59 protein-coding genes and 3 pseudogenes (2 of these 62 cut by a window edge) are annotated in these 53,543 nt (G+C 73.7%); 39 read left to right on the plus strand and 23 right to left on the minus strand.

Features of this window, described 5'->3' with window-relative positions; translation table 11 throughout:
- Positions 1-562 carry the 5' portion of a DUF6049 family protein gene (locus ITJ44_RS07670; RefSeq protein ID WP_194634300.1) on the minus strand. It extends 1,730 nt beyond the left edge of the window, so only the first 562 of its 2,292 coding nucleotides appear in the window; its start codon is at positions 560-562; the stop codon falls past the left edge of the window.
- Between the two features lie 91 nt (positions 563-653).
- Between ITJ44_RS07670 and ITJ44_RS07675 the strand changes: the two genes are divergently transcribed.
- From ITJ44_RS07675 to dnaB, 6 genes and pseudogenes are all read left to right on the plus strand, one after another.
- Positions 654-2,084 (plus strand): CCA tRNA nucleotidyltransferase, encoded by a 1,431-nt coding sequence (locus ITJ44_RS07675; protein ID WP_194634302.1) that lies wholly within the window; start codon positions 654-656, stop codon positions 2,082-2,084.
- 184 nt (positions 2,085-2,268) lie between these two features.
- Positions 2,269-2,613: pseudogene (gene rpsF / locus ITJ44_RS07680) on the plus strand (30S ribosomal protein S6); the annotation flags it as partial.
- Positions 2,614-2,715: 102 nt separating this feature from the next.
- On the plus strand, positions 2,716-3,270 hold the full coding sequence (locus ITJ44_RS07685) for a single-stranded DNA-binding protein (RefSeq protein WP_043583663.1): 555 nt from the start codon (positions 2,716-2,718) through the stop codon (positions 3,268-3,270).
- Positions 3,271-3,306: 36 nt separating this feature from the next.
- Entirely contained in the window at positions 3,307-3,570 is a 264-nt protein-coding gene (gene rpsR / locus ITJ44_RS07690; RefSeq protein WP_012039648.1) for a 30S ribosomal protein S18, read from the plus strand.
- Between the two features lie 11 nt (positions 3,571-3,581).
- Positions 3,582-4,034 (plus strand): 50S ribosomal protein L9, encoded by a 453-nt coding sequence (gene rplI / locus ITJ44_RS07695; protein ID WP_012039647.1) that lies wholly within the window; start codon positions 3,582-3,584, stop codon positions 4,032-4,034.
- 456 nt (positions 4,035-4,490) lie between these two features.
- Positions 4,491-5,870, plus strand: a complete 1,380-nt coding sequence (gene dnaB / locus ITJ44_RS07700) for a replicative DNA helicase (protein ID WP_012039646.1) — start codon at positions 4,491-4,493, stop codon at positions 5,868-5,870.
- Positions 5,871-5,996: 126 nt separating this feature from the next.
- On the opposite strand, the gene ITJ44_RS07705 is transcribed toward dnaB, so the two are convergent.
- From ITJ44_RS07705 to ITJ44_RS07715, 3 genes are all read right to left on the minus strand, one after another.
- Positions 5,997-6,407 carry a CHY zinc finger protein gene (locus tag ITJ44_RS07705; protein WP_370551650.1) on the minus strand — a complete coding sequence of 137 codons (411 nt, stop codon included), beginning with the start codon at positions 6,405-6,407 and terminating at the stop codon, positions 5,997-5,999.
- Positions 6,408-6,423: 16 nt separating this feature from the next.
- Positions 6,424-8,049 carry a peptide chain release factor 3 gene (locus ITJ44_RS07710; protein WP_079533838.1) on the minus strand — a complete coding sequence of 542 codons (1,626 nt, stop codon included), beginning with the start codon at positions 8,047-8,049 and terminating at the stop codon, positions 6,424-6,426.
- A gap of 103 nt (positions 8,050-8,152) precedes the next feature.
- A complete protein-coding gene (locus ITJ44_RS07715; RefSeq protein WP_194634304.1) occupies positions 8,153-8,542 on the minus strand; it encodes a MerR family transcriptional regulator in 390 nt (129 codons plus the stop codon).
- Positions 8,543-8,778: 236 nt separating this feature from the next.
- On the opposite strand from ITJ44_RS07715, the gene ITJ44_RS07720 reads away from it, so the two are divergent.
- Positions 8,779-10,005, plus strand: a complete 1,227-nt coding sequence (locus ITJ44_RS07720; RefSeq protein WP_194634306.1) for a glycosyltransferase — start codon at positions 8,779-8,781, stop codon at positions 10,003-10,005.
- Between the two features lie 24 nt (positions 10,006-10,029).
- Here the strand turns inward: ITJ44_RS07720 and ITJ44_RS07725 are convergent, their stop codons facing one another.
- A complete protein-coding gene (locus ITJ44_RS07725; RefSeq protein WP_194634308.1) occupies positions 10,030-11,148 on the minus strand; it encodes a glycerate kinase in 1,119 nt (372 codons plus the stop codon).
- A gap of 92 nt (positions 11,149-11,240) precedes the next feature.
- On the minus strand, positions 11,241-12,125 hold the full coding sequence (gene ppgK / locus ITJ44_RS07730) for a polyphosphate--glucose phosphotransferase (RefSeq protein WP_194634310.1): 885 nt from the start codon (positions 12,123-12,125) through the stop codon (positions 11,241-11,243).
- 319 nt (positions 12,126-12,444) lie between these two features.
- Here ppgK and ITJ44_RS07735 point away from each other — a divergent pair, with 319 nt between their 5' ends.
- Positions 12,445-13,119: an HdeD family acid-resistance protein gene (locus ITJ44_RS07735; protein WP_228494843.1), complete on the plus strand. Its 675-nt coding sequence runs from the start codon at positions 12,445-12,447 to the stop codon at positions 13,117-13,119.
- 2 nt (positions 13,120-13,121) lie between these two features.
- Positions 13,122-13,391, plus strand: coding sequence for a hypothetical protein (locus ITJ44_RS07740; protein WP_194634312.1), 270 nt, complete (start codon positions 13,122-13,124; stop codon positions 13,389-13,391).
- Positions 13,392-13,489: 98 nt separating this feature from the next.
- On the opposite strand, the gene purB is transcribed toward ITJ44_RS07740, so the two are convergent.
- Positions 13,490-14,872 (minus strand): adenylosuccinate lyase, encoded by a 1,383-nt coding sequence (gene purB, locus ITJ44_RS07745; protein WP_194634314.1) that lies wholly within the window; start codon positions 14,870-14,872, stop codon positions 13,490-13,492.
- Between the two features lie 13 nt (positions 14,873-14,885).
- A complete protein-coding gene (locus ITJ44_RS07750) occupies positions 14,886-15,413 on the minus strand; it encodes a low molecular weight protein-tyrosine-phosphatase (RefSeq protein WP_045530006.1) in 528 nt (175 codons plus the stop codon).
- 130 nt (positions 15,414-15,543) lie between these two features.
- Here ITJ44_RS07750 and ITJ44_RS07755 point away from each other — a divergent pair, with 130 nt between their 5' ends.
- Together ITJ44_RS07755 and ITJ44_RS07760 are read left to right on the plus strand one after the other, a co-directional pair.
- Positions 15,544-15,873: a hypothetical protein gene (locus ITJ44_RS07755; protein WP_194634316.1), complete on the plus strand. Its 330-nt coding sequence runs from the start codon at positions 15,544-15,546 to the stop codon at positions 15,871-15,873.
- Positions 15,870-17,228: a hypothetical protein gene (locus tag ITJ44_RS07760; RefSeq protein WP_194634319.1), complete on the plus strand. Its 1,359-nt coding sequence runs from the start codon at positions 15,870-15,872 to the stop codon at positions 17,226-17,228. The genes ITJ44_RS07755 and ITJ44_RS07760 overlap by 4 nt, the downstream gene beginning before the upstream one ends.
- 8 nt (positions 17,229-17,236) lie before the next feature.
- On the opposite strand, the gene ITJ44_RS07765 is transcribed toward ITJ44_RS07760, so the two are convergent.
- A complete protein-coding gene (locus tag ITJ44_RS07765) occupies positions 17,237-17,632 on the minus strand; it encodes a phage holin family protein (RefSeq protein WP_194634321.1) in 396 nt (131 codons plus the stop codon).
- Between the two features lie 121 nt (positions 17,633-17,753).
- On the opposite strand from ITJ44_RS07765, the gene ITJ44_RS07770 reads away from it, so the two are divergent.
- From ITJ44_RS07770 to rpsN, 11 genes and pseudogenes are all read left to right on the plus strand, one after another.
- The gene (locus ITJ44_RS07770; RefSeq protein WP_228494890.1) at positions 17,754-18,803 is read left to right on the plus strand and encodes a pyridoxal phosphate-dependent aminotransferase; all 1,050 of its coding nucleotides are present in this window, start codon (positions 17,754-17,756) and stop codon (positions 18,801-18,803) included.
- Between the two features lie 9 nt (positions 18,804-18,812).
- Positions 18,813-19,925, plus strand: coding sequence for a thiamine pyrophosphate-dependent dehydrogenase E1 component subunit alpha (locus ITJ44_RS07775; protein ID WP_194634324.1), 1,113 nt, complete (start codon positions 18,813-18,815; stop codon positions 19,923-19,925).
- An 86-nt stretch (positions 19,926-20,011) separates the two neighbouring features.
- Positions 20,012-20,977 carry an alpha-ketoacid dehydrogenase subunit beta gene (locus ITJ44_RS07780; protein WP_304519862.1) on the plus strand — a complete coding sequence of 322 codons (966 nt, stop codon included), beginning with the start codon at positions 20,012-20,014 and terminating at the stop codon, positions 20,975-20,977.
- Between the two features lie 40 nt (positions 20,978-21,017).
- Entirely contained in the window at positions 21,018-22,418 is a 1,401-nt protein-coding gene (locus tag ITJ44_RS07785) for a dihydrolipoamide acetyltransferase family protein (RefSeq protein ID WP_194634328.1), read from the plus strand.
- Positions 22,419-22,487: 69 nt separating this feature from the next.
- The gene (locus ITJ44_RS07790; protein ID WP_194634329.1) at positions 22,488-23,441 is read left to right on the plus strand and encodes a metal ABC transporter solute-binding protein, Zn/Mn family; all 954 of its coding nucleotides are present in this window, start codon (positions 22,488-22,490) and stop codon (positions 23,439-23,441) included.
- Entirely contained in the window at positions 23,438-24,313 is an 876-nt protein-coding gene (locus ITJ44_RS07795) for an ATP-binding cassette domain-containing protein (protein WP_194634331.1), read from the plus strand. Before ITJ44_RS07790 ends, ITJ44_RS07795 begins: the two co-directional genes overlap by 4 nt.
- A complete protein-coding gene (locus ITJ44_RS07800; protein ID WP_194634333.1) occupies positions 24,310-25,236 on the plus strand; it encodes a metal ABC transporter permease in 927 nt (308 codons plus the stop codon). Before ITJ44_RS07795 ends, ITJ44_RS07800 begins: the two co-directional genes overlap by 4 nt.
- On the plus strand, positions 25,233-25,676 hold the full coding sequence (locus ITJ44_RS07805; RefSeq protein WP_194634335.1) for a Fur family transcriptional regulator: 444 nt from the start codon (positions 25,233-25,235) through the stop codon (positions 25,674-25,676). The genes ITJ44_RS07800 and ITJ44_RS07805 overlap by 4 nt, the downstream gene beginning before the upstream one ends.
- 174 nt (positions 25,677-25,850) lie before the next feature.
- Positions 25,851-26,087, plus strand: a complete 237-nt coding sequence (gene rpmB / locus ITJ44_RS07810) for a 50S ribosomal protein L28 (protein WP_012039624.1) — start codon at positions 25,851-25,853, stop codon at positions 26,085-26,087.
- Positions 26,087-26,254 carry a 50S ribosomal protein L33 gene (gene rpmG, locus ITJ44_RS07815; RefSeq protein WP_011187086.1) on the plus strand — a complete coding sequence of 56 codons (168 nt, stop codon included), beginning with the start codon at positions 26,087-26,089 and terminating at the stop codon, positions 26,252-26,254. The genes rpmB and rpmG overlap by 1 nt, the downstream gene beginning before the upstream one ends.
- Before the next feature lie 2 nt (positions 26,255-26,256).
- Positions 26,257-26,547: pseudogene (gene rpsN / locus ITJ44_RS07820) on the plus strand (30S ribosomal protein S14); the annotation flags it as partial.
- Here rpsN and ITJ44_RS16160 read toward each other — a convergent pair.
- Positions 26,458-26,643 (minus strand): annotated as a pseudogene (locus ITJ44_RS16160) (hypothetical protein); the annotation flags it as partial. The pseudogenes rpsN and ITJ44_RS16160 sit on opposite strands and share 90 nt — an antisense overlap.
- 51 nt (positions 26,644-26,694) lie before the next feature.
- On the opposite strand from ITJ44_RS16160, the gene ITJ44_RS07825 reads away from it, so the two are divergent.
- Positions 26,695-26,982 carry an HU family DNA-binding protein gene (locus tag ITJ44_RS07825; protein WP_012039622.1) on the plus strand — a complete coding sequence of 96 codons (288 nt, stop codon included), beginning with the start codon at positions 26,695-26,697 and terminating at the stop codon, positions 26,980-26,982.
- 122 nt (positions 26,983-27,104) lie between these two features.
- Positions 27,105-29,084, plus strand: a complete 1,980-nt coding sequence (locus ITJ44_RS07830; protein ID WP_194634339.1) for a cytochrome c oxidase assembly protein — start codon at positions 27,105-27,107, stop codon at positions 29,082-29,084.
- A gap of 7 nt (positions 29,085-29,091) precedes the next feature.
- Here the strand turns inward: ITJ44_RS07830 and ITJ44_RS07835 are convergent, their stop codons facing one another.
- Positions 29,092-29,754 (minus strand): DUF998 domain-containing protein, encoded by a 663-nt coding sequence (locus ITJ44_RS07835; RefSeq protein ID WP_194634341.1) that lies wholly within the window; start codon positions 29,752-29,754, stop codon positions 29,092-29,094.
- Between the two features lie 143 nt (positions 29,755-29,897).
- Positions 29,898-30,902 (minus strand): iron-siderophore ABC transporter substrate-binding protein, encoded by a 1,005-nt coding sequence (locus ITJ44_RS07840; protein WP_194634343.1) that lies wholly within the window; start codon positions 30,900-30,902, stop codon positions 29,898-29,900.
- A gap of 94 nt (positions 30,903-30,996) precedes the next feature.
- Here ITJ44_RS07840 and ITJ44_RS07845 point away from each other — a divergent pair, with 94 nt between their 5' ends.
- The 3 genes from ITJ44_RS07845 to ITJ44_RS07855 are packed head-to-tail and all read left to right on the plus strand — an operon-like array spanning position 30,997 to position 34,002.
- Positions 30,997-32,055 (plus strand): iron ABC transporter permease, encoded by a 1,059-nt coding sequence (locus ITJ44_RS07845; RefSeq protein ID WP_194634345.1) that lies wholly within the window; start codon positions 30,997-30,999, stop codon positions 32,053-32,055.
- On the plus strand, positions 32,052-33,143 hold the full coding sequence (locus ITJ44_RS07850; protein ID WP_194634347.1) for an iron chelate uptake ABC transporter family permease subunit: 1,092 nt from the start codon (positions 32,052-32,054) through the stop codon (positions 33,141-33,143). The genes ITJ44_RS07845 and ITJ44_RS07850 overlap by 4 nt, the downstream gene beginning before the upstream one ends.
- Before the next feature lie 16 nt (positions 33,144-33,159).
- The gene (locus ITJ44_RS07855; RefSeq protein WP_194635022.1) at positions 33,160-34,002 is read left to right on the plus strand and encodes an ABC transporter ATP-binding protein; all 843 of its coding nucleotides are present in this window, start codon (positions 33,160-33,162) and stop codon (positions 34,000-34,002) included.
- Positions 34,003-34,024: 22 nt separating this feature from the next.
- On the opposite strand, the gene ITJ44_RS07860 is transcribed toward ITJ44_RS07855, so the two are convergent.
- Positions 34,025-34,453, minus strand: a complete 429-nt coding sequence (locus ITJ44_RS07860) for a VOC family protein (protein WP_194634348.1) — start codon at positions 34,451-34,453, stop codon at positions 34,025-34,027.
- 115 nt (positions 34,454-34,568) lie between these two features.
- A complete protein-coding gene (locus ITJ44_RS07865) occupies positions 34,569-35,588 on the minus strand; it encodes a hypothetical protein (protein ID WP_194634350.1) in 1,020 nt (339 codons plus the stop codon).
- Positions 35,589-35,719: 131 nt separating this feature from the next.
- Here ITJ44_RS07865 and ITJ44_RS07870 point away from each other — a divergent pair, with 131 nt between their 5' ends.
- On the plus strand, positions 35,720-37,021 hold the full coding sequence (locus ITJ44_RS07870) for an AAA family ATPase (RefSeq protein ID WP_194634352.1): 1,302 nt from the start codon (positions 35,720-35,722) through the stop codon (positions 37,019-37,021).
- Between the two features lie 29 nt (positions 37,022-37,050).
- Here the strand turns inward: ITJ44_RS07870 and ITJ44_RS07875 are convergent, their stop codons facing one another.
- From ITJ44_RS07875 to ITJ44_RS07885, 3 genes are all read right to left on the minus strand, one after another.
- A complete protein-coding gene (locus ITJ44_RS07875) occupies positions 37,051-37,728 on the minus strand; it encodes a hypothetical protein (RefSeq protein ID WP_194634354.1) in 678 nt (225 codons plus the stop codon).
- Between the two features lie 139 nt (positions 37,729-37,867).
- Positions 37,868-38,287 (minus strand): DUF4383 domain-containing protein, encoded by a 420-nt coding sequence (locus tag ITJ44_RS07880; protein WP_194634356.1) that lies wholly within the window; start codon positions 38,285-38,287, stop codon positions 37,868-37,870.
- A 100-nt stretch (positions 38,288-38,387) separates the two neighbouring features.
- Positions 38,388-39,038: a dienelactone hydrolase family protein gene (locus ITJ44_RS07885; RefSeq protein WP_194634358.1), complete on the minus strand. Its 651-nt coding sequence runs from the start codon at positions 39,036-39,038 to the stop codon at positions 38,388-38,390.
- Between the two features lie 55 nt (positions 39,039-39,093).
- Here ITJ44_RS07885 and ITJ44_RS07890 point away from each other — a divergent pair, with 55 nt between their 5' ends.
- Positions 39,094-39,807, plus strand: a complete 714-nt coding sequence (locus ITJ44_RS07890; protein ID WP_194634360.1) for a DUF305 domain-containing protein — start codon at positions 39,094-39,096, stop codon at positions 39,805-39,807.
- Between the two features lie 80 nt (positions 39,808-39,887).
- Here ITJ44_RS07890 and ITJ44_RS07895 read toward each other — a convergent pair whose 3' ends face one another.
- Both ITJ44_RS07895 and deoC read right to left on the minus strand, forming a co-directional pair.
- Positions 39,888-41,183 carry a M18 family aminopeptidase gene (locus ITJ44_RS07895; RefSeq protein WP_194634362.1) on the minus strand — a complete coding sequence of 432 codons (1,296 nt, stop codon included), beginning with the start codon at positions 41,181-41,183 and terminating at the stop codon, positions 39,888-39,890.
- The gene (gene deoC, locus ITJ44_RS07900) at positions 41,183-41,905 is read right to left on the minus strand and encodes a deoxyribose-phosphate aldolase (RefSeq protein WP_194634364.1); all 723 of its coding nucleotides are present in this window, start codon (positions 41,903-41,905) and stop codon (positions 41,183-41,185) included. The genes ITJ44_RS07895 and deoC overlap by 1 nt, the downstream gene beginning before the upstream one ends.
- A 113-nt stretch (positions 41,906-42,018) precedes the next feature.
- Between deoC and ITJ44_RS07905 the strand changes: the two genes are divergently transcribed.
- Positions 42,019-42,228, plus strand: a complete 210-nt coding sequence (locus ITJ44_RS07905; RefSeq protein WP_228494896.1) for a hypothetical protein — start codon at positions 42,019-42,021, stop codon at positions 42,226-42,228.
- 25 nt (positions 42,229-42,253) lie between these two features.
- Here ITJ44_RS07905 and ITJ44_RS07910 read toward each other — a convergent pair whose 3' ends face one another.
- Positions 42,254-42,457, minus strand: coding sequence for a hypothetical protein (locus ITJ44_RS07910; RefSeq protein WP_194634368.1), 204 nt, complete (start codon positions 42,455-42,457; stop codon positions 42,254-42,256).
- A 250-nt stretch (positions 42,458-42,707) separates the two neighbouring features.
- Between ITJ44_RS07910 and ITJ44_RS07915 the strand changes: the two genes are divergently transcribed.
- The 3 genes from ITJ44_RS07915 to ITJ44_RS07925 all read left to right on the plus strand — a co-directional run bounded on the left by ITJ44_RS07915 (position 42,708) and on the right by ITJ44_RS07925 (position 45,051).
- Positions 42,708-43,031, plus strand: a complete 324-nt coding sequence (locus ITJ44_RS07915) for a hypothetical protein (protein ID WP_012039605.1) — start codon at positions 42,708-42,710, stop codon at positions 43,029-43,031.
- A gap of 143 nt (positions 43,032-43,174) precedes the next feature.
- Positions 43,175-43,501 (plus strand): hypothetical protein, encoded by a 327-nt coding sequence (locus tag ITJ44_RS07920; protein WP_194634370.1) that lies wholly within the window; start codon positions 43,175-43,177, stop codon positions 43,499-43,501.
- 374 nt (positions 43,502-43,875) lie between these two features.
- A complete protein-coding gene (locus ITJ44_RS07925; protein WP_194634372.1) occupies positions 43,876-45,051 on the plus strand; it encodes a zinc-dependent alcohol dehydrogenase in 1,176 nt (391 codons plus the stop codon).
- Between the two features lie 90 nt (positions 45,052-45,141).
- Here ITJ44_RS07925 and ITJ44_RS07930 read toward each other — a convergent pair whose 3' ends face one another.
- The 3 genes from ITJ44_RS07930 to ITJ44_RS07940 all read right to left on the minus strand — a co-directional run bounded on the left by ITJ44_RS07930 (position 45,142) and on the right by ITJ44_RS07940 (position 47,680).
- The gene (locus ITJ44_RS07930; protein WP_194634374.1) at positions 45,142-45,693 is read right to left on the minus strand and encodes an NAD(P)H-dependent oxidoreductase; all 552 of its coding nucleotides are present in this window, start codon (positions 45,691-45,693) and stop codon (positions 45,142-45,144) included.
- A gap of 132 nt (positions 45,694-45,825) precedes the next feature.
- Positions 45,826-46,854, minus strand: coding sequence for a Gfo/Idh/MocA family protein (locus ITJ44_RS07935; protein ID WP_194634376.1), 1,029 nt, complete (start codon positions 46,852-46,854; stop codon positions 45,826-45,828).
- Positions 46,855-46,933: 79 nt separating this feature from the next.
- Positions 46,934-47,680, minus strand: a complete 747-nt coding sequence (locus ITJ44_RS07940) for an SDR family oxidoreductase (protein WP_194634379.1) — start codon at positions 47,678-47,680, stop codon at positions 46,934-46,936.
- Between the two features lie 213 nt (positions 47,681-47,893).
- On the opposite strand from ITJ44_RS07940, the gene ITJ44_RS07945 reads away from it, so the two are divergent.
- The 6 genes from ITJ44_RS07945 to ITJ44_RS07970 all read left to right on the plus strand — a co-directional run.
- Positions 47,894-49,018 (plus strand): hypothetical protein, encoded by a 1,125-nt coding sequence (locus ITJ44_RS07945; protein ID WP_194634381.1) that lies wholly within the window; start codon positions 47,894-47,896, stop codon positions 49,016-49,018.
- A 92-nt stretch (positions 49,019-49,110) separates the two neighbouring features.
- Positions 49,111-49,785, plus strand: coding sequence for a hypothetical protein (locus ITJ44_RS07950; protein ID WP_194634383.1), 675 nt, complete (start codon positions 49,111-49,113; stop codon positions 49,783-49,785).
- A 73-nt stretch (positions 49,786-49,858) separates the two neighbouring features.
- Positions 49,859-50,956, plus strand: coding sequence for a hypothetical protein (locus ITJ44_RS07955; protein ID WP_194634385.1), 1,098 nt, complete (start codon positions 49,859-49,861; stop codon positions 50,954-50,956).
- Positions 50,953-52,146, plus strand: coding sequence for a hypothetical protein (locus ITJ44_RS07960; RefSeq protein ID WP_194634387.1), 1,194 nt, complete (start codon positions 50,953-50,955; stop codon positions 52,144-52,146). Before ITJ44_RS07955 ends, ITJ44_RS07960 begins: the two co-directional genes overlap by 4 nt.
- A 48-nt stretch (positions 52,147-52,194) precedes the next feature.
- Positions 52,195-53,016, plus strand: coding sequence for an Fpg/Nei family DNA glycosylase (locus ITJ44_RS07965; RefSeq protein WP_194634389.1), 822 nt, complete (start codon positions 52,195-52,197; stop codon positions 53,014-53,016).
- A 45-nt stretch (positions 53,017-53,061) separates the two neighbouring features.
- On the plus strand, positions 53,062-53,543 hold the 5' portion of the coding sequence (locus tag ITJ44_RS07970) for a pyridoxamine 5'-phosphate oxidase family protein (RefSeq protein WP_194634391.1). It continues 103 nt past the right edge of the window; 482 of the gene's 585 nt are visible here — the first part of the coding sequence; it begins with the start codon at positions 53,062-53,064; its stop codon lies off the right edge, out of view.

The raw sequence follows: 53,543 nt of genomic DNA on the forward strand, positions 1-53,543 counted from the left end.
CCCCGCGGCCGGTCGCGACGTCCGAGCCCCCGGCCTCGAGCTGGGCGGTGAGCCCGCGCGGGCCGAACCCGCCCCGGCTGCCCTGCAGCGCCACGGTCGCCGACGGCACCGTGATGCCCACGTCGACCGTGCCGCCCGCGGGCACCTCCGGGGTGTCGGTGCGGCCGATGCGCGGACCGGTCCGCGTGTTCGCGTCGGTGGCCGCGGTGTCGAGCCAGCCGTCGATCTTGGCGCGGGTGTCGAGGACGGTGCGGTTGAGGTCGAGGTCGATGCGCCCGGCGGGAACGGCGGCCTCCGTCGCGTTGACCACGGAGACGGTGACGGCGAGGTCCTCGCCGGGGGTGAGGATCCCCTCGGCCGCGGGCGTGACGGTGAGCGTCACGCCGTCGGTCGCCGCGTGCGCCGGGGTCGACGGACCCGCGACCGTCCCGGCGGCGAGCGTCCCGGCGGCGACCGTGACGCACACGAGGGTGGAGATCGTGCGCCGAGCGGATCGCCGGATCAGCCGGAGGGCTCTGTCCGTGCGGGTGGGGCCGGCGTCGTGTCGAGGCGCGGCGTGCATCTGGCGATTCTAAATGGCTGGCCCCGCCCGCCCCGTGTGCGCTCGCCGTGGACGCGGATGCCGGTCCCCGCCCGCCGTAGACTGTCCGACCATGCACAGCGTCGCACAGGCCCTCGAGCGTCTCCGCGAGCTGGCCGCATCGCCCCCGGTCGCCGTGCTCGCCCGCGCCTTCCACGAGGCGGGTCACGAGCTCGCCCTCGTCGGCGGACCCGTCCGCGACGCCTTCCTCGGCCGTGCCGCCACCGACCTCGACCTCACCACCGACGCCCGCCCGGACCGCATCCTCGAGATCGTGAAGCCCGTCGCCGACGCCCACTGGGACATCGGCCGCGCGTTCGGCACCATCGGCGCGCGCGTGGAGGGGGAGCAGGTCGAGATCACGACGTACCGCACCGACCAGTACGACGGCGTCTCCCGGAAGCCCGAGGTCGAGTTCGGCTCCTCGCTCGAGGAGGACCTCGTGCGCCGCGACTTCACGGTCAACGCGCTCGCCGTGCGCCTGCCGCAGGTGGTGCTCGTGGACCCGTCCGGCGGCATCGACGACCTCCTCGCGCAGGTGCTCCGCACGCCCGTGGCCCCGGAGGTGTCCTTCGGCGACGACCCGCTCCGCATGATGCGCGCCGTCCGCTTCGCCTCCCAGCTCGGCTTCCGCCTCGACGACGCGGCGCTCGCCGCCATCCGCGACATGGCCCCGCGGATCCTCGACATCTCGGTCGAGCGCGTGAGCGACGAGCTCTCCAAGCTCCTGCGCACCGCCGAGCCGCGCGCCGGGCTCGACCTCCTCGTGGAGGGCGGCCTCGCGGACCACGTGCTGCCGGAGCTCCCCGCGATGAAGCTCGAGGCCGACGAGCACCACCGGCACAAGGACGTCTACCAGCACTCCCTCCAGGTGCTCGACCAGGCCATCGACCACGAGCGCTCCCGCCACCCCGACGCGCCGCCGGACCTCGTCCTCCGCCTCGCCGCGCTCCTCCACGACATCGGCAAGCCGTCCACGCGCCGCCTCGAGCCCGGCGGCGTGGTGACCTTCCACCACCACGACGTGGTCGGATCCAAGATGGCCAAGCGCCGCCTGCGCGCCCTCCGCTTCGACAACGACACGATCGCGTCGGTGTCCCGCCTCGTCGAGCTGCACCTCCGCTTCTTCGGCTACACCGAGGGCGGCTGGACCGACTCCGCCGTCCGCCGCTACGTGCGCGACGCCGGCCCGGAGCTCGAGCGCCTGCACATGCTCACGCGCGCCGACGTCACCACGCAGAACCGCCGCAAGGCCGACCGGCTCGGCTTCGCCTACGACGACCTCGAGGCGCGCATCGCCGAGCTCGCCGAGCAGGAGGAGATGGCGGCCGTGCGCCCGGACCTCGACGGCGAGGCGATCATGCGGATCCTCGACGTGCCGCCCGGCCCCGTCGTCGGCCGCGCCTACCGCTTCCTGCTCGAGCTGCGCCTCGACGAGGGTCCTCTCCCCGAGGAGGAGGCCGAGCGGCGCCTCGTCGCGTGGTGGGCCGCCGAGCGGGCCTGATCCGCGGCGCCGCGTCCCGCGGCCTGGTGCGACCCCTCCCCATCCGGTAGTCTTGCGAGGTTGTCCGCCCGGCAACGGGATTCCCCTGCCCCGCGCGGACAGATGCACATACCCTCCTGTCGCAGATCGTCTGCGACCGTTCAAGTCCGAAGGAGGTGGGTTAGTGACGCATCAGTACGAACTCATGGTGATCCTGGATCCCGAGATCGATGAGCGCACCGTCGCTCCCAGTCTCGACAAGTTCCTCAACGTCATCCGCACCAGCGGGGGCACCGTCGACAACGTCGACGTCTGGGGCCGTCGTCGACTGGCGTACGAGATCAACAAGAAGAACGAGGGCATCTACGCCGTCGTCCAGCTCACCGCCACGAGCGAGGCCACGCAGGAGCTCGACCGCCAGCTCGGTCTGTCCGAGGCCGTCATGCGCACCAAGGTGCTGCGTGCCGAGGAGGCCATGGCCATGGTCGCCTCCGCCCGCAAGCTCGCCGACGAGAAGGCCGCCCGCAAGGCAGCCGCCACGTCCAAGGCCGCAGACGCCGCGCCCCAGGCGCCCGCCACGGATGCCGCTCCCGCGACGCCCGGCAAGCCGGCAGCCCAGGCTGCTTCCAGCGAGAAGACCGGGGAGTAGTCGATGGCCGGCGAAACCATCATCACGGTCGTGGGCAACCTCACCAGTGATCCGGAGCTGCGGTACACGCAGAACGGGCTGGCGGTAGCCAACTTCACCATCGCCTCCACGCCGAGGTCCTTCGACCGCGCGAGCAACGACTGGAAGGACGGCGACGCCCTCTTCCTCCGTGCGAGCGTGTGGCGCGAGTTCGCCGAGCACGTGGCGTCCTCGCTCACGAAGGGCTCGCGTGTCGTCGCGACCGGCCGCCTCAAGCAGCGGTCGTACGAGACGAAGGAGGGCGAGAAGCGCACCTCCATCGAGCTCGAGGTCGACGAGATCGGCCCCTCGCTCCGCTACGCGACCGCTCAGGTCACGCGCGCGGCCGGCGGCGGCGGCAACGGCGGCGGGGGCAACTCCGGCGGCGGTGGCCGTGGCCAGTTCGGCGGCGGACAGCCCCAGCAGCAGCAGGTGGCCGAGGAGCCGTGGGGCACTCCCGCGAGCTCCGGCGGCAACTCCGGCGGCGGCGACGGCGGCTGGTCCAACCCCGGCAACTTCAACGACGAGACGCCCTTCTAGGGCTCGTCGCACTACGTACGAAAGACAGGAAGAATCATGGCTGGAAAGAGCAGCGGCGACCGCCGCAAGCCTCTCCGCGGAGCCAAGGGCGGCAAGAACGCCGCCCCGGCGAAGTCCATCCGCGTCGGCGTCATCGACTACAAGGATGTCGCCACCCTCCGCAAGTTCATCTCCGAGCGGGGAAAGATCCGCGCTCGTCGCATCACCGGTGTCTCGGTGCAGGAGCAGCGCCTCATCGCGCGCGCAGTCAAGAACGCGCGTGAGATGGCACTTCTCCCCTACGCCGGCTCTGGCCGTTAAGGGGTAATGGAATGTCGAAAGTGATCCTCACGACCGAGGTCTCCGGCCTCGGTTCCCCCGGCGACGTCGTCGAGGTCAAGAACGGGTTCTCCCGCAACTACCTCGTCCCCCAGGGCTTCGCGGTCATCTGGAGCCGTGGCGGCGAGAAGCAGATCGAGCAGATCAAGGCAGCGCGTGCCGCTCGCGAGCACGCGACCATCGAGGAGGCGCAGGACCTCAAGAGCCGCCTCGAGGCCAAGATCGTCAAGCTGACCGTCAAGGCCGGCCAGGGCGGGCGCCTCTTCGGCTCCGTCAAGACGTCCGACATCGCCAAGGCGGTCGAGGAGTCCGGCATCGGCCAGGTCGACAAGCGCAAGATCGAGATCCCCAACGCCATCAAGGCCACGGGGAACCACGAGGCCACGATCCGGCTCCGTGACGACATCGTCGCCACGATCAGCCTGCAGGTCGTCGCCGCGAAGTAACGCAGCACGAGGACGATGGCGGTGGGCTCTCCGAGCCCGCCGCCATCGGCGGTTAACCAGCCGGTCAGAGGGCACTGGATCCCCACCCCCATCCACAGGCGATCCTCTAGCAGAAGAACTCTCAAGCCCTGGTGCAGACTAGTTTTCCCACATCGAGTGTGGAACTCAGGATCCCTGGTCAGAGCAGGATTACTCGACGAAATACGTGAGTAGTGCACAGGCTTGTCCCCAGGTAGTCCACACGAACCGCGGCGTTTCGCCCACTTTGTCCACACCTCCGTCCACAGGGGCATTTGGTGCCGCAGGGGGTCCGTCCATATCGTGGGGCAGCGCCCGGCGAACGGGCCGCGACGGGCCATCCAGGAGCCCGGCCGACGCCCTCTCGAGCCGTGTCGGTGGTCCGAGCTAGAACGGTCGTGCGGGCGCATCCGCCCAGCCGACCGAGGGGAGTCGCACGTGTCCATCGCCCATCTGGGTCTCGCCGGCGAACGGGACGAGCGCGACAAGCGCGCGGGTCACGAGCGCACGCCGCCGCACGACCTCCTCGCCGAGCAGAGCGCCATCGGCGGCATGCTCCTCAGCAAGGACGCCGTGGCCGACGCGGTCGAGCAGGTGCGGGCGATCGACTTCTACATCCCCAAGCACGAGATCATCTTCGACGCGATCCTGTCGCTGTACTCGCACGGCGAGCCGACGGACGTCATCGCGGTCACGGACGAGCTCACGAAGCTCGGCGAGCTGAGCCGCGCCGGCGGGGCCGACTACCTGCACACGCTCACGAGCGTCGTGCCCACGGCCGCCAACGCCGGCTTCTACGCGTCCATCGTCGCCGAGAAGGCCGTGCTGCGCCGCCTGGTCGAGGCCGGCACCCGCATCGTGCAGATGGGATACGCCAGCGAGGGAGAGGTCGTCGACCTCGTCAACAACGCGCAGGCGGAGATCTACGGCGTCACGGGCGGCGTGGAGGCCGAGGACTACGTGCCGCTCACCGACGCGGTCACGGTCGCGATCGACGAGATCGAGGCCGCGAAGGGCAAGGACGGGCAGATGACCGGCGTGCCCACGGGCTTCGCCGACCTCGACGCGCTCACCAACGGACTGCACCCCGGGCAGCTCATCATCGTCGCGGCCCGCCCCGCGCTCGGCAAGTCCACGCTCGCGCTCGACTTCGCGCGGGCCGCGAGCATCAAGTACGACATGCCGTCCATCTTCTTCAGCCTCGAGATGGGGCGCAGCGAGATCGCCATGCGCCTCCTGTCCGCCGAGGCGTCCGTGCCGCTGCAGAGCATGCGCAAGGGCACCGTGGACGCGCGGGACTGGACGACCATCGCGCAGACCCGCGGCCGCATCAACGACGCTCCGCTCTACATCGACGACAGCCCGAACATGACGCTCGTGGAGATCCGGGCGAAGTGCCGTCGCCTCAAGCAGAAGGTCGGCCTCAAGCTCGTGGTCATCGACTACCTGCAGCTCATGACGAGCGGCAAGAAGGTCGAGTCGCGCCAGCAGGAGGTCTCGGAGTTCTCGCGCGCGCTCAAGCTCATGGCGAAGGAGCTGCAGGTGCCGGTCATCGCGCTGTCGCAGCTGAACCGCGGCCCCGAGCAGCGCGCCGACAAGATGCCGGCCATCTCCGACCTCCGCGAGTCCGGCTCGCTCGAGCAGGACGCCGACATGGTCATCCTGCTGCACCGCGAGAGCGCCTACGAGAAGGACAACCCGCGCGCGGGCGAGGCCGACTTCATCGTCGCCAAGCACCGCAACGGTCCGACGGGCACCATCACCGTCGGCTTCCACGGGCACTTCTCGCGCTTCGCGGACATGCCCGCGGGCGGGTAGCGGGCGCGAGGATCGCACGCGGCCCACGGCGCTCCGCGCGGCGCCGGGCTGGCCGCGCGGCGCCGGGCGGGCCGCCCGGCATGACCACGGCGGCGCGCCCGCCGAGAGCCCGGGGGGGGACCGTCGTCAGGGCGCGAAGTAGAGGTGCGCGTGCGCCGCGCACCCGGGGTTGAAGGGGGCGCCGCACGTCGGGCAGGCATCCGTGGCCAGGTACTCGGGAACGCTCATGGTGGTGCGGCAGACACCGCAGAGCGCGGCCGGGAGGTGGTGTTCTGCGCGCGGGATCACCTGGAGCGGGTGGTCGGCGACGGCCGCGTGGCAGAGGTGGCAGGGGTACCACGCGTCGCAGCAGGGGGCGCGGAGGGCGACCACGTCGAGCGCCGAGCCGTAGTGCACGCATCGGGTCTCCGCGTCGATCGCGGGTCCGCGGACGGGGAGCGTGGACGCATCCGGGAAAGGGGCGTCCGGCTTCGCCACCGGGCTCGCCGCATCCGCGGCATGAGGCGACGCGGCCTCGTGACCTGCTGAGGGGGTCACGCGCAGATCCGCGTGATCACGCGTCCGGCAGGGCCGTCGCGGCGTCGACGAGGGTGAGCTCGGGGCTGTCGCGCTGGATCGCCTTGAGGCGCCACGGCGTGGTGATCAGCGCGATGTGCGTGCCGTCGGACCGGACCAGCACCTCGACGCCGATGGTCTTCGCGAGGGCGGGCGCGGAGGCCGCGTCGGTGATCCGGGCCACCTGGTACTCGAGCGGCTCCATGCGCAGCGGCGCGCGGAACTCGTTCGTCATGCGCTCGACGACGACCTCGAACTGCATGGGGCCGACGGCGCCGAGGACGGGGGCCTGGTCGCCGCGCAGGTCGGAACGCATCACCTGGATCACGCCCTCGTGGTCGAGCTGCTCGATGCCCTTGCGGAACTGCTTGTGCGTGCTCGTGTCCTTCGAGCGGACCACGCGGAAGAGCTCGGGCGCGAACTGCGGCAGGCGCGGGAAGGTGACGGGCGCGCCGTCGAAGAGCGTGTCGCCGACGCGGATGTTGGACGCGTTGACGAGGCCGACGACATCGCCGGGGTAGGCGTCGTCGACGGTGGAGCGCTCGCGGCCGAACAGCTGCTGGGCGTACTTGGTGACGAAAGGCCGGCCGGTCTGGGCGTGGGTCACCGTCATGCCGCGGTGGAAGACGCCCGAGCAGATCCGCATGAACGCGAGGCGGTCGCGGTGCGCGGTGTTCATGCCCGACTGCACCTTGAAGACGAAGCCGGAGAAGTCCTCCTCGACGGGACGCGTGCGGTCCTGCTCGTCCGGCCGGGGCTGGGCCGCGGGCGCGATGGCGTCGAGCGCGTCGAGGATGTGGGTCACGCCGAAGTTGAGCACCGCCGCCGCGAAGAGCACGGGCGTGGTGCGACGGGCGAGGAACGACTCCTCGTCGTGGTCCTGGCCCTCCTCGTGGAGGAGCTCGCTCTCCTCGACGGCGTTCGTCCACGCCGATCCGGCCGCGGCCAGCGCCTCGTCCGGCGACATGCGCGTCTCGGGGGCGATGCTCGCGCCGCCGGCCGTGCGGGTGAAGTGCACGCACTCGCCCGTGGAGCGGTCCACGACGCCGAAGAACGCGCCCGATTCGCCGACGGGCCACGTGAGCGGCGTGGGGAGGAGGCCCGTGCGCTCCTTGATCTCATCCATGAGGTCGAGGGGCTCGCGGCCCGGGCGGTCCCACTTGTTGATGACCGTGATGATCGGGATGCGGCGCTGGCGGCACACCTCGAACAGCTTCATGGTCTGGGTCTCGAGGCCGCGGGAGGCGTCGACGAGCATGATGGCGGCGTCCACCGCGGAGAGCACGCGGTAGGTGTCCTCGGAGAAGTCGGCGTGACCGGGGGTGTCGACGACGTTCATGACGGTGTCGCGGTGGGTGAACTGGATCGCGGCGGAGCTGACCGAGATGCCGCGCTCCTTCTCCATGTCCATCCAGTCGGAGACCGTGGACTTGCGGCCCTGCTTGCCGTGCACGGCGCCCGCGGACCCGATGGCGTGCGCGTGCAGCAGCAGCGCCTCGGTGAGCGTGGACTTGCCCGCATCGGGGTGGGAGATGACGGCGAAGGTGCGACGGCGGGACGCCTCGCGCAGCACGGGGGAGGCGGAGGCCGAGGCGGGCGCGCGGGGAGGGGTGATGGTCGACACCTCCCCATGGTACGAGGCCGTCCCGTGAGGGTCCGCGTCGGGCCGGGCGCGCGGGCCCCGGGTCAGGGCCCCGGGTCAGGTCGCCCGGGTCAGGTCGCCCGGGTCAGCGCGCCCGGAGGCGGTCGAGGAACTCGTCGGCCATGGCGAGGTGCTCGGCGAGGCGGCGGCGGCGCTCCTCCGCGTCGACGACGAACGCGGCGAGATCCGCCCGCAGCGCGGTCGTGTCGTCACCCGGGTCGGCGGCGTCGAGGGCGTTCGTGACCTCGAGCAGGCGCATCATCTCCTCGAGCGAGAAGCCGAGCGGCTTCATCCGGCGGATGAGCAGCAGGCGCTCGAGGTCCTCGGCGGTGTAGAGGCGGAAGCCCCCCTCGGAGCGGCCGGACGGGCGCAGGAGACCGGTCTCGTCGTAGTGGCGGAGCGTGCGGTGCGACATGCCGGTGCGCTCGGCGAGCTCGCCGATCTGCATGGTCGCCGGGCCGGCGGGTCGCGTCATGCGGGCCTCCAGACGGGCTCTCCCCCGGCAGGGGAGGGGTGCGGGTTGCGGACGGGCGACCGCATCCGCCCATTGTCGCCGATCGGGGGCGCCCGGCACCCGCCCCCGTCCGGGCGGCGTCGCGGGGAGGACAGGGGCGGCGTGGCGGATGTCGCGGCGGACGGCCGGATGGCGCGCCGCGCGGACCGGCGTCGCTCCGGCGAGCGTGCGCGGGCGTCGCTCGTAGGATCGGGCGCATGAGGATCGCGTTCGTCTCGCTGCACACGTCCCCGATCCAGAAGCCCAGCACAGGCGACGCCGGCGGGCTCAACGTCTACCTGCTGGAGCTGGCGCGGAGCCTCGGCAGGCAGGGGCACGAGGTGCAGCTGATCACGCGCGCCACGGATCCGGCTGACCCCGCTGCGCTCCCCGTCGCGCCGGGCGTCGAGCTCCTCGCGCTGCGGGCCGGGCCGACGGGGCCGATCGCCAAGGAGGACCTGCCCGGGATCACCGACGCCTTCGCCGTGGCGCTCGCCGCGCTGCCGCCGGCGGACGTCGTGCACGCGCACTACTGGCTCTCCGCCGTCGCGGCGCTGCCGGTGGCGCGCGCGTGGGGCGTGCCGCACGTGCTGACGCTGCACTCGGTCTCCGCGGGCAAGAACCGCCGGCTCGTGGCGGGGGACACCCCGGAGCCGGCGTCCCGGCTCGCGGACGAGGGGCGGCTCGTGCGCGCGTCCGACCTGGTGGTGGCGTCCGCGGAGTCGGAGAGGCGGCTGCTCGTGGAGGCCTACGACGCGGATCCCGCCGCGGTGCACGTCGTGGCGCCGGGCGTGGAGGAGGCGTTCCTGCGGGAGCCGTCGGGCCGCGACGGAGGCGGGCGGGTGCGCATCGTGCTGCTCGGGCGGATCCAGCCGCTCAAGGGCCAGGACGTCGCGCTGCGGGCGCTCGCCCTGCTGGATCCCGCGACCCGGCCGCTGCTCGTGATCGCCGGCGGGGTCTCGCCCGGCCGGGACGCCTACGCGGCGAGCCTGCACGCGCTCGTCGGCTCGCTCGGCCTCGAGGACGACGTCGTCTTCACGGGCCCGCTCGACCGGGCCGGGACCGCGCGGACGCTCGCCGGCGCGCACCTCGCGCTCATGCCGTCGGCGGCGGAGACCTACGGGCTCGTGGCGCTCGAGGCGGCCGCGTGCGGCACGCCCGTCGTCGCGTCGCGGACCGAGGGGCTCGTCGACTCGGTGCGGGACGGCGTGAGCGGCGTGTTCGTGCCGTCGCGGGATCCCGCCGACTGGGCCCGCGCGATCCGCGACCTGCTGGCCGACCCGCCCGCGCTGGCGCGACTGTCGGCGTCGGCGCGCGAGCACGCGTCCCGACGCACGTGGGACGTCGCGGCGGCCGACGTGGCGGAGGAGTACCGGGCGCTGCGGGAGCGCGGAGCGGCGGGAGGCGCGCGTCACGCGGATCCGGTCGCGGGCGCGCCGTCCTGAGCCCGGGCGATCAGCCCGCCGGCCTCAGCCCATCCACTCCCCACCGCGCGCCACGTCCTCGGCGGCGCGCTCGAGCCAGGTCACGGCGTCCGCGCGCGCTGCCTCGGCGGATCCGGCGAGGTCCGTGAGGGAGCGCACGGCCGCGAACCCGTCGGTGGGGGCGTCCACCGCGCCGGCCACGAGGATCGCCGCGGTCGCGTGCGCCCGGGCCAGGTCGAGCACGCGCGAGGCCACCTTGCCCGTCCGCGACTGCGCATCGAAGCGGCCCTCGCCCGTGATCACCACGTCGGCGTCGGCGATGAGGGCGGCGAGGCCGATCGCGTCGGCCACTCCGGCGGATCCGGATCCCCCGACCGCGCCCCACGCGAGGAGACCGGCGGCCGTGCCGCCCGCCGCGCCGGCGCCCGCGATGGCCGGATCCACGCCGAGGAGCCCGCCGAGGTGCGCCAGGCCGGCGTCGAGCGCGAGGATCCGGGTCGGTGTCGCGCCCTTCTGCGGGCCGTAGACGGCGGCCGCGCCCCCGGGCCCGGTGAGGGGAGCGCGGACGTCGCCGAGGATCCGGGCACCGCCCGCCGGCAGCGCCCGCATCCCGGAGAGGTCGACCGACGCGATGCTCGTGAGCGCGCCGCCACCGTCGTCGTCGGCCGGGGAGCCGTCGGCGCGCGCGAACCGGGCGCCCAGCTCCCGGAGCGCGCCCACGCCGCCGTCCGTCGAGGAGCTGCCGCCGAGCGCGAGCAGCAGGCGGGTGACGCCGGCGTCGAGCGCCGCGCGGATCGCCTGGCCGAAGCCGCGGGTGTGGGCGGCGAGCGGGCGGAGCGGATCCAGCAGCGTGATCCCGCTCGTCGACGCGACCTCCACGACGGCCGTGCCGTCGGGCAGGAGGAGCCAGTGCGCGTCGACCGGCCGGTCGTCGGGTCCCGTGACGCGGACGGGGACGCGGCGCGCTCCCGGGACGGCCGCCGCGAGCACGTCGAGCGTGCCCTGCCCGCCGTCGGCCATGGGCGCGACGACCACGTGGTCGCCGGGGCGCGCGTGGATCCAGCCGCGGCGGAGGGCGTCGGCGGCCTCGACGGCGGTGGCGGATCCGGTGAGCGAGTCGGGCGACATGACGACGCGCAGCGGGCGGGGAGCGGCGGTGCTCATGCCGCCAGTCTGCCGGACGGGGAGGACGGGCCGGCGGGCGACCGGAGCCGTTGGGGGGAGCCCCGAGGCCTCCCCGCCGTCGCGTCACCCGATCAGTCGGGCGCGACGCCCTCCCGGTGGGCGAGCAGCGCCGCGCCGACCAGCCCGGCGTCGTTGCCCCGGCTGGCCGCGATGATCTCCGTGTCGAGGCGCAGGAAGCCCGCGAACCGCGCGAACTCGTGCGCCGCGGCACCGCCCACGACGATGAGGTCGGGCGACATGATCGCCTCGAGGTGCCGGTAGTACAGCTCCAGCCGGGCCGCCCAGGTCTCGAAGGTGAGCCCCTCGCGTCGCACCGCGGAGAACGCGGCCTGCATCTCGTAGTCGCCGCCGTCGATGTGGACGTGGCCGAGCTCGCTGTTCGGGATCAGCGTCCCGTCGTGCAGGAGCGCCGTGCCGATGCCGGTGCCGAGCGTCGTGAGGATCACCAGGCCGCCGCGGCCCTGCAGCACGCCGTACTCGAGCTCCGCCACCCCCGCGGCGTCGGCGTCGTTGACGGTGAGGACGTCGATCCCGCTGCGCTCGCGGATGGCGGTGCGCGCGTCCATCCCGAGCCAGCGGTCGGAGATGTGGGCCGAGGAGCGCACGATGCCGTTCCGCACGATGCCGGGGACGCCGACGCCCACGGGCAGGTCCTCGTCCGGCGTCAGCTCCAGCACGATCTCGGCGATCACGTCCGCGATGTCCTCGGGCTCGCCCCCCACCGGCTTCGCCACGGTCATGCGCTCGGTGAGGCGGATCCCCGTGGTGACGTCGACGATGCCCGCCTTGAGCGTCGTGCCGCCGATGTCGATGCCGAGCGCCAGCCGGTCGCGCCGTGCGAGGGCAGCCTCCGCGCCCTCGGGGGCGGCGACGACGGCGCGGTCGACGGGGATGAAGCCGAGGGCCGCCCGGCCGTCGTCGGAGGGGTGCCGCGGCGCGGTCTCGGGCTGGGGCACGGCGGGGCCTCTCGGTTGCGGGTTGCGGGGCGCGGCTGCGCGGGGTTCGGAGCGGCAGATCGAGCGGACCCGATGCGCGGATCCCCGGCCGTCGGCCGCGGTGCCGCCGCGCGTCAGAACGCCCGGTTCGCGTAGACGATCCCGCAGGCCACGCCCACGGCGCAGACGACCGCGAGCCCGACGACCGCACCGGCCGCCGCGGCGGCCAGACGGGGGAGGGGACTCGTCACGCCCCGAGCCTAGGCCAGCGCGCCGTGGCCGTGATCGCGGGCCCCGGCCGAGCATCCGCCCAGGAACCCACCGAGTAGGCTGGGCCCCGATGGAGAGAGAGGCTGCCGTGTCCGAGGACGAGCTGACGTTCCGGGCGGCGTACTGGCCCGTGCTCCTCCTGCGCGCACTGCCCGCCCTGGCGCTCGCCGCGTTCATCACCTTCTCCAGCGACCACTCGCCGGCCCTCGGCCTCGTGGCGTTCGGCGTCTTCGCGATCCTCTCCGGCCTCATCACCGCGGGCCTCGGCGCCCGCGCCCTCCGCGGCCCCGCCGCGCGCCTGCGCACGAGCGCCGTCGTCCAGGGCGCGCTCACGGTCGTGGCCGGCATCGCGGCGCTGCTCGCCCGGGACGGGGGCGTGCTCGTCCTCCTCTACGCCGTCAGCGTCTGGGCCGTCGTCACCGGCTTCCTGGAGCTCGTCGCCGGCCTGCGGTCGCGCGGCCGCGTGCCCGGCGCCACGGACGCGATCACGGCCGGCGCGCTCACCGTCGTCCTCGCTGTCGCCTTCCTCCTGGTGCCGCCGGACCTCGTGGTCCAGTACGGCGGGGTCGAGCAGCGCGAGGGCCAGCTCACCGCGCCCGTCGTGGCGGTCGGCCTCCTGGGCGCGTACGCGGCGATCGTCGGGGTCTTCCTGGTCATCGCCGCCCTGAGCATGAAATGGGGCACCTCCACGCCCACCGCGACCTCCGCGGCGGACGCCCCCCGGACCACCGAGAGCGCGAGCTGACCGTGACTTCCAACATCCGCAAGGACCGCATGCGCCCCGCCGAGCTGCTCGGCATCGCCGCGGCCCTCGCCGCGTTCGTCGGCCTCATCGTGGGGCTCAGCACTCGGCCCGCCGACGCGCAGGGGTGGACGGTCGTGGTCGTCTTCACGGGCGTGGCGTTCATCGGCGCCCTCGTGATGCTCGCCATGCTCGCCCTGTCCTTCAAGCCGAACCGCGACGAGCTGCAGGACATGGACGACCAGGACCACCCGGATCGGCCGACGCGGCACTGATCCGGCGGGACCCGCTGCGCCCGGATCCGCCCGCGGTCGACCTGTTCCGCTGAGCGGCGTCAGGAGCCCCGCCTCGACGGGGATCCCGGTGCTCGTCCTCAGAGGATGTGGTCGACCAGCTGCGACGCCAGCCCGGCATACCCGGCCGGGGTCAGCTCGAGCAGCCGCGCCTTCGCCTGGTCCCCGATGTCGAGCCCGGAGACGAACGCCCGCATCTCGTCGCGACCGACGCGCTTGCCGCGCGTGAGCTCCTTGAGCACCGCGTACGGGTCGCTGATGGAGCTGCGTCCCGCGACGATCTCCGCGCGGATGACCGTCTGGATGGCCTCGCCGAGGATCTCCCAGTTCGCGTCGAGGTCGGCCGCCAGCAGCGCGCGGTCGACGTCGATCTCCAGCAGACCCCGCCCGATGTTGTCGAGCGCCAGCAGCGAGTGCCCGAGCGCGACGCCGACGTTGCGCTGCGTCGTGGAGTCGGTGAGGTCGCGCTGGAGGCGCGAGGTGACGAGCGTGGACGCGAGCGAGTCGAGCAGCGCATCCGACAGCTCGAGGTTCGCCTCGGCGTTCTCGAACCGGATGGGGTTGATCTTGTGCGGCATGGTGGACGACCCGGTGGCCCCGGCCTGCGGGATCTGCCGGAAGTAGCCCATGGAGATGTAGGTCCACACGTCGGTGCAGAGGTTGTGCAGCACGCGGTTCGCATGGGCGATCCGCGTGTAGAGCTCGGCCTGCCAGTCGTGCGACTCGATCTGCGTGGTGAGGGGGTTCCACACCAGGCCGAGCGACGTGACGAAGGCGCGCGACTCGGCGGGCCAGTCGACGTCCGCGTCGGCGGCGAGGTGGGCCGCGAACGTGCCGGTGGCGCCGCTGAACTTGCCCAGGACCTCGACGTCCTCCACGTCGGCCCGGAGGCGCTCGAGCCGGTGCACGAACACCGCGAGCTCCTTGCCGAGCGTGGTGGGCGTGGCGGGCTGGCCGTGGGTGCGCGACAGCATGGCGTCGTCGCGGAAGAGGATGGCCCGCTCGCGGAGCGCGCCGATGACGGACACCAGCTTCGGCAGCCACACCTCGCGCACGGCGCGGTCGATGACGAGCGCGTACGAGAGGTTGTTGATGTCCTCGCTCGTGCAGGCGAAGTGCGTGAGCTCGGCGACGCGACCGAGGCCGAGCTCCTCCAGGCGATCGCGGACGAAGTACTCGACGGCCTTCACATCGTGCCGGGTGACGGCCTCGACGCGGGCGAGCGCGTCGATCTGCTCCTGCCCGAAGCCCGCGACGACGTCGCGCAGCGCCGCCTTCTGCGCGTCCGTGAACGGCGAGGAGGAGAGGAGCGACCGGTCGGTGAGGTGGATGAGCCACTCGATCTCGACGTGGATGCGCGCCCGGTTGAGGCCCGCCTCCGAGAGGTGCTCGCCGAGCTCGGTGACGACGGGGGCGTAGCGGCCGTCCAGGGGGCTCAGCACCTGCGGGGGCAACGGGCTCATGCGGGGGGATCTCCTAGCTGGGGGGACGGATGCCGGGCTCCACCTGCGCGAGGAGGGCCCGGGCGGCTCGATCTATCATCCCAAGAACCCGATCGAACATCGCCGCGTCCGTGTAGTACGGGTCGGGGACGTCCCGCAGGTGGGCCTGTGGAGGATCGAACGACAGCAGCAGGTGGATCTTCGCCCGGTCCGCCTCGGTCCGCGCCCACTGGCGCAGCGTCCGCTCCTGGCCGCGGTCGAACACGACCACCAGGTCGAGGTCGGGCAGCGTGTCGGGGTCGAACTGCTTGGCGCGATGGGCGGAACCCGAGAGGCCGCGCCGCTCGAGCGCGGCGAGCGTGCGCGCGTCCGCCTGCTCGCCCACGTGCCAGTCGCCCGTCCCGGCGCTCGTCACCGAGACGCGGTCCGCGTGCCCGGCGCGCTGCACGAGGTCCCGGAAGACGACCTCCGCCATCGGCGAGCGGCAGATGTTGCCGGTGCAGACGAAGGCGATCCGGAAGACGGGCGGAGCCGTCGCGGCCGGAGAGTCGGGGGCTCCCATGCGCTCATTCTGTCGGCTGCGGTCCCTCCCCACACCCCCGGATCCCCGCCCCTCCCCCGGATGCGGCGTCCGGCGGCCCCTCGTCCACGCCGTCGCGCACGATGCGGGCGACGTGAGAGGACGGGATGCGATGCCGGGACGGGCGGGCGGATGGGGTGCGGGCGGGGGCGATCCGCTCGGAGCGCAGGGGTCGGGTCAGGGCGGCGGCACCCCCGGGCAGCTGCGGGCAGAGGCGCGGTCGCGGGCGCACGCGCTCGCGGTCCTCGCGGACGCGGTGGCGGAGACGCATCGCGTCATCGCGTCCTGCCGCGACGACCCGTCGTGGTCGGGACGCGCCCACGACGCGTTCCTCCGCGCCCTCGACGACCTGGCCGGTCGCGTGGCGCTCGCCGGCACCCTCCTCCACGACGCGCATCCGGCCGCCGACGCGGTGCCGGGCTGCCCGGGAGCGCACCCGTGACCGCGGTCGCGGGGCTCACCGTCACCGAGGGAGGCGGCACCGCGGTCGAGACGGACGACCTCACGCGCATCGCCGCGCGGCTCGACGACGAGGGCGGCAGGTTGGAGGACCATGCCCGTGCGCTGGTCCTGCCGCCGCTGGTGGCCACGATCACGGGCGACCACGACGCGCGGCTCGACGCTCCGCGCGGCCTCCTGGCGGCCGCCGCCCACGACGCGCGGGCGCTCGCCACCGACCTGCGCCGCATCGCCGCCGAGTACGCGGACGGGGAGCGGGACGTCGACCGCTGCGTGAGATCCGCATCGGGCGCCGGCGCGACGGACGCCGCTCGCCCGTCCCCGGGCGGCATCGGCGACGCGCTCGCCGGCCTGCGCCCCGACGGGTTGCGGCTGCTGGGTGTCGGCAGCATGCTCGCCGTCCATCCGGACGGGCCCGGACGGATCATGCTGCCCGCCGTCGTCCGGGACGTGGTCTCGGACATCGCGGCCGCGGCCACGCGCTTCCTCCCGGGCCGCCCGGCCGGCGACGACGGCGTGCGCGAGGCGACCGCGGGTCTCCTGGCCATGCTCGGCGCCGTCGGCATCCTGCGCGACGCGCCGGCGATCGTCCACGTCCGCGGTGACGCCGTCCGACCGGTGCCGTCGAGCCTGCGGGACCTCGCCGACCGGATCCCCGACCCGGTCCCCGGCGCCGCGCAGATGCGCGTCGAGGAGTACCGGGCACCGGACGGGCGACGCCGCTTCGTCGCGTACCTCGGCGGCATGGTGACCCTGGATCCGCGCACCGGCCGCGAGGACTTCGGTCCGTCCTCGGCGGCCGCCGCGCTCGCCACCGAGGGCGGGTCCGCCGTGCGCGCCGCGCAGACCGCGCTCCGCGAGGCCGGCGCCGCCGCGGACGACGAGGTGTACGTCGTCGGCTACTCGATGGGCGGGATCCTCGCGCGCTCGGTGGGCGACGGCCCGGGCTTCCGCGTCACCCACGAGCTCACGTTCGGCTCCCCGGTCGGGCAGCTGCCGATGCGCCCGGGGATCGACGGCGTGGCGGTGGAGCACACGGACGACCCCGTCCCCTCGCTCGGCGGCGTGCGCCCGTCCGATGGCGACGCGGGCGACGATGTCGTGGTGCGCGCGCCGGCCTTCGCGCCGACGGCATCCGCCGGGCCGCTGGACGCGCACGACCTCGGCACGTACAGGGAGACGGCGACCGAGATGGACGCCTCCCGCTCGCCGCTCCTGGAGAGGGCACGCGACGAGCTCCACGGGTTCCTCGACGGGGCGACGCCGGTCGCGTCCCACCTCTACCGGGCGGAGAGGCCGGCGGTCCCCTCCGCGGGCGGATCGGGCGGGGGGATGTGACGCGCGGGTCAGCTCCTCGCGGTCACCGGTCGGAGCACGAGGCCCACCAGCCAGCTGAAGAACGCCATGAGCAGCGCGCCGAGCACGCCCCACCAGAACCCCTCGACCGTGAGACCGAAGCCGAGGGCGTCCGAGATCGCGGCCACGAGGAGGAAGAGCAGACCGTTGACGATGAGCGCGATGAGGCCCAGCGTGAGGATGTAGAGGGGGAACGCCACGATGCGGATGGCGGTGCCGATCACGCCGTTCACGACGCCGAAGATCGCGCCGAGCAGCAGGTAGGTGAGCACGGTGGCCGTGGTGTCGCCCGGTTCGTAGGCGGTCACGACGGTGCCGGAGACGATGAGCGTGGTGAGCCAGAGCGCGAGGGCGTTGACGACCACGCGGACGAGGAATCGGGGCATGCGCAGATCTTCGCAGACGCCGCCCCGACGGACCATGGGCCATGCGGCGGCCCGCCCGTAGAATCGCCCGGTGATCCCCGAACCCGCCGCCCCCGTGCGTCTCCGTCCCGCCATCGCGGCCATGGTCGCCTACCGCCAGGGCAAGCCGGCCGGCGAGGACGACTTCAAGCTCTCCAGCAACGAGAACCCCTTCGACCCGCTGCCCTCCGTGCTCGCCCGCATCGACCAGGTGCGCGACGTGAACCGCTATCCCGACGCGGGCGCGACGCTGCTGCGCACCGCGCTCGCCGAGCGCTTCGGCGTCACGGTCGACCACGTCCACGCCGGGGCCGGATCCGTGGCGATCCTCTCGCAGCTCATCACGGCGGCCGCGGGCCCCGGCGACGAGGTCGTCCACGCCTGGCGCTCCTTCGAGGCGTACCCCACCCTCATCACGGTCGCGGGGGCCACGGGCGTCCCGGTGCCGAACCTGCCGGACCACTCGCACGACGTCGACGGCATGATCCGGGCGCTCACCGACCGCACGCGCGTCGTCATCGTCTGCACCCCGAACAACCCGACCGGCACCCTCGTCACGCAGGCCGACCTCGAGCGCCTGCTCGCGGCCGTCCCGCGCGACGTGCTCGTGCTCCTCGACGAGGCGTACGGCGAGTTCGTCGGCCAGGAGCATGCCCTCGACGGCATGCGCCTCCTCGCCGACCACCCGAACCTCGTCGTCCTCCGCACGTTCTCGAAGGCGTACGGGCTGGCCGGCCTGCGCATCGGCTACGCCGTGGGTCACCCGCGCATCCTCGACGCCGCCCGCTCCGCCGCCATCCCGCTCTCCGTCACCGGGCACGCGCAGCACGCGGCGCTGGCCTCGCTCGAGCACGAGGACGAGCTCCTGGAGCGCGTGGCCGTGCTCGCGCGCGACCGCGACGAGGCGTGGCGCGCGCTCACCGAGCAGGGCTGGGACGTGCCGCGACCGCACGGCAACTTCGTCTGGCTGGCCACGGGAGCGGAGACCGCCGAGGTCGAGGCGCAGCTGGCCGTCGCGGGGCTCGTGGTGCGCGCGTTCGGGTCCGAGGGCATCCGCGTCACCATCGGCGAACCCGCCTCTGTCCGGAAGCTACTGAACGCGTCTGCGGGAATTGTCCGGGGGCTGCCGGAGGGCCACCCGGCGCGCCGGTAGGTTGGGACGATGCCGGAAAGCGATGTGACGGTCCAGCTCCTGACCCCCGCGGGCGAGCTCGCACCGAGCGACTCCGCCGAGGAGTTCCTCCCGTACTTCGAGCGACTCACGGAGGACGACCATCGTGGCTTCCTCCGCGACATGCGCCTCACGCGGGCGTTCGACCTCGAGGCCACGAACCTCCAGCGCCAGGGCCACCTCGGCCTCTGGGCGCCGAGCACCGGGCAGGAGGCGGCGCAGGTCGGATCCGGCCGGGCCACGCGCCCGCAGGACCACGTGTTCCCGGCGTACCGCGAGCACGGCGTCGCCCTCATCCGCGGCATCGACCCCGTCGACATCGTGCGCCTGATGCGCGGGGTGACGCACGGCGGATGGGATCCGGCGGCGGGCAACTTCCACCTCTACACGCTGGTCATCGGCTCGCAGGCGCTGCACGCCACGGGCTACGCGATGGGCGTCGCGTTCGACGGCGACGTGGCCACCGGGGATCCCGACCGCGACACCGCCGTCATCGCCTACTACGGCGACGGCGCCACCAGCCAGGGCGACGTGAGCGAGGCGTTCGTCTTCGCCGCGAGCTTCCAGACCCCGCAGGTCTTCTTCCTGCAGAACAACCACTGGGCGATCTCTGTGCCGGTCTCCACGCAGTCGCGCACGCCCCTCTACCTCCGCTCCCGCGGCTTCGGCGTGCCCAGCACGCAGGTCGACGGCAACGACGTCTTCGCGAGCTACGCGGTCACGGCCAAGCACCTCGACGACGCCCGGAACGGCGGCGGCCCCTCCTTCATCGAGGCGCTCACCTACCGCGTCGGCGCGCACACGTCGAGCGACGACCCCACGAAGTACCGCACCGACGAGGAGCTGCAGGGCTGGGTCGCGAAGGACCCGATCGCCCGGCTCGAGGCGTACCTGCGCGGCCAGGGCGCGCCGCAGTCGCTCTTCGACGGCATCGACGAGGAGGCGAAGGACCTCGCCGCCGACGTCCGCCGCCGCACCATCGAGCTGACGAGCCCGGCGCTGCCCGGCATCTTCGACCACGTCTACTCGGAGCCGCACCCCGTCACGACGGAGCAGCGCGAGTGGCTCGAGCGCTACGAGGCCTCCCTGGGAGGGAACCGATGACCGACACCATCGACCGCGCCGCGACCCCCGAGGGATCCGGCGACGCCGCGGCGAGCGGATCGGGAGCTCCCGCCGGCATCGAGAGCATGCCCATGGCCAAGGCCCTCAACGCGGGTCTCCGCCGGGCGCTCGAGGAGGACGACAAGGTCCTCCTCATGGGCGAGGACATCGGCCCGCTCGGCGGCGTCTTCCGCATCACCGAGCACCTGCAACGCGACTTCGGCCCCCGCCGCGTCATCGACACCCCGCTCGCCGAGTCCGGCATCGTCGGCACGGCCATCGGCCTCGCGATGCGCGGCTACCGGCCCGTGTGCGAGATCCAGTTCGACGGCTTCATCTACCCGGCCTTCGACCAGATCACGAGCCAGCTCGCCAAGATCACCAACCGGCACGAGGGCGCGATGCGCATGCCCGTCGTGATCCGCGTGCCGTACGGCGGCCACATCGGCGCCATCGAGCACCACCAGGAGAGCCCCGAGGCGTACTTCGCGCACACGCCCGGCCTCCGCGTCGTGAGCCCGAGCACGCCGCACGACGCCTACTGGATGATCCAGGAGGCCATCCGGAGCGATGACCCGGTGATGTTCTTCGAACCCAAGGCCCGCTACCGGCCGAAGGGCGAGGTCGACTTCTCCGCCCCCGGCATCGGCCTGCACGAGAGCCGCGTGGTCCGCTCCGGCACCGACGTCACGCTCGTCGGGCACGGCGCCATGGTCGCCATGCTGCTGCAGGCGGCCGAGCTGGCGGCCGAGGAGGGCACGAGCGTCGAGGTCGTCGACCTGCGCTCGCTGTCGCCCGTCGACTACGGGCCCATCCTCGAGTCCGTCCAGCGCACCGGCCGCCTGGTCGTCGCGCAGGAGGCGCCGGGCCACGTGTCCGTCGGCTCCGAGATCGCGGCGACCGTCACGGAGCGGGCGTTCTACTCGCTCGAGGCGCCGGTGATCCGGGTCTCCGGGTTCGACGCCCCGTTCCCTCCCGCGAAGCTCGAGACGCTGTACCTCCCGGATGCCGACCGCATCCTCGAGGCCGTCGACCGCTCGCTCGCCTACTAGACGCCCGCCGCCCCCGCGGCACGGAGAAGAGGACCGCACGATGGCTGATTCCGAGTTCACCCTGCCCGACGTGGGCGAGGGCCTCATCGACGCCGAGATCGTCTCGTGGCGCGTGCAGCCGGGCGACCAGGTGGCGCTCAACCAGGTGATCGTCGAGATCGAGACCGCGAAGTCGCTCGTGGAGCTGCCGAGCCCGTTCGAGGGCACGGTCTCCGGGCTGCTCGTCCAGGAGGGCCAGACCGTCGAGGTGGGCACGCCCATCATCGCCATCGCGCAGGGCTCGCCGAGCGTGTCCGCTCCCGCCGAGACGCCGGCGCAGATGGCCCTGCCGGGCGAGACGGTGATCGAGGACGACACCGCCATCGAGAACCGCGAGCCGGCGCCCGCGCCCGCGCCCGAGGAGACCTCCGGCGCCGTGCTCGTCGGCTACGGCACCGTCGGCAAGGTCGCGAGCCGCCGTCGGCGCGCCGAGCCGGGCGACGCCGCCCCGGCCGCCCGTCACGCCGCGCGCCCGGGCGCTGCCGCGGGCGCGCCCGCCGCCCGCGCCCCGCGACCCGACTCGGTGCCCGCCGCCTCGGCCGCGCCCATCATCGCGAAGCCCCCCATCCGCAAGCTCGCAAAGGACCTCGAGGTGGACCTGGCCGAGGTCGAGGCCACGGGGCTCGTCGGCGAGATCACGCGCGAGGACGTCATCCGCACCGCGCAGCAGGCGAGCGTCTTCAAGAACATCGAGACGCCCGAGTGGCCGGATGCGCGCGAGGACCGGATCCCCGTCAAGGGCGTCCGCAAGGTCATCGCGGCGGCCATGGTCCAGAGCGCGTTCCAGGCGCCCCACGTGAGCCTGTTCGTCGACGTCGACGCCACGCGCACGATGGAGTTCGTCAAGCGCCTCAAGGCGTCCACCGACTTCGCGGGCGTCAAGGTCTCGCCCCTGCTCATCATGGCCAAGGCGATGATCTGGGCCGTGCGCCGGAACCCGACGGTCAACTCCTCGTGGACCGACCAGGAGATCATCGTCCGCCACTACGTGAACCTCGGCGTCGCCGCAGCGACCCCGCGCGGCCTCGTGGTGCCGAACGTGAAGGAGGCGCAGGCGATGTCGCTCCTGGAGCTCGCCCGCGCGCTCGAGCAGCTGACCCTCACGGCCCGCGACGGCAAGACCAGCCCGGCGGACATGAGCCAGGGCACCATCACGATCACCAACATCGGCGTCTTCGGCATGGACACCGGCACGCCGATCCTCAACCCGGGCGAGGTCGCGATCGTCGCGCTCGGCACCATCAAGCAGAAGCCGTGGGTGGTCGACGGCGAGGTGCGTCCGCGCTTCGTCACGACCATCGGCGCGAGCTTCGACCACCGCGTCGTCGACGGCGACGTCGCGAGCCGCTTCCTGGCCGACGTCGCGAGCATCATCGAGGAGCCGGCGCTGCTCCTGGAGTGACGCGTCCGCCCTCCACAGTGGGGGCGTGGTGGTACTGATACCGGTTATCAATACCGTATCGTCGGATGCATGAACCGTCGCCCCCTCACCGCCCTGCTCGCCGTCTCGCTCCTCGCCGTCCCCCTCGCGGGCTGCGCCTCCGGATCCGGGGCCCCCTCCGACGACGCGTCGGCGTCCGCGTCCGGCGGCGGCACGCTCGAGGTCGTCGCGTCCACCGACGTCTACGGCGACATCGCGAAGCAGATCGGCGGCGACGACGTGAAGGTGACGTCGATCATCGACAGCCCCGACAAGGACCCGCACGAGTACCAGGCCACCTCGCGCGACCAGCTCGCGCTCTCCACCGCCGACGTCGTGATCCAGAACGGCGGCGGCTACGACGACTTCGTCGACACCATGATCCAGGCGCTCCCGGGCGGCACGAGCCCCGTCCTCCTCAACGCCGTCGACATCTCCGGCTTCGACCAGAAGCCCGCCGAGGGCGAGCTCAACGAGCACGTCTGGTACGACATGCCCACGATGAAGAAGCTGGCCGAGGAGATCGAGCAGGCGTTCTCGAAGGCCGACAGCTCCGGTGCCGCCACGTTCGAGGCGAACGAGCAGGCCTTCACCGCGAAGCTCGACGGCATCGCCGCCGCCGAGGCCGCCGCGAAGCCGGCCGGCACCGGCAAGGGCGTCGCGATCACCGAGCCCGTGCCGCTGTACATGACGAGCGCCATGGGCCTCGAGAACCGCACGCCGGACGAGTTCAGCGAGGCCGTCGAGGAGGGCACCGACGTGCCCGCCGACGTGCTCAAGGAGACGCTCGCCCTCTTCTCCGAGAAGAAGGTCGCGGCGCTCGTCTACAACTCGCAGACCACGGGCGCGACGACCGACCAGGTCGTCGCCGCCGCGAAGGCCGCCGGCGTCCCGGTCGTGCCGGTCACGGAGACCCTGCCCGCCGACCTGCCCGCGGGCAGCGGGTACGTTGAGTGGATGACCGAGAACGTCGACGCCGTGGCCTCCGCCATCAAGGGATCGTGACCGGCGCACCCGTCCTGAGCCTCCGGGACGCGACGCTCGCGTTCGGGGCGCGCACGCTCTGGAGCGGACTCGACCTCGACGTGGCACCCGGCGAGTTCGTCGCGGTGCTCGGCCCGAACGGATCCGGCAAGACCAGCTTCCTGAAGTCCGTCCTCGGCGCCCAGCGCCTCACATCGGGGGAGATGCGCTTCCTCGACGAGCCGGTGCGCCGCGGCGCGCGGCGCATGGGCTACATCCCGCAGCAGAAGCTCATCACCGCGGCCACGCCCGTGCGGGCGCGCGACCTCGTCGGCTTCGGCGTCACCGGCCACCGCTGGGGGCTGCCGATCAGCCGGCGGGCCGAGCGGGCCCGGGTCGACGAGCTGCTCGAGGCGGTCGGCGCCACCTCCTACGCGGACGCGCCGGTCGCGACCCTCTCCGGCGGGGAGCAGCAGCGGCTGCGCGTGGCCCAGGCCCTCGCGTCGGATCCGCGGCTCCTCCTCTGCGACGAGCCGCTGCTCAGCCTCGACCTCGGGCACCAGCGCGTGGTCAGCGAGCTCATCGACCGGCACCGCAGGGAGACCGACGCGGCGGTGGTGTTCGTCACGCACGACGTGAACCCCGTGCTCGACATGGTCGACCGCGTCCTCTACCTGGTGGGCGGCCGGTTCCGCATCGGGACGCCCGACGAGGTCCTCGACTCCGAGGTGCTGAGCTCGCTCTACGGCACCCCCGTCGACGTGGTGCGCGTGCGCGGCCGCGTCGTCGTGGTCGGCGCCACCGACGACCCGCACGGCCACCACTCGCACGACGACGACGACCACGACGAGCACGGCGACCACGGGTCGCACGGCGTGCACGACCAGGCTCCCGCCGACGGGAGGGCCGCGTGATCCACCTGCTCGCCGACGCGGGCGACGTCTGGTCGCGCCTGTTCGACTTCTCCGACTACGGCGCGCTCGTGGCGCTGCTGCGGAACAGCATCATCGCGGGCGCCGTGCTCGGCGTCGTGGGGGGCCTCATCGGCGTCTTCGTCATGACGCGCGACCTCGCCTTCGCGGTCCACGGCGTGAGCGAGCTCTCGTTCGCGGGCGCGGCGGCGGCGCTGCTGCTCGGCGTCAACGTGGTGGGCGGATCCCTGGTGGGCTCGCTCATCGCCGCCATCGCCATCGGCGTGCTGGGCACGCGCGCGAAGGACCGCAACTCGATCATCGCCGTCATCATGCCGTTCGGCCTCGGGCTCGGGATCCTGTTCCTGGCCCTCTACGACGGCCGCGCCAGCAACAAGTTCGGCCTGCTCACGGGGCAGATCGTCTCGGTCGACAACCCGCAGCTGGGCTACCTCGTGGGCATCAGCGCCGTCGTCATCCTCGGCCTCGCGGTCGTCTGGCGGCCGCTGATGTTCGCGAGCGTCGACCCCGACGTGGCCGCCGCCCGCGGCGTGCCCGTGCGCCTGCTCTCCATCGTCTTCATGATCCTGCTCGGCCTCGGCACGGCGGTCTCCATCCAGATCGTCGGCGCGCTGCTCGTGCTCTCGCTGCTGGTGACGCCCGCTGCGGCCGCGATGCGCGTCTCGTCGACGCCCCGGGTGGTCGTCTCGCTCAGCGTGCTGTTCGCGCTCGCGAGCATCGTGGGCGGCATCATGCTCGCGCTCGGCAGCAGCATCCCCATCAGCCCGTACGTCACGACCATCTCGTTCACGATCTACCTGGTCTGCCGCGGCATCGACGCCCTCCGGGCGCGCAGCGGCACGTCGGGCGGGACGCGTACCCTGGCTCCGCGGGGAGGATCGCCCGCCGGGAGGGCACGGGCATGAAGCGGAACACGTGGCAGCGCGAGGCCGTCCGGCAGGCGCTGGACGCATCGACCGAGTTCGTGAGCGCGCAGCGGCTCCACGCGCGCCTGCACGACGCGGGATCCCCCATCGGCCTGGCCACCGTCTACCGCGCCCTCGGCGACCTCGCCGCCGAGGGCGACGCCGACTCCCTGCAGTCGCCCGACGGCGAGGCGCTCTACCGCACGTGCGCCACGGGCGGCCACCACCACCACCTCATCTGCCGCGTCTGCGGGAAGACCGTCGAGATCGCGGCCGACGAGGTCGAGGCCTGGGCGCACGACGTCGCCGCGCGCAACGGCTTCACGGCCCCGAGCCACGTGGTCGACGTCTTCGGCCTCTGCGCCGAGTGCACGCGCCGCGCGGCCGAGGCGGCGGGCGCGCCGACGGCCGGCGCCTCGGAGGCCCCCGCATCCGCATGATCCCGGGCCCTCGGCTTGCGCCCGGGCGTGTCGTCGCGTAGCCTCGATCCTTGGCCGAGCGGCTCATCCGCTCGCATGTGCGCCCACCCCTATCTCTCGAGATCCGGGGACGGGCGTGCCGACAAGAAATCTTGGGTAGGGCGGTCTCGCCCTACGGTACCTACGGAGGAAACCATGGCAGCAACCTGCCAGGTGACCGGCGCCGTCCCCGGCTTCGGACACAACATCTCGCACTCGCACCGGCGCACCAAGCGCCGCTTCGACCCGAACGTTCAGAAGAAGACGTACTACGTCCCCTCGCTGCGTCGCAACGTCAAGCTCACGCTCTCCGCGAAGGGCATCAAGGTCATCGACGCCCGCGGCATCGAGTCCGTCGTCAAGGACATCCTCGCTCGCGGGGTGAAGATCTAATGGCCAAGCAGCAGGACGTCCGTCCGATCATCAAGCTCCGCTCGACGGCTGGCACCGGGTACACGTACGTGACCCGCAAGAACCGCCGCAACAACCCCGACCGCCTCGTGCTGAAGAAGTACGACCCGGTCGTCCGCAAGCACGTCGACTTCCGCGAGGAGCGCTAAACATGGCCAAGAAGAGCAAGATCGCCCGCAACGAGCAGCGCAAGGTCATCGTCGAGCGGTACGCCGCGAAGCGCCTCGAGCTGAAGAAGGCCCTCGTGGACCCGAACGGCACCGACGAGAGCCGCGAGGCGGCCCGCGCCGGCATCCAGCGCCTCCCGCGCGACGCCTCGCCCGTCCGCCTGCGCCAGCGCGACGCCATCGACGGTCGCCCCCGCGGCAACCTGTCGAAGTTCGGCATCTCCCGCGTGCGCTTCCGTGACATGGCCCACCGCGGCGAGCTTCCGGGCGTCACGAAGTCCAGCTGGTAGGTTCCAAGCGGCCGTATGGCCGAACGGACCGCTGATGGCCTCGATCGGGTCGCACGGTCCGCTGACGTAGACAGACACCATCCACCACACGGCCGCTCGAGAAGAACGGCACCAGGTCCGAGGAGGACACCCATGGCTGACAAGTCACTCAACCGCACCGAGCTCGTTGCCGCCGTCGCCGCGGAGTCGGGCCAGAGCCAGGCCGCCGTCAACGGCGTGCTGGACGCGCTCTTCTCCACCGTCGCGACCAACGTCGCCGACGGCGTCAAGGTCACGATCCCGGGCTGGGTCGCCTTCGAGCAGACGGCTCGCGCCGCGCGCACGGGCCGCAACCCGCAGACGGGCGAGCCGCTCGAGATCAAGGCGTCCAAGGGCGTCAAGGTCTCCGCCGGCAGCAAGCTCAAGGCCGCCGTCAAGTAGTCCTCCTCACCACACGCCCAGCGGGGGCGCCGACTCCGGTCGGCGTCCCCGCTGTCGCGTTCCCGGGAGGCGCTCCGGCGGCCAGCCGCCCGTCAGCGGGCGCGAGTTAGGCTGGATCCCTCATGCCCAGACTCCTCCGCGTCGCGGGGCCCGCCGCCCTCGTCATCGTCGCGTTCCTCTCGCTGCTGGCCGCGCTCGCCATCGGCGGGGGCGCCGCCCCGCAGCTCCTCGAGGACGCGGGCCCCGTGGTCCGCTACGGCCTGCCTGCCGCGAAGATGATGGTCAACCTCTCGGCGGCCACGGCCATCGGCGCGCTGCTGCTCGCCGCGTTCGCCCTGTCGCGCCAGCGCCCCGAGTACGGCCGCGCGCTCGACATCGCCGCGGCGGGCGCCGCCCTCTGGACGGTCGCCTCCGCGATCACGGCGTTCTTCACCTTCCTCAGCGTCTCCGGCACGCCCTTCTCCTTCAGCGCCGAGTTCGGGACGAGCCTCGGGCTCGTGCTCACGCAGATCTCCGTGGGCCAGGCCTGGCTCGCGACCACGCTGATCGCCGCGACGGTCACGGTGCTGTGCTTCGCGGTCCGCAACCACACCGCCATCGGGTTCGTGCTCGTGATCGCGGTCGGCGGCCTGGTGCCCATGGCGCAGCAGGGGCACGCGGGCGGCACCGAGGGTCACGACGCCGCGGTCAACGCGCTGGGGCTGCACCTCGTGTTCGCCGCGGTCTGGCTGGGCGGGCTGCTCACCATGGTGCTGCTGCGTTCGAAGCTCGACGGGGACCGGCTGGTGCCGGTGCTGCGCCGCTACTCGGCGGTCGCGCTCGTGTGCTTCGTGGTCGTCGCCGCGTCCGGGTACGTGAGCGCGGAGATCCGCGTCGGCACGCTCGACCGGCTGCTCACCGCGTACGGGCTCCTGGTGCTGATCAAGGTGGCGGCGCTCCTGGCGCTCGGCCTGTTCGGCGCGGCGTACCGGCGGGTGCTCATCGGGAAGCTCGAGGAGCGCGGATCCGCGGCGCGGGGGCCCTTCTGGTGGCTCGTCACGGCCGAGCTCGCGTTCATGGGCGTCGCGTCCGGCGTGGCCGCGGCGCTCGCCCGCACGGCACCGCCCGTGAGCCAGATCGTGGCGACGCAGCTGCCGGATCCGACGCCCGCGCAGATCCTCACCGGCGAGCCCCTGCCGCCCGAGCTCACGCCCATGCGCTACCTCACGGAGTGGAACTTCGACCTGCTCTGGATCCTGCTGTGCGCCTTCGGCATCTTCTTCTACCTGGCTGGCGTGCACCGCCTCCGCACGCGCGGCGACGCGTGGCCCCTGCACCGCTCGATCCTCTGGGTCGCGGGCATGATCGGCCTCTTCTACATCACCAACGGCGGCGTGAACGTCTACCAGAAGTACCTCTTCAGCTCGCACATGCTCGCGCACATGGTGCTCGCCATGGTCATCCCGCTGCTGCTCGTGCCGGGCGCCCCGGTGACCCTCGCCATGCGCGCCATCCGCAAGCGCCAGGACGGCAGCCGCGGCGGCCGCGAGTGGATCCTGCTGGCCGTGCACTCCCGGTTCGCGTCGTTCGTGGGCCACCCCATCGTGGCGGCGGTGCTGTTCGCGGGCTCGCTCCTCGTCTTCTACTACTCGCCGCTGTTCAGCTGGGCCACGACCGACCACATCGGGCACCAGTGGATGATCGTCCACTTCCTCATCGTCGGGTACCTGTTCACGCAGAACCTCATCGGCGTGGATCCGATGCCGGTGCGCCTCGCCTACCCGATGCGCCTGCTGCTGCTGCTCGCCACCATGGCGTTCCACGCGTTCTTCGGCCTCTCGCTCATGACCGGCACCGGGCTGCTGCTCGCGGACTGGTTCGGCGCGATGGGCCGGCCGTGGGGCGAGTCGGCGCTGGCGGACCAGCAGGCCGGCGGCGGAATCGCGTGGAGCATCGGGGAGATCCCGACGGTGATCCTCGCGATCGTCACGGCGGTCATGTGGAGCAAGAGCGACAAGCGCGACTCCGTGCGCTACGACCGCAAGGCCGACCGCGACGGCGACGCCGAGCTCGAGGCCTACAACCGCAACCTCGAGGCGCTGCAGGCGACCGAGCGGCGCTGATCCGCCGTCAACCCCGGCGGGCGCGTCGCGCGGCGACGAGGACGGCGATCCCGGTCGACAGCTCCCACGCGGTGACCGTGTAAACGGATCCGCGCTCCCAGATGCCGTCGATGCTCGACCCGCCGAGGGTCTGGAGCAGGAGGAGCGCGAGGAGGCCGACGACGCCCAGCGCGACGCTCGCGACGCGGAAGGAGCGCGCGGCCCCGATGCGTCGGGAGCCGAGACCCGCCACGATCGAGGCCGCGTTGCCCGCGATGATCGCGAGCCCCGCGCCGACCACGTGCATCCAGCCGATGCCGCTCGCCGCGCTCGAGGCGCTGCCGTGGATGAGGCCGACCACCGTGATCCCGACGGCGTGCACCACGGCGAGGGCGAGGAACGCCCGGCGGGGGCCGGCGCGGAGGGCGCGGGTGGCGATGACGGCGGCCACGAGGTAGAGCACGCCCTGCAGGATGAAGCCCGCGTTCGTCACCGCATGCAGCGGCGAGTCGATGGCGCGGCCCTGGAACACGGCGACGTCGGGCACGCCGAGGTCGCTGATGTAGTTGGCGGAGTAGCTGTAACCGGGGAAGGCGGACGCGGCGACGGCCTCGGTGCCGACGTAGACGACGGCGGCGGCGATCCAGGCGATGCCGGCGGCGGCGGGGATCAGGACGGGGCGGTCGCGCATGGTCCTCCTCGGGTGGAGCGCTCCTGAGGTGGGCGCCGTCCCTCGATGATGCCGGACGGCGCCGGATGCCCGGTGCGCACCGCCGGACGCGACGGGGCCCGCCGCGCGGTGCGCGCGGCGGGCCCCGGTGGTGCGGACGCGGATCAGGACGTCGCGGTCTCCAGCAGCGGCACGAGCTGGTCGAGCGCGTAGCCGGTGGAGAGCGTGGTGCCGATCGAGTAGGCCGACGACAGGTCGCCGTCGAGGACGAGGGAGTGGCCGGCCGCGACCGCGGGGATCGCCTTCCACAGCGGGTCGTCGGTGATCACGGACTTGTCGATGAAGATGGGGAACGCCACGATCACGTCGGCGTCGAGCAGGTCGAGCTGCTCGGACGAGATGTCGACGGAGAACCCGCCGGCGTTGACGGGGATGCCCGCGATGGTCGGGCTCTGCGCGAAGCCGAGCCGCTCGAGGAACGCGACGCGCTCGCTGCCCTCGGCGTAGGCGCCCCACCCCTCGCTGGTCTTGGTGGCGGCGGTGGCCGTCTTGCCCTTCCAGTCGGGGTGCGCGGCCGCGGCCTGCTCGAAGCGCTGGTCGACGGCGTCGAGGAGGGCGTCGCCCTGGTCCTCCCGGCCGAGGGCCTCGGCGACCATGTCGACCTGGTCCTCCATGTCGGTGAGGTAGCTGTCGGCGCCCTCGGGCACGCCGATGGTGGGGGCGATCTGCGAGAGGCGGTCGTAGCGGGCCTGGTCGCCGGAGCCCTTGGTGTCGAGGATGAGGTCGGGCTTGAGCGCCGCGATGGCCTCGTAGGAGGGCTCGAGCGTCTCGATGATCTGCGGCTTCTGCGTGTAGAGGCCCTGCGCCCACGGGCCGACGCCGTCCGCGTCGGCGCCGAAGCCGAGCCAGTCGGACGCGCCGACGGGCTGCACGCCGAGCGCGAGCGCGGTCTCCGCATCGCCCCAGCCGAGGGCGACGACGCGCGTCGGCTCGCGGGGCACGGTGACGTCGCCGAACTTCGTGTCGACCGTGACGGGGAAGGCGCCGGTCGCGGATCCCGACGCGGGCGGGGCGGAGGCGGCCGGGTCGGTGGAGGCGGTGCATCCGGTGAGGGCGAGCGTCGCGACGGTGAGCGCGACGAGGGCGGAGCCGGTGGTGGGGAACCTCATGGTGCGGGGCCTCTCGGGTGTGGGGTGACGGGCCGGTGTGGATCCTGTCAGGCAAGGGCAGCCTAACCTAAGGGCACGGTAGGCTGACCGGGCCATGTCGCTCCGGGTCCTCGCGCGCGCCTCCGCCCCCGACGCCCCCGCGGGCCGGGCACGGAGCGCGCCGTCGCGCGCGGCGGGACTGCTGCTCGCGCTCGGCGTGCTCGTGCTGGCATCGCTCGCGAGCATCGCGATCGGGTCGCGCGACATCCCGCTCGGCGCCGTCGTCGACGCGCTCGCCGGCCGGCCGCGCGACCCGGCCGAGCTCGTCGTGATCACCGACCTCCGCATCCCGCGCACCCTCGTCGGCCTCGCCGCGGGCCTCGCGCTCGGGGTCGCGGGCGCGCTCATCCAGGCCGTCACGCGCAACCCGCTGGCGGATCCCGGCATCCTCGGCGTCACCGCGGGCTCGGCGTTCGCGGTCGCCATCGCGACGGGCGTCCTCGGCGTGACCGCCGTGAGCGGTTACCTCTGGTTCGCCTTCGCCGGCGCTCTCGTGGCGGCCGTGGTCGTCTACGTCGTGGGATCCGCGGGGCGCGGCGGCGGCGACCCGGTGCGCCTCACGCTCGCTGGCGTCGCCCTCGGCGCGGTGCTCGCGGGCATCACCTCGGGGATGCTGCTCGCCAACCCGCAGGGCTTCAGCGCCATGCGCGCGTGGGAGTCGGGCTCGCTGCAGGACCGCGGCTGGGACGCCCTCGCGTCGGTCGCGCCGTTCCTCGCGGCGGGCGTGCTGCTCGCCGCCCTCATCGCCCGGAGCCTCGACGCGGTCGCGCTCGGCGACGACCTCGCGCGGTCCCTCGGCGCGAACGTCGCCGTGGTGCGGGCCGTGGCCGTCGTGGCCGTGACGCTGCTCGCGGGCGGGGCGACCGCGATGGCCGGGCCGATCGCGTTCGTCGGGCTGATGATCCCGCACATCGCGCGCTGGATCGTCGGGCCCGACCAGCGCTGGATCCTCGCGTACACGATCGTGCTCGCGCCCGTGCTGCTGCTCGCCGCCGACATCGTGGGCCGGGTCGTGCTGCGGCCGGCCGAGCTGCCCGCGGGGATCGTGACCGCCGTGCTGGGCGCGCCCGTGCTGATCCTGCTCGTCCGCCGGCAGAGGGCGTCGGCCCTGTGAGCGCGCCCGCCCGCGCCGGCCGTCGCCCCGATGCGACCCGGCCCGCCGCCGGACGCCCCGCCCGGATGGGCGGCACCGTGCGCCTGCCCGTCGTCGGCCTCCGGCTGCAGCGGCGCGAGGCGCTCGTGGGCGCGGCGCTCGCCGTCGCGATCGTCGCCGTGGCGCTCGTGGCGCTCGGCACGGGCGACTTCCCGTTGACGGTGCCCGAGGTGATCCGCGCGGTGGCGCTCCCGGACGGGTCCTTCGCCTCGACCCTGGTGCTCGAGTGGCGCCTGCCGCGCGTGCTCGCCGCGCTCGCGTTCGGCGCGGCGCTCGGGGTCGCGGGCGCGGTCTTCCAGTCGCTCACGCGCAACCCGCTCGGGTCGCCCGACATCATCGGCTTCTCGACGGGCTCGTACACGGGCGCGCTCGTCGTCACGACGCTGGCCGGCACGGCCTTCCTGCCGACGGCCGTGGGCGCGCTCGCGGGCGGGCTCGGCACGGCGCTCGTCGTCTACCTGCTCGCGTACCGTGGCGGCGTGCAGGGCTTCCGGCTGATCATCACGGGCATCGCCGTCACGGCCGTGCTGCACGGGGTCAACACGTTCCTGCTCCTGAAGGCCGGCACCGAGGTCGCGATGGCCGCCTCCATCTGGGGCGCCGGATCCCTCGCCCTCGTCGGCTGGGACCGCGCGCTCCCGGCGTTCGCCGCCCTCCTCGTGCTCGCGCCCGCGATCCTGCTGCTCTCCGCGCCGCTGCGGCAGCTCGAGCTCGGCGACGACGCCGCGCGCGCCCACGGCGTGCGGGCCGAGCCGACGCGCCTCGCGCTGCTGGTGCTCGGGGTCGCCCTCACGGCCGTCGTGACCGCCGCCGCCGGGCCGATCGCGTTCGTCGCGCTCGCGGCCCCGCAGATCGCCCGCCGCCTGACGCGGAGCGCCGGCCTGCCGCTCGTGCCGGCCGCGCTCGCGGGCGGCCTGCTGCTGCTCGCCGCCGACTACGCCGCCCAGCACGCGCTGCCGGGGACGGTGCCCGTGGGCATCGTCACGGTCGTCGTCGGCGGCGCGTACCTGATCGCCCTGCTCATCCGCGAGGCGTCCCGCCGTGCCTGACGCCGCCCCCGACCCGATGGGAGATCCACCCGTGGACGACACCGACACCGCCACCGCCGCGCCCGCGACCACCGCCCCGCGCCTGCGCGCCGAGGGCGTCACGCTCTCCTACGACCGGCGGGTGATCTCGGAGGCGCTCGACGTGTCCGTGCCCGACCGCTCCTTCACCGTGATCGTCGGCCCGAACGCGTGCGGCAAGTCGACGCTGCTGCGCGCCCTGTCGCGCCTGCTCGCGCCGACCGCGGGCGGCGTGCTCCTCGATGACCGGCCGCTCGGCTCCTACCGGGCGAAGGAGGTCGCGCGCATCGTCGGCCTCCTCCCGCAGAGCGCCATCGCGCCCGACGGGATCACGGTCGCCGACCTGGTGGCGCGCGGTCGCTTCCCGCACCAGAACCTCATCCGCCAGTGGACGCCGACGGACGAGGACGCCGTGCAGCAGGCCATGGCCGCGACGGGCGTCGCCGACCTCGCCGACCGCCACGTCGACGAGCTCTCCGGCGGCCAGCGCCAGCGCGTGTGGGTCGCGATGGCGCTCGCGCAGCAGACGCCCGTGCTGCTCCTCGACGAGCCGACGACGTTCCTCGACATCGCCCACCAGATCGAGCTGCTCGACCTCCTCGCCGACCTGCACCGCGACGGCAGCACCATCGTCGCCGTGCTGCACGACCTCAACCACGCCGCGCGCTACGCCGACCACCTCATCGTGATGCGGGACGGCCGGGTGGTCGCGTCGGGCGCCCCGCGCGACATCGTCACGGCGGAGCTCGTCGAGGAGGTCTTCGGGCTCCCGTGCCTCGTGATCGACGACCCCGTCTCGCACACGCCGCTCATCGTGCCGCGCGGCGGCCGCTGGGCCTGAGCCCCGCGACGGGCCGGCGGGATCAGGCGTCAGCCGGCGGGGAGGCCTGCGCGATCGACACCATCCAGTCGATCCCGAAGCGGTCGGTGCACATGCCGAACCGCTCGCCCCAGGGCGCGAGCTCGAGCGGCAGCACGATCGTGCCGTCGGCCGTGAGCGCGTCCCACCACCCGTCGAGCACGGCCGCGTCGTCGCCCGAGAGCGAGAGCGTGATGGCGGATCCGCTCGGCACGCCCATCGACGCCGGGGTGTCCGACGCCATGAGCACGAAGCCCGCGCCCGAGTCCAACCGGCCGTGCATGACCTTGTCGGCCTCGGCGGGGTCCGGGGCCATGCCGCCCTCGGCGAAGGTCGTCGTCGTGACGCCGCCGCCGAAGATCCCCTGGTAGAAGCGGAGCGCGTCGGCCGCCTGGTCGCGGAAGGACAGGTACGGGGTCATGATCGCGGACATGGGGGCGCTCCTCGGGTGACGGATCCCCGCGGTCGCACGGACCCTGTTGCGTCCCGATCCTGGCCCTGCCGCTCCCGCACCGCACCGTGACGCGGGGGGAGGGTGCCGGGAGCGGCTACAGCCCCTGGATCCGCACGCCCGACGTCTCGTCCACGCTCACGCGCCAGCTCACGCTGAACGGCACGTCCTCGTCGAGGTCCTTCACGCTGCCGTCGTAGAGGGAGCGGACGGGCACCGTGATGTGCGCGGTCCCGACGGTGGACGGCACCACCCAGTCGAGGTCGGCGGGGTCGTCGCTCGCGGGCTGGAGCGCGATCTGCGGCATGGTCGTCATGCTCCACACGGGCGGCGCGGTGATCCGGTCGCGGATCGTCTTCCCGAACGGGCAGCCCGACGGGTACAGCACGGCCTGCGTGGTGCACTCCGTCAGGTACGACTCGACCTCGGACTGCACCGACGCGACGAGGTCGGCGGTCGGCTCGGCGTCGACGCGCGCGGGCACGACGCTGCCCGGCTCGGTGACGGCGACCTCGGCGTCCTCCGCCTGCAGGTACCGGGAGGAGTGGTCGAGCGCGAGGGAGGCCGGCGCGAGAACCAGGTACGTGGATCCGGCGCCCGCGGCCGCCTCGCCGCCGGGCGTCGCGGAGACGGCCAGCCCGTTGGCCGTGAACGTCGCCGCGTGCCGCAGCTCCAGGTCGACGGATGCGACCGGGCTCGTCGCGAACTCCCACCGGGCGAAGAGTCCGAGGGCCGCGGGGGTCTCGCGCACGCGGAACTCGGTGGATCCGGCGCCGGACGGCAGCGTGTAGGAGTACGTGACCGCGCGCTCGCCGTCGCCCGCCGGCTCGTCGGACACGAGCGCCACGTCGGCGAGGCCGGGCAGCGCGCGGGCGTCGAGGAGCGCGCGGCTGCCCGTGTCCGGCAGCGTGACGCCGGGCGTGGACAAGGCGTCGCGGCTGTCCTCGCGGGCGAGCGCGTCGAGGTAGGAGCGGACGAAGCCGTGGGCGCTGAACGTGCCCTGGTTGAGCGCGGCGACGGTGCCGAGGAACGCCCCGACGAGGAGGGCCGCGAGCAGGGACCAGATGACGACCGCCCGACGCAGCTCGCCGCGCGCGTCGACGGCGGGGCTCGGCATGCGGATCATCCTACGGGCGGGGGATCCGCGCCTCCCCGCCGCGGGGCCGGGGTAGATTCGAGTGCGCATCCGCGCCGCGCCGCCGCCGTCGATCCGCGTCGCGTCCGCCCTCGACCCACCTGGAGCCCCGCGTGAGCACGGTCCCCCTCTCCCCGGAGCAGGCCGCGGTCTTCCAGGCCATCGAGGGCACGCGCGACCACATCTTCGTCACGGGTCGCGCCGGCACCGGCAAGTCGACCCTCCTCACGCACCTGTCGTGGAACACCGAGAAGCAGATCGTCATCTGCGCGCCCACGGGCGTCGCGGCGCTCAACGTCGGCGGGCAGACCATCCACTCGCTGTTCAAGCTGCCCATCGGGGTCATCGCCGACGAGGAGATCGAGCAGACCGGCGAGCTGCGGAAGCTGCTCAACACCATCGACACCCTCGTCATCGACGAGGTCTCCATGGTCAACGCGGACCTCGTCGACGCCATCGACCGCAGCCTCCGCCAGGCGCGCCACAAGAAGGACGTGCCGTTCGGCGGCGTGCAGGTCGTGCTGTTCGGGGATCCGTACCAGCTGGCCCCCGTGCCGGGCGACGGCGACGAGCGCGCCTACTTCGCCGACCGCTACCGCTCCATGTGGTTCTTCGACGCGAAGGTGTGGGAGGAGGCGCAGCTGCGGATCTACGAGCTCACCGAGATCCACCGGCAGCATGAGGAGGCGTTCAAGGAGATGCTGAACGCCGTGCGCCACGGGCGGGTGACGGCCGAGATCGCGGGCGTCCTCAACGCGGCGGGCGCGCGGCCGGCCCCCACCGACGGCGCCATCACGCTGGCCACGCGCAACGACACGGTGAACCGGATCAACGCGGAGGCCCTCAAGCGCCTGCCCGGCCGCTCGCTCACCGCCACGGCCGACGTCACGGGCGACTTCGGCGGCCGCACGTACCCGGCCGACGAGAAGCTCGACCTCAAGATCGGCGCGCAGGTGATGTTCCTCCGCAACGACGTCGACCAGCGCTGGGTGAACGGATCCGTCGGCGTCGTCACGCGCATCGACACCAACGTGTACGTCGAGCTCGACGGCGTCGTGCACGAGGTCGAGCCGGTCACGTGGGAGAAGCACAAGTACTCGTACTCGCCGACCACCAAGCAGCTGCGACGCGACGTCGTGGCCGACTTCACGCAGTTCCCGCTGCGGCTCGCGTGGGCGGTCACCATCCACAAGTCGCAGGGCAAGACCTACGACCGGGCGATCGTCGACCTCGGTGCCCGCGTCTTCAGCCCGGGTCAGACGTACGTGGCGCTCAGCCGGATCACCGACATCGACGGCCTGTTCCTCACGCGGCCGCTGCGGCCGGGCGACATCATCGTCGACGAGAACGTGCGGCGGTTCATGAGCGAGGCCACCCGGATCCGCGTCACGCCGGCGGTCGCGCCCGCGGGCTGACCTGACCGCCACCGGGCGATCGCCGCGGCTCAGTGCCCGGAGTGCTCGCCCTGGATGCCGTCGAGGTCGATGGTGCTGTGCTGGCCGTGCGGCACGGCGAACTCGCCGGCGCGCGTCAGCGAGAGGGCGGGCGTGACGAGGCCGGCGACGACGAAGGCGCCGATGAGCACGCCCACGAGGTAGCGGCCGCCGGTGCGCTCGGGCTCGGCGGATGCGCCTGCCGCGGAGGGAACCGCGGTGACAGGTGCCGGGGTGGCGGCGGCGGCGGGGAGCGGGGCGCCGGATCCCACGAGCGCGGCGTCGGCCGGGAACGTGGCCTCGACGGAGGTGCACGCGGCCTGGGCCTCGGACTCGGCGCGGGAGCGGAGGTGGCGGCCGACGACCGCGGCGACCACGAGGTCGAGCAGGGTCGCGGCGAGCATGGGGATCGCGGGCAGGTCGCTCGTGATGCCGGGGGCCGACATGACGACCGCGGCCGTCACGAGGAGCGCCCAGCCGGCGACCGGGACGAGCGCGCCGAGGGCGGCCCAACCGGGGACGGGCAGGCGGTCGGAGCGGAGGACCGCGATGGCCCACGCGCCCTCGGCGACGCCGATGACGAGGAGGGCCACCATGGCCGCGGGCGGGGATCCCGCGCCGACGGCCAGGTGGATGAGCGCGGCGCCCAGGGCGGCGAGGGCCAGCCAGTGGCGGATGAGCAGTGACACGTGCTGGTCCCTTCGTCGTCCCGGGCGCCGCGGGTGATGCGGTGCTGCGTGCTGTCGTGCGGTGATGCGGGTCGTGCGGTGGTGCTGTCGTGCGGTGATGCGAGACGCGCCAGGTGCAGCGGCGCGGCGGTGGTGCTGCCTAGGCGGCGCGGGCAGCGCGGTTGCGGATGCCCTTCTCGGCGCCGAGGCCCACGATCAGCAGCACGACGGCGCTGCCGAGGTGCAGGAAGTGGTCCGCGGTGTTGAGCGCGAGGATGTTGAAGTCGGTGTTCACGAGGAAGAAGCCGACGATGCCGAGCGCGAGGTACGCGAATCCGACCGTGGAGTTCACGGCCTTGGCCGACGCGACGCTGGAGAGGCCGCCGATGAGGAGGGCCGCGCCGATGAGGAGGTGGGCCACGTTGTGGAACGGGTTCACCATGAAGATCCCGAGCAGCAGACCGCCGTCGGAGGAGAAGAAGCCCCCGCTGGACGGCGGGAACAGGAAGCCGAGAAGGCCGACGAGGACGTAGACGGCGCCGAAGACGGTGCCGAGCAGGCGGTTCGGGGAAGAGCTCATGATGGTGCCTCCACTGGTAGGGAAGAGCCGGGGTTCTCCCAGGCTCTCTCCATTCGTACCGCGTACGGGCATGGTTTGGTGCCAATGCGACACTGATCGGTCACGGGTTTCCGAGATGCTCGAGGAGGAACGCCTCAGTACGGCGGTAGGCGAGGGCCGCCGCGTCGGGATCCACGCGGTCGCGCAGGCTCGCGTCGGGGAACGCGGGGGTCGTCCCCGGGTAGGTGTGCGCGATGACCGGGGTGCCGTGCTCGCGGAGCCGGCCGATGAACGCCTCGGGCCGCTGGTCGTCGATCCACTCGTCGTGCTCGGCGAGGTGGAGGAGGACCGCGCACGGGATGACGCCGTGCTCCTGGGGTCCGAGGCTCGCGCAGTAGGCGACGACCGCGTCCGCGCCGCCGTCCTGCGCCTCGAGGAGCGCGAGCCAGCCGCCCGGAGCGAAGCCGACGAGGCCCACGCGCCGGGATCCGCGGGCCCGCGCCGAGTCGATGCCGTCGCGGATCGTGCCGAGGGCGTAGCCCACGTCGAGCTGCGCGGCGAGCCCCGCCGCGAGGCCGTCGTCGAGCGTGGCGCGGCCGTCGTAGAGGTCGGGGACGAGCACGTGGAACCCCGCGCGGGCGAGCGCGAGCGCGTACTGGTCGAGCCAGGGGAGCCGGCCGTGGTCGTCGTGCACGAGCACGACCACGGGGCTGCCGGGGTCGCCGAACTCGAGGGTCGCTCCGGGATGCGGCAGGTCGACGATCTCGGGCATGGGGAGAACCTATCGTCGGGCCCGCGGGCGCCGCGCCGTGGAGGAGGATCGTCGCATGGGACACCGCAACCGACTCGCCGCCGCCACGACCGCCCTCGCCATCGCCGCCGCGCTCGCCGGCTGCTCCACCCCGCCGCAGACCCCCGACGCCGCCGCCAGCCCCAGCGCGGACGCGGCCGCCCCGGCCGAGACGCCGTCGCAGGGCTGGAATCGCGCGGACCTCTCGTTCGCCGAGGAGATGGGCGACCACGCCGCGGGATCCGTCGAGCTCGCCGTGGCCGCGCTCCAGGTGCGCGACCTGCCGCCGGGCGCCGAGGAGCTGGCCGCGCAGATCCGCGACGAGCAGGGTCCGCAGTCGCGGACGCTCGCCCAGCTCGCCGAGGAGTGGTCGGGCGAGGAGGGCGGATCCGGAGCGAACGGCAGCGAGGACCGCGAGGAGGCGGGCGGGGTCTCGGCCAGCAGCGGGTCCGAGGACGGCAGCGCCGACGGCACCGCGAGCGGCGGCGCATCCGCGGCGGACACCGAGGCGATGAGCGACGTCGCGTTCGACTCCGAGCTGCAGGTGCTCAAGCAGGCGACCGGCGCGGATGCCGGCCGGCTGTTCCTGCAGGGCATGATCGCGCGACACGAGGCCGCGATCGACCTGGCTCACGGGGAGTCGCAGCTCGGCACGTCGACCGAGGCGCTCGAGCTGGCGGGCGCGATGTCGGCGGCGCAGGGCGAGCAGCTCACGAAGATGCGGGCGCTGCTGGGGTCCCTCGGCGGCTGATCCTCCGGGTGCACGAGCGAGGGCCCGACGCGGATCGCGTCGGGCCCTCGTCATGCGCCTCGCGGGCGGCGGCGGAAGGGTCAGGCGGCCGGACGGAGGAACGCGGCGGCCGCGGCGGCGAGGTGCCCCGGGTCGTCGGCGCCGCACAGCTCGCGGGCCGAGTGCATGGAGAGCAGCGGGATGCCGACGTCGACCGTGCGGATCCCGAGCCGCGTGGCCGTGATCGGGCCGATGGTGGAGCCGCACGGCACCGCGTTGCTCGACACGAACTCCTGCGTCGGCACGCCGGCGCGCTCGCAGGCCAGCGCCCACTCGCGCGCGCCCACGCCGTCGGTGGCGTAGCGCTGGTTCGCGTTGATCTTCAGCAGCGGGCCGCCGTTCGGCACCGGCCGGTTGGCGGGGTCGTGGCGGTCCGGGTAGTTCGGGTGCACGGCGTGGCCGGCGTCGGCGGAGAGGCACCAGGAGGAGGCGAACGCGCGGCGGCGCTCCTCCGAGGAGGCGCCGAGGCCGGCGGAGATCCGGCCGAGGACGTCCTCGAGGATCGGGCCGGCGGCGCCCGACGTCGTGGCGGATCCGACCTCCTCGTGGTCGAAGGCGGCGAGCACCGCGATGGGCGCGTCCGGGTCCTCGTCCGCGGTGGCGGCGAGCTCGAGCAGCGCGGCGAGGCCTGCGTGCACGGAGCTCAGGTTGTCCATGCGGCCGGCGGCGAAGAGCTCGCCGTCGAAGCCGAGGGATCCGGGCGCCTGCGTGTCCGCGACGCCCACGTCGTAGCCGAGCACATCGTCCGCGGCGACGCCCGCGAGTCCGGCGAGGTGGCCGAGCACGTCGGCGTCGGCGGGGGAGCCCGTGCCGAGGATCGGGGACATGTGGCGCTGCGGATCCAGCCGCAGGCCCTCGGTGTTGACGCCGCGGTCGAGGTGCACCGCGAGCTGCGGGAAGCGCAGCAGCGGGCCGGTGCGGACGAGGTGGCGGCCGCCGTCGCGCGTGACGAGTCGGCCGGCGAGCTCGAGGTCGCGGTCGAGCCAGGAGTTGAGGAGCGGGCCGCCGTAGACCTCGACGCCGGCCTGCACCCAGCCGTCGGATCCGATGGTCGGCTTCGGCTTCAGCGTGAAGCCGGGGGAGTCGGTGTGGGCGCCGAGCACGCGGAAGGGCGTGGTGGCGTGCGCGCCGGCCGGCTGGACCCACGCGAGGAGCGCGCCGTCGCGGACGATGAAGCGCCTGCCCGGGCCGGCGGGCCAGGCGTCGCGCTCGTCGAGGCGCGCGAAGCCCGCGGCCTCGAGGCGGCGCGCGCCCTCCTCGGCGGCGTGGAACGAGGAGGGGGAGGCCTGGATGAACCGGCCGAGGTCCGCGAGGTGCGCGCGGCGGTCGATCGGCATCAGTAGCCGCTCGATCCGAGCGCGCCGTTCTCCGGCGTCTGCACCGGTCCGGCGAGCACGACCGCGCTGCCCGAGACGCCGAGGCGGGTGGCGCCGGCCTCGATCATCTGCACGGCGGTCTCGTAGGTGCGGATCCCGCCGGACGCCTTGACGCCCGCCTTGCCGTCGACCGTGCGGCTCATCAGCTCGACGGCGTGGACGGTCGCGCCGCCCGTGGGGTGGAAGCCCGTCGAGGTCTTGACGAAGTCCGCCCCGGCGGCGACGGCGGCCCGGCAGACGGCGACGATCTGGTCGTCGTCGAGCGCGGCGGACTCGATGATCACCTTGAGGACGGCGGGCGCGGGCACGGCCTCGCGCACGGCGCGGATGTCGGCCTCGACGTCGGCGTAGCGGCCCTCGCGGGCGGCGCCCACGTCGATCACCATGTCGACCTCGTCGGCGCCCTGGCGGATGGAGAGCGCGGCCTCGGCGGCCTTGACGACGCTGTGGTGCTTGCCGCTCGGGAAGCCGCAGACCACGGCGACCTTGAGGTCGGATCCCGCGGGCAGCTCGAGCGGGAGCATCGAGGGCGAGACGCACACGGAGTAGGTGCCGAGCTCCACGGCCTCGGCGACGAGCGCGGCGACCTCGTCGCGCGTGGCCTCGGGCTTCAGGAGCGTGTGGTCGATGATGCGGGCGATCGCGGCCGTGTCGGCCGGGGGCGTGGACGGGCTGTTGCTCATGCGGGTTTCCTCACGTCGTGCGGGACCTCGATCCTACGGCGGGGGGCCGAGGCAGCCCGGCCGGACGGGGGCCAGCCGGGCTGCGGGATCGCCGGTAGCGTGCGGAGGTGACCATGGATCCGACGCTCGCCCTCCTGCTCGTGGCGCTGGCCGCCGTCCTCCTCAGCGGTGTGCTGCTGGTGGTGGGCGGGTTCCGCAGCGCGCGCGAACGCGGGATGGGTCGCGCTCAGCTCTTCACGCGGCCGGCCCTGCCGTGGACCCTCGCCGCGATCGGTGCGGGAGCGGTCAGCATCCTCTGCTGCCTCCCGATCCTGATCGTCTAGCGGCGGAACGTCCGCTCGTCGCGACTCAGGAGTAGTCGGCGCCCGGGATGCCCGCGGGACGGTAGACGTACCCGTCGGCGTCGGCGTCGAGCTCCCACACGACCTCCTCCTCGCTGAGCGAGGTGGCGCGGACGAAGCTCTTCACGGGCTCGCCGTTGAGGAACTCGACCTCGGTCTCCTCCGTGCCGTCGGGGCCGACCAGCTGTGCGGTGTACGTGGAATCAGTCATGTCCCGACCCTACGACCGTCGGCCCGCGGCGACCGGGACGGGCCGATCCGGACGCCCCCGCGCAGGCCGATCTCGCTGCGCTCATCGCGGCCGGCCCATTACCACATGCCGATCCGCCTTCCGGACGAGGCGATGCGCGGCGGCAACGCTGGCATAGTGGGTGGGCACGGCCGAAGCTCAGCGCCGCTCTCTGGCCCCCTCTCCGTCGGCGCGGGGCCCGAGAGCTCATGAGGGGGACACGGGATCGATCATGGGCACGTTCAAGTACGACTCGACGCTGACGGCGGAGTTCGACGACCGTCTGCTCGCGCACCTGCAGCTCGTCATCGGCGCGAAGCTGCGCCGCGGGGAGAACTTCTACTTCTCCTGGCGCGACGACGTGGAGGTGGGTGACGGGCGGACGACCATCTGGATGCACAACTCGCTGCCGCTGGTGTTCAAGTACCACGGCAGTCGGGTGCCGCCCATCAACCGCAAGTGGGTGGATGCGCTCATGACCACGGCGAACAGCCCCGGCGGCCTCCTCATCATGCGGGAGCCCCCGGAGGACGAGCCGCGCGACGACGCGCGCTGATCCCTTCCGGATCCGCAGCATCCCGCCCTTAGAGGCGGACGGACGCACGTGTCAACCCCCACGGTCCCATTGGGGTGGGGTGGGTGCGGCTGGCATCGTGGTGTCCAGGTCACGCGGGCGCGTCACCTTCGGAGAGGGACGCGATGCAGGACACGGGCACCGACGACACGGGTGACCTGGTCCAGTCCTCCGCGAGCGAGTCCCTCCCCGCGCGTCGCGAGGGTCCCGTCCGCAGCCCGACCGAGCAGGCCCGCTTCGTGGCCGCCTACTTCGGCTGGTCCATCGCCGGCGACGCGATCCACGGCGCCGACGCCGCCGTGGCCCTCTACATCGAGGACCTCGCGGTCGCGCTCGCCGAGCTCGGCTGGATCTCCGCGGCGGGCATCCACTGGGATCGCCTGCCGTATCGCGCGCGCGAGGCCGCCGAGGCGCTGCGCGCGGCGCAGCGCGCCCGCGGCTGGGACGTCTGAGGGGACCTCCACCGGGCATCCGCCGGGAAGGCGCGCGGAACGCTGGGCATTTCCTCGACTGAGGAGCACACTGTCCGCACGAGGCCGCCGCGGGCTCGGGCGCTTGAGGGTTGTCGAGAGTCCTCCTATGCAGTCCGGACCGTCGTCACCGGCCTTCCAGATCCGCCCCGGTCCGGTCGTGTCGTGGACGACCGACTCCCCGGGGCGGATCGTCTGCACGCCCGCGCCGCCCTCTCCTCCTCATCTGATGCCGCGCCCGGGCGTCCCCGATGGCTGGACGCGGCCTGACTTTCGCTTGGCGGACAGCCCCGGAGGGCGTTTTGTAGAAGGGCGCGTGCCCCACGAGGGCCGCGCCCGAGAGCAGAAGGAGCACCATGAAGGCACTCACCTGGCAGGGCATCCACGACGTCGAGGTCAAGGACGTCGCCGACCCCGTGATCGAGCAGGACACCGACGCGGTGATCCGCATCACGTCGACCGCGATCTGCGGATCCGACCTCCACCTCTACGAGGTGTTCGGCCCGTTCCTGGAGAAGGACGACGTGCTCGGGCACGAGAACATGGGCGTCGTCGAGCAGGTCGGCAGCGCCGTCACCAAGCTCAAGGTCGGCGACCGCGTCGTCGTCCCGTTCGTCATCGCGTGCCACGACTGCTTCATGTGCGACAAGGGCCTGTTCACGCAGTGCGAGACCACGCAGGTGAAGGCGCAGGGCAGCGGCGCCGCGCTGTACGGCTTCAGCGAGATGTACGGATCCGTCCCCGGCGGCCAGGCCGAGCGCCTCCGCATGCCGCTCGCCGACGTCAACGCGATCGTCGTGAACAGCGAGCTGCCCGACGAGCGCTACCTCTTCCTCAGCGACATCCTCCCCACCGCCTGGCAGGGCGTGCAGTACGCCAACGTGCCCGCGGGCGGCACGCTCGGCGTCATGGGCCTCGGCCCGGTCGGCCAGTTCGCCTCGCGCATCGGCAAGCACCTGGGCTACCGCGTGATCGCGGTGGATCCCGTCCCCGAGCGCCGCGCCATGGCCGAGCGCCACGGCGTCGAGACCCTCGACCTCACCGACGACGTGGCCGACAAGCTGCGCGAGATGGTCGACGGCCGTGGCCCGGACGCCATGGTCGAGGCCGTCGGCATGGAGGCGCACGGCAGCCCCGCCGCCTCGTTCGCGCAGAAGGCCGCTGGCCTCCTGCCCGACGGCATCGCGAAGAAGGTCATGGACGTCGCGAGCGTCGACCGCCTCGCGGCCCTGCACACGGCGTTCGACGCGGTCCGCCGCGGCGGCACCGTCTCCATCTCCGGCGTCTACGGCGGCGAGGCCGACCCGCTGCCCATGAAGTCGCTCTTCGACAAGCAGATCGCGATCCGCATGGGCCAGTGCAACGTCCAGTACTGGATCGAGGACCTGCTGCCCCTCGTCGAGGACCCGTCCGACCCGCTCGGCGTCCTCGACCTCGTCACGCACTCCGTGCCGCTCAGCGAGGCCGCGCACATGTACGAGATCTTCCAGAAGAAGGAGGACGGCTGCATCAAGGTGGTGCTGAAGCCGTAGCCTCCCGGCTCCGACGACGACGGCCGCGTCCCCTGCCGGGGCGCGGCCGTCGTCGTGCGCGGGGCCCGCGGGCCCGGTGGGCGGGTCGGCTCAGGCGGCCGTCGCCGAGGAGCGCACGGCGTCGAGCACCTCGCGGAGCTGCGCCACGACCTCGGCGTCGTCCGCCGGGTGGCGCTCGGCGAACCGGATGACCGACTCGGGGACGGCCATCTTCACGTCCTCGAGCACGTGCGCGCCGGCGATGCCGAGCGACTTGCGGGCCTCGTCCTGCGCCCACACGCCGCCGTACTGGCCGAAGGCGCTGCCGATCACCGCGGTCGGCGTGCCCGCGAGGGCGGACGCGCCGAACGGGCGCGAGGCCCAGTCGATCGCGTTCTTGAGCACCGCGGGCATCGTGCCGTTGTACTCGGGCGTGACCACGAGGAGGGCGTCCGCGGCGGCGATCGCGTCGCGGAAGGCCACGGCGGCGTCGGGCACGGATCCCTTGACGTCGATGTCCTCGTTGTAGAAGGGGAGCCGGTCGAGGCCGGCGTGGATGTCGAGGGTCACGCCGTCGGGGGCGTGGCGCACCGCCGCCTCGGCGATCTGCTGGTTGGTGGAGCCTGAGCGCAGGCTGCCGACGAGCACGAGGACGTGCGTCATGGTGTTCTCCTTCGGGGTCGTTCCGGGTCGGATCGTCTCCGTCGACGGACCGCAGGGCGAGGCGCGTGCCTCGCCATCGACCCTAACGACCGTCGTATGACGGCTCCCCGGACGTGCGCCTCCTGGCGCGGGTCAGCGGGCGCCGATGTCCGCGAGGATCCCGTCCATCAGCTCCGCGAGCGCGACCGACTCCGTGTGCGGCATCTCCGCGCACTCCACCTCGCCCACGCGGATCGCGTCCCGGGCGGCCCGGAACATGGGCACGTAGCCGCGGCCCTCGATCGCGTGCTCCTGCCGCTCGGGATCCCCGTCTGCGGGCACGACCGTGAGCGCGCGGGAGGCGAGGAACAGCGGATCCACCTCGATGCGGCCGGCCGTGCCGCTGACGGTCGCGCCCGTGGGGAGCGCCGCGACGAGCGAGCAGGCGAGGGTGGCGTGGCGACCGTCGGGCCAGCCGAGCAGGATCGCGACCTCGGTGTCGACGCCGCCGTCGATCACGGTGCCGACCGCGGCGACGGAGGAGGGCGTGCCGAACAGGCCGTGCGCGAACGCGAGCGGGTACACGCCCATGTCGAGCAGCGTGCCGCCGCCGACCTCCGGGTCCCAGAGGCGGCCCGTGCCGTCGGTGACGAAGCCGAAGGCGACGGAGATGGCGCGCGGATCCCCGATGCGGCCGTCCGCGATCGCCGCCCGCACGGCGAGATAGCCGGGGGAGAACGCCATCCAGAGCGCCTCGAGGAACAGGAGGCCGCGGGCGCGGGCGAGCTCGACGAGCGCGCGGGTGTCGGCGGCCGTGGTGGTGGCGGGCTTCTCGCAGACGACGTGCTTCCCGGCGCGGAGGGCGGCCTCGGCCTGCGACCGGTGGAGCGTGTGCGGGGTGGCGACGTAGACGGCGTCCACCTCGGGGTCGGCGAGGAGCGCTTCCAGGGTGTCGTGGATCCGCGCGATGCCGCACGCCTCGGCCAGCGCCTCGGCGCTCGCGCGCGTGCGGGAGTGGACGGCCACGACCTCGACGCCGGGGACGAGCTGCATGTCGGGGACGACCGAGGTCGCGATGCCGGCGGCGCCGACCACCCCGAAGCGGATCGGGCGGGCGTCGTCGCTGCCTTCCGCCTCGGGGTCGGGCGTGCGGGCGGGCGCGGGCGGCATCGTCGTCGACATGGATCGAGCCTAGGCGCGGGGTGCGCGTACGACCGGTGCCGTCGGCGGCCCGGGGCCGGCGGCCCACCGGCCCGGCGGGTCAGCGCCCGCTGAGCACCGCGAGCATCTCGTCGTGGCGGCTGTCGCGCTCGGCGAAGCGGAGGCCGTGCACGTCCTGCACCAGGATCTCCTCGTCCTCCGGGCGCGCCTGGAGGATCCCCATGACCTCGTCGAGGAAGTCCTCGAGCGGCAGGGCGTCGGCCGCGTCCTGCTGGCCGGGCATGAGCGCGGTCTGCACCTTGGGCGGCACCAGCTCGATCACCTCGACGGACGTGTCGGCGAGCTGCGCGCGGAGGCTCTGCGTGTACGAGTGCACGGCGGCCTTCGTGGCGGAGTAGGTGGGCGTGGCGGGCAGCGGCACGAACGCGAGGCCGGAGGAGACGGTCATGAGGGTCGCCTCGTCGCTCGCGAGGAGGCCGGGCAGGAACGCGTCGATCGTGCGGATGGTGCCGAGGAGGTTCGTCGTGACGACGGCCTCGGCGGTGGCCTGGTGCGCGGGATCGCGGAGGTCCTCCGCCTGCATGACGCCGGCCATCGTGATCACGACGTCGAGGTCGGGGTGGCTGGCCGCGAGCTCGTCGCGCGCGGCCGTGATGGAGGCGGGGTCGGCGACGTCGAGCACGACCGACGACATGCCGTCGTGCTGCGCGGTGATCTCGTCGAGCAGCTCCCGTCGGCGCCCCGCGATGACGACGCGGTTGCCCGCGGCGTGGAACCGCTCGGCGAGCCCGCGGCCGATGCCCGAGGTGCTGCCGGTGATGAGGACGGTGCGGCCGGTGATCTTCATGGTGCTCCTTCGCGGCGTGGTCGCCGCCGACGGGATCGGCTTCGGGATCGGATGGTGGTGCACGTGCGTGGGTCGAGTGTGGCCCGTCGCGGGGTCGCGCGGGGCGGGCGCGCGGGGCCGATGCGGAGGATCCAGCGGGCGTTCACGTGGGGAGGGACGGCGGGGGCGTGACGGTCCGCTCGCGGCAGGGTGCCCGACCGCTACCGTCAGCGGGTGCCCGCTCCCCTCGCCTCCCCGCCCGCGACGACCACGAGGTCCGGGACCGCCGTCATCACCGCGGCCTTCACCGTGCTGCTCCTCGCCACGCTCGCGCTGTTCGCGCGCGGTCTCGTCGTCGTGCTGACGGGCCCGTCCGACGGGAACCCGGCCCTGACATGGACGGTGGCGTCGACCGCGCTGGTGCTCCTCCCGGCCTTCGTCGGCACCGCGGCGCGCGGGGACGCCATCCGGCGCGCGCTCGGGGTCCCGCCGCTGTCGACGGGCCTCGGCGTGAGCGCGCCCACGATCCTCGCCGGTCTCGTGGGCCTGGCGGCGATCCCCGCGGTCGTCGAGTCGCTCGGCGCGGGCCTGCCGGTGGCGCACGTCGCGGCCGCGCTCGCGGGCGCGGTCGGGGTCGGCGCGGTCGGCTGGATCCTCGGCGCCCGGGCGGGCGCCGACGCGGCGGAGCTGCGCGACGGCCTACGCGACGGCGTCCCGTTCCCGGCGGACGTGCCGTGGGATCGTCGCGCCGTCCTCCTGCGCGTCGCCGGGATCGCCGCGGTGGCCGCGGTGGCCGTCATGGTGGCGGCCGCCGTGCAGGCGCCGCCGGACGATCCGACCGCGTCCTTCCCCCTCGGCGCGGGGGTGCTGAGCGTGGGCGCGGCGGGCATCGTCGCCGGCATCGTGAGCATGCTCGTCGTGCAGGCGGCCGGCCGGGTCGTCCGCCCCCTCCTCCTCGACCTGGACGCCCCCACCCGGAAGGCCGTCCTGCGGCGGATCCGCGGCTGGGACGGGCCCCTCGAACCGGACCGCGAGTGGCGAGCCGCGCGCATCGCCCGCGCGTCGCGCATCGGCGAGGCGTTCAGCTCCGCCGGCATGGCGCTGATGCTCATGGGCGTCTCCGCCGTGGTGCTCGGCGCCGCCTCGATGGCGTCGCCCGACACCGCCCGCGTGCTGACGGCGGGCGCGGTCGCCCTCGCGTTCGTCGGCATGATCGTCATCGCCTTCCTCGGCGTGGCCTACGGGATGCTGCTGGTCCACTCCTCCGGCGACGCCGTGGTGGCGCTCGCCGCGTCGCCCCGACCGGGAGCGGTGGATGCGGATCGCTGGCCGGCTCCCATGGGCGCGCCGCTGGGCTGACCGCGACCGGGTGGGCTCGGTCCGCCCGCCGCCCTCGATCCACCCCGTCCGGGGGCTTCGGCTGCGGGGGTCCGCGCCGCTAGCGTCGCGGTTTGAGCACTCCCCGCAGCGACCCCGCCCGTCCCGACGAGCGGACGGACCAGGCCGTGCGCCCGTCGGTCCCCCGGCAGGAGCGCCTCGCGCCCGACCTCGACTGGAGCGCCGCGCACGTCCGCCGCCGCGTCGCGATCGTCGTCGTCGTCGTCCTCGCGGCCGCCGCCCTCGCGCTCCTCCCGTTGCGGGACCTCCTCGACGGCGGTGCCGCGGAGATCGCCTCCCTGGCCGTGCAGGCCGGGTGCCTCGCCGGGGCGATCGCGTGCGTCGTCGTGTCGGTCCAGCTGCAGGTCGCCGCGATGCCGCTCGTCCAGGGCGTCAGCGGGGCGGACCGGAAGCGGATCAGCCGGCGGATGCTCGGCGGGCCCGGCCCCCTCGATCCCGACGCCGAGTGGCGCGCGGCCCGCATGGCGGCGTTCGCGCGCGTGTCGCACCCGTTCGGGTTGGGCGTCATCGGCCTGCTGGGGCTCGCCGCGCTGCTCTCCGTCGTCCGGCTCGCCCTCGAGGGCGCGCTCTTCGGCGTGGTCGCGACGGTCGTGCTCGTCGTCTGCATCCCGCTCGTGGGGTGGGAGCAGCGGCGGCGGATCCGGTACGCCGAGGCCTCGCGCGAGCTGGCGTGGTCGCCCGGTCCGCGGCCGGAGGCGGGGCTCGCGACCGACGCGATCGCCAGCTGATCCCGGCTCGGGACGCCGCCGCGCCCCGAGCGGGGGAGTGGGCGGGCGACCCGCGCGTCGATAGCGTCGACCGGTGAGCACCCGAGTCGCCGATCCCGCATCCACCTCCACCGCGCAGCCGGCACCCGGCGGTCGCCGCGGGCTCGCCCTGCTCCTCGCGCTCCTGACCGCGGGCACGGCCGTGCTCCTCGGCGCCGAGTTCTGGATCTCCGCCTCGGGTGACGGCGACGACGCCGCCTTCGTGCTCATCGCCGTGCACACGACGGCGGGCGTGCTCGCGCTGAGCCTCGCGCTGTCCCTCGGCCAGCTCGAGGTGCACCGCCCGTCGGGCCCGGCGGACGGGCCCAAGCCCCGATGGGTGGCGCTCCGCGTCTGGGCGACCATCACGGGCGCCCTCGCCATCGTCGCGACGGGCGGGGCCCTGATCACGGGCGCGCCCGCGTGGATCGCCGTCGGCCTGCTCGCCGGGCTCGTCGGCATGGCGGGCGCGAGCTGGCTGATCGGGCACCGCACGCGCGTCGGCGCGGAGGCGCGGGAGGCGGGTGCGCGGGCGTCCGGCGCGGGGGAGGATCCGCTCCCCGGCCTCGACTGGACGCCCGCGGTGATCCGCCGCAAGATCCGCACCATCGTCTCGGTCGGCCTGCTCGGCGTGGTCGCGGGCACCGTCGTGGTGCTCCTCCTCCTCGACGAGCTCGACGGCGGCTTCGCCAGGGTGTGGCCGGCCGTCGTGCAGCTCGGCGCCGCGGCCGCCGCGATCACGACCACGGTGGTCATGTCCCCGCTGAACGCGGCGGTGGCGTCGATCGTGCGCGACCTGAGCCCCGCCGACCGCAAGCGCGTGGGGCGTCGCACGTCGGGCAAGGGCGAGCCGCTGCCGCCCCGGCTCGAGCACCGGGCGGCGCGCCTCGCGGCCGCCTCGCGCATCTCGCAGCGCTTCCAGATGGTGGCGTCGTCGCTCATCGTGGTCGTGTCGGTCGTCACCCTGCTGCAGCTCCACCTGGGCGAGTTCGCTTGGGGATTCCGGATCGTCGCGATCGTCCTCGGCGTCGGCTTCCTCGCGTTCCTCCCCTACGTCGTCATCGAGGACCGGCGCCGCAGCCGCTACGCGGCGTCCACGCGCGAGCTCGCGCGGTCGGTCCGGCCGTCGGACACCGATACGGTCCGCGCATGAGCCTGCGCGGAACGGACACCGGATCCTCCCCGACCGAGGGGACGCGTGGCGGCGGGCTCGGCGGGCGGATCGCGCTGCTGGTCGTCCTGGTCGCGCTCGTCCTCGGCCTCGGCACGCTCTACGGCTTCGGGCTGTACCAGGCGGCGGTCGTCGCCGACGTGGATGCGGTCGCCGTCCTCCCGCAGGTCGCCGCCGGCCTCCTGGCGCTGGCCTTCGCGCCCGCGCTCGGCTTGCTGGAGCTGCAGTCGCGGCGCGACCCGGTGCCCGCCGGCGCGACGCGTCCGCGTCCGGTGCGGGTGATCGTGTGGGTCGGGATCACCGCGCTCGTCGTGGTCGTGCACGCGGTCGCATCGCTGATCGGCGGCGTCTCCCCGCTCGTCGCGATCGGCTTCGTGGTGGCCGCCGTCGCGACGGCCGCCACCAGCTGGATCCTCGTGCTGCGCGCCCAGGCCGCCGCCGTCAGCCGGCTCGGCGCGCGCCTCGCCGACGACAGCCCGACCCTCTCCATCGACCTCGACTGGACCGCAGACACAGCCCGTCGCAAGTGGCGGCTCGTCGGCCTGGTGTTCGTGATCGCGCTCGTCGTCACCGTCGGCGGCGGTCTGCTCCTCGGCCGGATCGAGCCGCAGGACGCGGCCACGAGCATCGCGCTCATGCTGCAGTTCTCGCTCCTCGCGCCGGCATTCACGTGCCTGCTCGTGTCCGTCGGCGCGCAGCTCTCCAGCGGCTCCATCACGAGCGGGCTGTCTGCGGAGGACCGCAAGGCCGTCGTGCGGCGCGCCGCGGGGACGGGCACGGCTCTCGCTCCCGAGCTCGAGTGGCGTGCGGCACGTCTGGCCGTGCACAGCGGCACGATCCAGCCGTTCCAGCTGGCGCAGTCGGGCCTGCTCATGGTCGGGATCTTCGTGCCCATGCTCATCCGCGGCGCCTTCGACGGGTTCCTGCTGGTGCTGTGGGTCGTGATCCTCGCGGCGTTCGTCGTGGTGCTGCCGTACGGGATCGCGCGGCTCCGGCGCGTGCAGCGGTTCGCCGGGACAGTGGGCGAGCTGGCGCGGGCCGAGGCGCCGGTGGGTGCGTCGGCCGGGCGCGAGGACGCGGCCGACAGCGACGAGACGGTCGGGCACGAGGACGTCGGCGGATCCTCCGCGCACGCGTCCGCACCCGGCACGCCCCGCACGACCTCCGACTGACAGCGCCCTCAGCCCGCCCCTGTCGGCGGCCCCCGCTACCGTCGAGCCATGCCCGAGGGTGACTCCGTCTTCGTCCTCGCCGCGCGCCTGCGCACGCAGGTCGGCGGGGCGCTCATCGCCGACGGGGAGCTCCGGTCCGGCGCGCGGGCGGGCGCGCGGCTCGACGGCAGGCGCATCACCGGGTTCGACACGCACGGCAAGCACCTGCTCATGCGGCTCGACGACGCGTCCACCCTCCACACGCACCTGCGCATGCAGGGCTCGTGGACGGTCACCGGCCCGGGCAAGCGGGTGCCGCAGCGGATCCAGCACCAGGTGCGCGTGCGCCTCCGCCTCGACGACGGCCGCACCCTCTGGGGCATCGACCTGCCGGTGGTCGAGCTGATCCCCACCCGCGACGAGCACGCGGCCATCGGACACCTCGGGCCCGACCCGCTGCGCGACGACTGGGATCCGGCGCTCGCCGTCTCCCGCCTCGCCGCCCGGCCCGACGACGCGATCCGCGCCGCCCTCCTCGACCAGCGCCCGATGGCGGGCCTCGGCAACCTCTGGGTCAACGAGGTCGGCTTCCTGCGCGGCGTGCACCCGGCGACCCGGGTCCGCGACGTGGATCTGCCGCCCCTCGTCGACCTCGCCGCCCGCGCGCTCCGGCGCTCGGCGACGGTGCCGGCCGCGTACCAGATCACCACGGGCGATCCCCGGCGCGGCCGCACGCACTGGGTGGTCGGCCGCGCGGGAAGACCGTGCCTACGCTGCGGCGCGACCGTCGTGGGCGTCGACGATCCGGGCGGCACCAGCGAGCGCGGGCGGCGGGCGTGGTGGTGCCCGCGGTGCCAGCCGATGCTCGAGCCGACGGTCGAGGCGACCTGAGGCAACCCCGTTCCGCGTCGGCCCGCCGACCGCGATCATGTACGCATGACCTCCGACGACTTCGCCAGCTGGCTCCGCGCCCAGCCCTCGCTCACCGGATCCGCCCCCGCGCTCGACACGAGCGACCTCCCCGACCACCCCGACGACCTGTTCCGCGCGTGGATCACCGCGGCCGCGGACGCGGGCGTGCCCGAGCCGCACGCCGCGACGCTCACCACGGTCGACGCCGACGGCCTGCCCGACGCCCGCACGCTGATCCTCAAGGACGTCTCCCCGCGCGGCTGGGCCTTCGCCAGCACGCGCTCCTCGGCCAAGGGCGCGCAGCTCGCGGCGAACCCGGCCGCGGCGCTCGCGTTCTGGTGGCAGCCGCTCGTGCGGGCGGTGCGCGTGCGCGGATCCGTCGAGGAGGCCACGCCCGAGGAGAGCGCCGCCGACCTGGCCGCCCGCTCGGCCGCGGCCCGCGCCGACGTGGAGCCGGGCGACTGGGTGCTGTGGCGCATCCGTCCCGTGCACGTGGAGTTCTGGCA

This window comes from Clavibacter sp. VKM Ac-2873 (assembly GCF_015351075.1).
In the GTDB taxonomy this organism is placed as follows: Bacteria; Actinomycetota; Actinomycetes; order Actinomycetales; family Microbacteriaceae; genus Clavibacter.

What these genes read in the sequence shown, in the direction of transcription:
- ITJ44_RS07675 (WP_194634302.1), top strand. Translation starts at nt 654, where the DNA reads ATGCACAGCGTCGCACAGGCCCTCGAGCGTCTCCGCGAGCTGGCCGCA.
- ITJ44_RS07685 (WP_043583663.1), top strand. Translation starts at nt 2,716, where the DNA reads ATGGCCGGCGAAACCATCATCACGGTCGTGGGCAACCTCACCAGTGAT.
- rpsR (WP_012039648.1), top strand. Translation starts at nt 3,307, where the DNA reads ATGGCTGGAAAGAGCAGCGGCGACCGCCGCAAGCCTCTCCGCGGAGCC.
- rplI (WP_012039647.1), top strand. Translation starts at nt 3,582, where the DNA reads ATGTCGAAAGTGATCCTCACGACCGAGGTCTCCGGCCTCGGTTCCCCC.
- ITJ44_RS07715 (WP_194634304.1), bottom strand. Translation starts at nt 8,542, where the DNA reads ATGACGCGACCCGCCGGCCCGGCGACCATGCAGATCGGCGAGCTCGCC.
- ITJ44_RS07720 (WP_194634306.1), top strand. Translation starts at nt 8,779, where the DNA reads ATGAGGATCGCGTTCGTCTCGCTGCACACGTCCCCGATCCAGAAGCCC.
- ITJ44_RS07725 (WP_194634308.1), bottom strand. Translation starts at nt 11,148, where the DNA reads ATGAGCACCGCCGCTCCCCGCCCGCTGCGCGTCGTCATGTCGCCCGAC.
- ITJ44_RS07735 (WP_228494843.1), top strand. Translation starts at nt 12,445, where the DNA reads ATGGAGAGAGAGGCTGCCGTGTCCGAGGACGAGCTGACGTTCCGGGCG.
- purB (WP_194634314.1), bottom strand. Translation starts at nt 14,872, where the DNA reads ATGAGCCCGTTGCCCCCGCAGGTGCTGAGCCCCCTGGACGGCCGCTAC.
- ITJ44_RS07750 (WP_045530006.1), bottom strand. Translation starts at nt 15,413, where the DNA reads ATGGGAGCCCCCGACTCTCCGGCCGCGACGGCTCCGCCCGTCTTCCGG.
- ITJ44_RS07755 (WP_194634316.1), top strand. Translation starts at nt 15,544, where the DNA reads ATGCCGGGACGGGCGGGCGGATGGGGTGCGGGCGGGGGCGATCCGCTC.
- ITJ44_RS07765 (WP_194634321.1), bottom strand. Translation starts at nt 17,632, where the DNA reads ATGCCCCGATTCCTCGTCCGCGTGGTCGTCAACGCCCTCGCGCTCTGG.
- ITJ44_RS07770 (WP_228494890.1), top strand. Translation starts at nt 17,754, where the DNA reads ATGGTCGCCTACCGCCAGGGCAAGCCGGCCGGCGAGGACGACTTCAAG.
- ITJ44_RS07775 (WP_194634324.1), top strand. Translation starts at nt 18,813, where the DNA reads ATGCCGGAAAGCGATGTGACGGTCCAGCTCCTGACCCCCGCGGGCGAG.
- ITJ44_RS07780 (WP_304519862.1), top strand. Translation starts at nt 20,012, where the DNA reads ATGCCCATGGCCAAGGCCCTCAACGCGGGTCTCCGCCGGGCGCTCGAG.
- ITJ44_RS07785 (WP_194634328.1), top strand. Translation starts at nt 21,018, where the DNA reads ATGGCTGATTCCGAGTTCACCCTGCCCGACGTGGGCGAGGGCCTCATC.
- ITJ44_RS07790 (WP_194634329.1), top strand. Translation starts at nt 22,488, where the DNA reads ATGAACCGTCGCCCCCTCACCGCCCTGCTCGCCGTCTCGCTCCTCGCC.
- ITJ44_RS07805 (WP_194634335.1), top strand. Translation starts at nt 25,233, where the DNA reads ATGAAGCGGAACACGTGGCAGCGCGAGGCCGTCCGGCAGGCGCTGGAC.
- rpmB (WP_012039624.1), top strand. Translation starts at nt 25,851, where the DNA reads ATGGCAGCAACCTGCCAGGTGACCGGCGCCGTCCCCGGCTTCGGACAC.
- rpmG (WP_011187086.1), top strand. Translation starts at nt 26,087, where the DNA reads ATGGCCAAGCAGCAGGACGTCCGTCCGATCATCAAGCTCCGCTCGACG.
- ITJ44_RS07825 (WP_012039622.1), top strand. Translation starts at nt 26,695, where the DNA reads ATGGCTGACAAGTCACTCAACCGCACCGAGCTCGTTGCCGCCGTCGCC.
- ITJ44_RS07830 (WP_194634339.1), top strand. Translation starts at nt 27,105, where the DNA reads ATGCCCAGACTCCTCCGCGTCGCGGGGCCCGCCGCCCTCGTCATCGTC.
- ITJ44_RS07835 (WP_194634341.1), bottom strand. Translation starts at nt 29,754, where the DNA reads ATGCGCGACCGCCCCGTCCTGATCCCCGCCGCCGCCGGCATCGCCTGG.
- ITJ44_RS07840 (WP_194634343.1), bottom strand. Translation starts at nt 30,902, where the DNA reads ATGAGGTTCCCCACCACCGGCTCCGCCCTCGTCGCGCTCACCGTCGCG.
- ITJ44_RS07845 (WP_194634345.1), top strand. Translation starts at nt 30,997, where the DNA reads ATGTCGCTCCGGGTCCTCGCGCGCGCCTCCGCCCCCGACGCCCCCGCG.
- ITJ44_RS07855 (WP_194635022.1), top strand. Translation starts at nt 33,160, where the DNA reads ATGGGAGATCCACCCGTGGACGACACCGACACCGCCACCGCCGCGCCC.
- ITJ44_RS07860 (WP_194634348.1), bottom strand. Translation starts at nt 34,453, where the DNA reads ATGTCCGCGATCATGACCCCGTACCTGTCCTTCCGCGACCAGGCGGCC.
- ITJ44_RS07865 (WP_194634350.1), bottom strand. Translation starts at nt 35,588, where the DNA reads ATGCCGAGCCCCGCCGTCGACGCGCGCGGCGAGCTGCGTCGGGCGGTC.
- ITJ44_RS07880 (WP_194634356.1), bottom strand. Translation starts at nt 38,287, where the DNA reads ATGAGCTCTTCCCCGAACCGCCTGCTCGGCACCGTCTTCGGCGCCGTC.
- ITJ44_RS07885 (WP_194634358.1), bottom strand. Translation starts at nt 39,038, where the DNA reads ATGCCCGAGATCGTCGACCTGCCGCATCCCGGAGCGACCCTCGAGTTC.
- ITJ44_RS07890 (WP_194634360.1), top strand. Translation starts at nt 39,094, where the DNA reads ATGGGACACCGCAACCGACTCGCCGCCGCCACGACCGCCCTCGCCATC.
- ITJ44_RS07895 (WP_194634362.1), bottom strand. Translation starts at nt 41,183, where the DNA reads ATGCCGATCGACCGCCGCGCGCACCTCGCGGACCTCGGCCGGTTCATC.
- deoC (WP_194634364.1), bottom strand. Translation starts at nt 41,905, where the DNA reads ATGAGCAACAGCCCGTCCACGCCCCCGGCCGACACGGCCGCGATCGCC.
- ITJ44_RS07905 (WP_228494896.1), top strand. Translation starts at nt 42,019, where the DNA reads ATGGATCCGACGCTCGCCCTCCTGCTCGTGGCGCTGGCCGCCGTCCTC.
- ITJ44_RS07910 (WP_194634368.1), bottom strand. Translation starts at nt 42,457, where the DNA reads ATGACTGATTCCACGTACACCGCACAGCTGGTCGGCCCCGACGGCACG.
- ITJ44_RS07915 (WP_012039605.1), top strand. Translation starts at nt 42,708, where the DNA reads ATGGGCACGTTCAAGTACGACTCGACGCTGACGGCGGAGTTCGACGAC.
- ITJ44_RS07920 (WP_194634370.1), top strand. Translation starts at nt 43,175, where the DNA reads ATGCAGGACACGGGCACCGACGACACGGGTGACCTGGTCCAGTCCTCC.
- ITJ44_RS07925 (WP_194634372.1), top strand. Translation starts at nt 43,876, where the DNA reads ATGAAGGCACTCACCTGGCAGGGCATCCACGACGTCGAGGTCAAGGAC.
- ITJ44_RS07930 (WP_194634374.1), bottom strand. Translation starts at nt 45,693, where the DNA reads ATGACGCACGTCCTCGTGCTCGTCGGCAGCCTGCGCTCAGGCTCCACC.
- ITJ44_RS07935 (WP_194634376.1), bottom strand. Translation starts at nt 46,854, where the DNA reads ATGTCGACGACGATGCCGCCCGCGCCCGCCCGCACGCCCGACCCCGAG.
- ITJ44_RS07940 (WP_194634379.1), bottom strand. Translation starts at nt 47,680, where the DNA reads ATGAAGATCACCGGCCGCACCGTCCTCATCACCGGCAGCACCTCGGGC.
- ITJ44_RS07960 (WP_194634387.1), top strand. Translation starts at nt 50,953, where the DNA reads ATGAGCCTGCGCGGAACGGACACCGGATCCTCCCCGACCGAGGGGACG.
- ITJ44_RS07965 (WP_194634389.1), top strand. Translation starts at nt 52,195, where the DNA reads ATGCCCGAGGGTGACTCCGTCTTCGTCCTCGCCGCGCGCCTGCGCACG.